We start from the raw sequence: 56,725 nt of genomic DNA on the forward strand, positions 1-56,725 counted from the left end.
GACGGCCCCGCGAAATCTTGATCCCAGACCGGTTCCGGCTTGCCGGCCGACGTCCACACCCGCCGCGCGATCTCGCCGAGACCTTCGTCCGGATGCTGCGCGGCCGTGCGGGCGAACCCGTGCTTCCACAGATCGTCACCGACTTGCGCGGCCCACTGTGTTGCCTGCTCTTGTTCGTAGCGGCGCACCAACGCCCCATCGGCGCGGCGCGGGTCGATCGAGCGCATGCGCTGCCATTCGGCGTACCCGTCCGGATCGAAATCGGCCAGGAACTCATGGGCACGATCCAGCTGCGCGGCGAACGCCAGCCCGGACAGCTGCGCGAAATCCGGGTGCGCCACCCCCTCGCTCTCGCGGGCCCGCCACGCCAACCACAGCTCGGTCATCTGCGAGGCCGGGGCATCGGCGGCCGCATCGCCCCCGTCACTGTCGGTGCCGCTGTCGATCACCAGCGCGGCGAACAACGCCAGATCCCCGGCCTGCGCATTGGCTGCCCACCGGGTTGCTTCGGCCGCCCGCCAGTCCGCCAGCATCGCCGGGGTCAGCTGCTCCGAGCCCGTGAGGCCCTGCGCACGCTCATACACTGCGCGCGCGGCGATCTCGTCGACCCGGTCGAGCTCGGCCAGCACTTGCGCGCGGCGCGCCGGTCCTACCTGTGTCTCGAACCCTTCGAGCATCGCCGGTGCCAGCCGCCCGCGTTCGGCGGCCACGTGCGCGGCCACCTCCGCCGCGCCCGCTGTCGCGCGTGCCCGATCGGTATCGGTCACCCGCAGATCCAGGCCCGGCCGCATCGTCGGCTCCACCCGGCGCGCGAACTGCTTTCCTGCTGCCCGCAATTGCTCCGGATCCAGCCCGAACCCCTTCATATAGGTTTCGATGGATTCGGCGACTTCCTTGGCTTCGGGCAGCTGATCACGCCAGGCCACCGCATCCCGGTAGACGGCCTCGATCGTGTCGGGGGTGACCGAGGCCAGCGCCCGCATGGTCGAGCGCGCCGACCGCAGCCGGTCACCGGCAAGGCGACGTTCGGTGTTCACGCGCTTCTGGATATCTTGCGCGTTCGAGCGGGCACCGGTCAGCTCGCGCCGCAACATCAGCTCGCGACGCCGGTAGATCAGTTCGCCGACCTTGGCCGCGGCCAGCACCGCCGCGCGCAGCGAGGCCGCCAGTTCCTTGCCGGGGTCTTCCAACGGGGGCGTAGTCATCACATCTCCCTGTCTCGAAGGTCGAATCAGTTCTCAGAGCCGCCGGCACCGGCCACCGGTACCGGCTGCGCGGGCGATTTGCGCGCGTACGGGGAATCTGCGGGCAGCGGGGTATGGGGCAGATCCTCGATCTTGTCCGCGCCGTTGTACTCATGGCCTTGGACCGGGTGGCAGAACGTGAACGGGCCCGTGTCGGGGTCCATCAGCTTCGCCATGATCGGGTCGCTGACGCTGTTGAGCCAGGTCGCCATGCCAGGCAGGCCCTCGCGGCGGTAGTGCTCGAACGCCCGCCAATTCGTCTCGAGGCGAAACGTCGCCCCAGGATGCTTCGCCCAGGATGGGCACCACTTGATCGCTGTCGAATACAGGTTGCACGCATACACCGGAAACAACAGCTCGACGCAGAACTCTTCGAGCGAGTCATAAACCAGCGCTTCGGCAGGACCCGCTTTGCCCTGCGCCAGCGCCTGGAATTTTTCGGCGGCGATGCGCCCGGCTATCTGGTCGAGCTGACGGCCGATGCGCCCGCCACCGGCGGTGGTGAGCATCTCCATGAACTTGCGGTCGGCCAAGGTGTTAGCCACATCGCGCAAGCTCGGCGAGAACCGCAGACGCATCAGCTCGGCCAGCTGCTTGCCGACCCGCTTGTCCAACCCCAGATCATCGTCAAATCCGTTGGTACTCATAGCGGCACCACCGCCCACACCACCGGTGCTGCGGCCACCAGCGCCATGCCACCGGCGAGCCAGCCCACGTACCCGTTGCGAGTCCGCGCAGGCAACTTGTGGACTTGGGCACCGAACACGTGGCGGTACAAGACGAAAACGGCCGCTACCGCCAAGACAGCCCCCAGGACCGCGCTGCCGATCAGCATCACGCGGATGATCCACAGCATGTCGCTGATCGGCATGGGCGGAGGGACTGTGGCGGACGGATCCAAACCCACATCGGTGTTCATCGCAACACCTCCGCCGCAGTAGTCATCTCGGCGGCCGCCATCGGCACGGCGTGCACCCTCACATCCGCCAGCGCGGCAATGACTTCCGATACCTTCCGCGCGACGTGCACGGCCTGCTCATCCAGGCTCGTGCGGCGCGCCGGAGCAGAAACGGTGACCATGACCGAGATCCACGACCGATCCGAATCATGCGCAACGCTGACCTGCGTGACGTCGGGCATGCCGCCCAGCAAGGACCCGAACGCGCCCCAGGGACCGCCCACGGGCCATGCCCTGATCCCCACCGTATTGAGACCGAGCTCCGGTCTGTGCATCATCCCGAACCGGGCACCGTCCACCGCAGTGAATTCGTATTTGGCGTTGGCCGCCACGACTCGCGGCAACCGGTAACCTCCGCTGGGGGGATAGTTGATTCGTCCGCCGCGCCGCGCCCGCGCACGGCGCGCAATCATCAACTGCCACATGGTGATTCCTCTCTCTGATATGCGTCGTGCACCAGGCCCGATAGCGTGCGGACCATGTGTCTCCGACTCGGCGAAGCTTCGTAGGGTGCTCATGGCCTTACGCCTTTGCTCTCCACCGAGCCGGACACCACCGCCGGTGCCGCCGCGGGCTGCGCCGCGCGGGCCCGCCACGGCAGCACCCGCACCCACCACCGTGCCCGAGTCTCGAGGGCGGGTTGCTCGGACTTTTCGAACGGGTTCTTGGGCGCGTAGGCCGCCAACGATGCTTCGATCTGCTTGGCGTAGGAGCGGTCCCACCAGGGGACCGGCCGCAGCAGCACCGGTTTGCCGTCCCACAGCATCACCGCCCGCCCGCGTGGCAGCTGCGACAGATGCGCGATCGGGAAAATCTTGTGCTCGCGGGTATCGCGGCTCACCGAGGTGTGCCCGCTCGTCATCGACAGCATGTCCGAGGGGCGTTGGACGTTGGTGGAGGTGGCGATCTCCCAGCGCGACCCGATCAGCTCACTGAGCTTGCCCAACGATGCCTCATCGGCGACACCGCCGCCGTAGTAGCGGATCGAGGCTGCGTCCCAGAGTTGTTGCATGCCTTCGGCGCCGAAGGTGTTCACGCCCTGAGACCAGTTCTGGAGGATGGCCAGCATGAGAATGCCGCGGCCGCCGTAGTGAGAGAATTTCCCGGGCAGATCGGGCCAGCGGATCACGTTGGCCAGCTCATCGAGCGGCACGACCATCGGCACCGGTATCCGGCCCCCGCACTGCTCGCCGTAGCGCTCAGCTGCATCGCAGACCGCCCACACCAACGCCGTCGCCAGCGCACCGGCACTGTCGACGCCCTCTTTCGACAGGATGTAGAGCGTCGACGGCGACACCACGAAGGTCTGCGGATCGAATTCCGGCCGGTTACCGCTCGGGCTCACCCACCGCTGCACAGACGGACGCGAGAGGATGTTCGTCATCTTCTTCGCGGTACCGAACAAGCCGTCCTTCTGGCGCGCGGAATAGCCGATGAACTTCGACAACGCCGTTGCCGCCGAGGTGAATCCGCTCTTTTGCAGATGCTTGAGCGGCTGCGGGGTCGGTTCGGTGATCCACTCGTACACGCGGGTGATCGGCTGTTGGGCCACCGCTGCGGCCAGGAACAGCCGCGCCAGCAGATCGCGGCCTTCCGGGTCGAAGAACGCATCCGGGCGTGCGCCCGGCGGCATCGTCGCGGCCAAGAAGATATCGGCCAGCTTTTCCGAGCGATCCGGCCACATCTCGCGATCGTCCATCGTGATCGCCGAAATCGGATCCCACCAGAATTGCGGCTCACCCGCACCGGTGATGCGCTGCGGATCGAACACGAAAACGCCACCGCCACGCCGCTTCTCGCGCACCCCGCGCGTCGCGTCGACCACGTCACGACGGTTCGAGGTCACCACGCACGCGCCCGGAGCCCCCACGATCGCCGGAATCACCCGCGACGTCGTCTTGCCGCGCCGCGGGCCCCAGATATCGACGGTCAGTGCCTCGCACCCGCTGTAGAGCATGGTGTCAGGCTCGAACTCGGCTTTGACCTGCTCATAGCCAGGTGTGCCGCGCGGAGTCACCAACACCCCCAACGGGTTGCCCGGCCACCGGACACCGCCCAGCCGCGCCGAGGTCGCCAACCCCTCCTCCCGCGACAACAACGCCACGTCCGCAGGCTGAGCGAGCCACTGCGACACGAAATCGAATCGACTCGCGCCGCCCGTCCGCGCGCGTAGACGCCGCCACCAGCGCCGCACCCACCACGCCGCCGCCACAAGCTGCGCGGCAGCGAACACCGACGCCCACACGCTCGCCGCCGTGGTCCACTGCACCCGGCCGAAGGCCCACGCCAACAACACGATCAGCGGATTGACCGTGCGTGCGCCGCCCAGCCACAACGACAGCCACACCGTCACCGTCGCATCCGCCCACGCACCGAGGAGGATCGCGAACGCGTACAGCGTGGTATTGGATTCGCCAACATAGATCGGGCGATCGGTGCTCGAGGGGATTGTAGGTTCCGGAAATAGTTGTCGGTGCCGACCTTCATTTCGTGCGCGAACCATGGTCTTTCCCACCGATTTGTCGCCGGTTTCTTCTCATTGGTTTGTCGCTTTCTTTGAGTCGGGCCGAGCACATGGCTACCTGGTGACCGCCTGGTGCGAAGTAGCAGTAGATGTGGACACAAGCGCGAGAGTTGTTGTGCGGTAGGCATACTTGAGCACACGCGTCGCGTAGTCGGGGAGCTGGTCCGCCCGACCGGATTCCCAGCGAACTGTCGGAATCGACAGAACGTCGACAAATGAATGGGACTACCGACAAGAATCATGGGAACCTACAGGGATCCGCTGATTTCTCATGCTGCTCGCACCCCCGCAAACCGGGTATCGGTGTCGTGCCAGCCTCGCGTCTGCTCTATCTCGGTGAACTCCGTGCGGAAGGGCACACCTGGGGCGCGCTGAGTTCCGATGCGCAGCAAGAACTTTCCGCGCCCGGGGCTCGCGGCTTGTCGTCCGGTCGCCGAGTCGTACATCCCCGGCGTCGACCAGGACGACACCATGTCGCGGTCGTTGGCCGTGAACGGGATGATGGCATCGAGCGCGGCCATCTCATCGCGCGGCAGCGCCCCGACGATGACCGCCCCGGCGCGTTCGATGAAGCCTTTGGCCTTCTTCACATCCGATTCACTGTCAAGGGATTCCAAGTCCTTGACCGTGTGCGTGATCATCATCAGCGCCGTCCCCAGCGTGCGGGTCAAACGGGTGGTCGCATTGATCCGCTCCACCATGCCCGGCCCCGCATTGAGCACCCGCCACAACTCATCAATGACCGTGAGGAACGTTCGTTGCGGGGCCAGGCCGGCATCCGCGAGCGTGTGCGCCGCCTCCACTGCGCCGAAGCCGTCTTCCCAGCACGCGAACATCACTGCGGCCAACAGCTTGTCGTCCGACGCCGACAGGCTCGAGATGTCCACACACACCGCCACCGGCGCGGCCACCGCCAGATCCACGGGATTACTGGTGTGCCCGGCGAACACGCCGCCCAAGTCGCCATCCAGCAGCGCATCCAGCGTGGCCAGCAGCCCGCGCACGGTGTCGCGATAGTCGTCAGCGTCGCGGGCGCGCGCCCGCCGCACCAGCTGATCGTCTGCCGACTCGATCAGCCGGGACAGATCCTCGATCAGCGGCGGATTGTCCGGGCCGAAGGCCGGATCCGCATCCAGCATCCGCAGCGCCTGGCCCAGAATGTTGCGTTCGAGCTGCATTAGCGGTTCGCCGCGCTCGATCTCGCACAAGCCCTGAACCAGCCGGCGCCGCCGCGCCAGCACTTCGGCACGGACTTGCGCCGCCAGATCCGGCCGCCCGGCCGCCAACAGATTTGGCACGATCGACCCGAGCGCGCCCACCGCCAGCGGGTTTAGGTGGCCGTGGCCATGGCCGAGGCGGACCACGACGCCGCCAAGATCTTCGACGAGCTTGGTGTACTCGCCCTTGGTGTCGGCGAAGATGTAGGGGGTGCGCCCGGCCGCGATATCGCCCAGCACGATCTTGCGCGCCAGCGACGACTTGCCGAACGAGGGCAGCCCCAGAACGAACAGCGACGGCGTCACCTGCAACCGACTGGTGTAGGTCGCCGAAGTCGGGTCGTAGCACATCGTGCCGCCGGTAATCATGTTGTCACCCAACGGCGTACCGATCAGCGGATGCGTGTCACCCATGACGAACGGGAACATCCCGCACGCCTGCACAGTCGTCGCCCGAAATCGCGGCGGCGCGTCGATCACGCCCATGGCACCGCCGCCGACACCTTCCAGGCCGCGATGCGACAGCTTGTATGCCCTGCGCCACTTCGGATCTCGCCGCGAAGGGTCGCGCGCGGCCAACTCCGCCCTATACTTGGCGCGCTTGGCCTGCTCACGCTCGCGCGCTTCGGCCCGACGCCGCCGCCGACCCACAGCCAGCGCATCCGGAGACGCCGCGTTCGGCTTCGGGGTGCGCGGCTGCCACGAGCGGCGCACCCGGTCTTCGTAGTAGCGGCGCGGCTTATAGGTCATGCCCATGGCCCTACTCCCCCTTCAGCGTCTTGCTGACCGTGGCGTGATCGGGCAGCAGCACCCCGACCCCCAAAGCCGCCAGGAACGCGGCGGGCTGTTGATTCCAGGCCGGGCGCAGATTGATCTGCGCTGCGGTGCCCATCTCCTTGGCGAGATCGCTGGCCTCTTCGAGCTCACGCAGCGAATCGGCCGTCACCGTGACCATCAACCCGTAGTCGGTCACCCCGGCGCCCATCGCCTGCTCACCGCGGGCCTGATTGGTCGCGGCCACCTTGAGCTCCGCGCCCGCACTGGCCAGCGCCCGCGTCGTCGTCACCTCCGCGCGCGCCGACAGCAGATCGGCGTGCACGCTCTCGGCTGCCTCCGCCGGAGGCAACGGCCGATGAATCAGCGCGATCCGTTTGCGCGGCACATCACTGCGCCCCACAAGCAGCGGTTCAAGGACGCGATCGGTGAAGAACCCCGATGGCGCACCGCTCATCACCCAGGTCCGGGAGAACGCGCCATCGTGGACATAGGTTTGCCGGTCCGGCAGCGCATCCGCATCGAGCGGCCCGGCGTCGACCCAGTCGATGTACTCGCCGTCAGGCGGATTGCCCCGGTAGCGCATCAATTCTTCGACCCCGGTCTCTACCGACACACGAGGGTCATAGCAGCGGCGCACCGTCGCGGCGATTTCGTAATCCGACATCGGTTCGGCCACGACCTGACAGCCGGCCAGCAAGCCGCACAGCTCCGGCAGCCGGTTGGCCAGATCGCCCACCATCACCATCGGATCCTTGCGCTTGGCTTCTGTCCGCGCGTTCCAGGTGATCGCCATCCGCACATGCACCTGATAGCCGCTGCGATCAGCAGCGCGCCCCGCCCCTGCTTGGGACACGAACTGTTTGGCCGCGTCCGGCGCATCGGGGTGGGTGATGCGGGCCATCTCCATCCGCAACCGCGCCCCGGTCTCGGGAATGGTCTCCACCACCGTCACCACCGCGGCCACGTCGCCCGGCTCGCCGACGCGCTTGAGGAAGTTGCCCCAGTGGGCGACCATCATGTTCACCACGTCCTGCTCCATACCCGCGACCCCACGCGGCGAGCACCGCAGAACCGCGGTGTACTGGCCGGTCTCGTGCATGCGGATCATGCCGAAACGCCTGCCGTATTTATCGGTGCCCCACCACATTTCGGTACCGGCCCCGATACCCGGCAGCCGGGTCCGCCCGCCCGGCGCGTGTGAGAGCGGGCCCGCGCGCAGCACGTTGCGGCCCGACTTCTTCTCTCGCTGCCACGCCCATTCCAGCAACGCCAACTCGTAGCCGGTTTTGCCAGCGATCCGCACACTCATCGGAATGCCCGCCAGCACCGACAGCGTCGCCCACACCAGCCCGAGCACCTTGAACCCGAGCATGGTCATCACCAGACCGGCGACCACCGAAATCGCCAGGGTGATAAAGATTTTGCGCGGCAGTCCGAACGCATAGACGCGTCGCACCTCATGACCGGCCCCGTATGTTCGCTGCGCATCCGGGCGCATTTGCTGCTCGACCATCAGCTACTCCTGTCTCTAGTTGCCATCGGACCGGCCACCCGACGGCGCGCCCGCCGGGCCCGCGGGCGGCGGCTCAGCCGAACCGACGCTGTTGCGCGCACCGTCGGCGACCTTCTGCGCTCCCTGGACCACCCCCGCCACCGCGAGCCCGACAGGCCCCCCGGCCGCCGCTGCCGCGCCGCTCGCACCGGCCGCCGCGCCGCCGCTTGCACCAGCGGCCGTACTGCCGCCGGCCGTGGCGCCGGACGCGCCCACCGTCGACGGCGCGCGGCCGCCTCCACTGCCTCCGCCGCTCGGCTGCGCGCCCGACGGTGTCGGCACTGCACCCGAGGGCTTGTCTCCATCCGAGCGGCCACCACTCGACGACGGGCGATCTCCCCCGCCGCCGGATCCGCTGATTGCCTGCCGCGCCAAGGGAATTGCGCCCGTGGCCAGCACCGCACCGCCGAGGGCGGCCGCGCCGCTGCCACCGGCGACCTGCCCGGCCATCGGCACCAGCAGCCGCACCAGAGATGGCAGGGTCAACGCCGACAGCGTCAGCAGGATCATCCCGGCTAGCGCGCCTTGTGCATCGTCGGATCCGAAAGCGAGCGCGAACGCGGTCCCGTACACGATCGCCGTGGCGGGCGGGAACAGGATGAACACCACGACCCAGGCCAGCAGCTTGCGATATGCCTGCCGCCCGGCCTCAGTCCCCGAGGCCGCCGCCGCCAGCGGCAGCACGCCCAACACGAGCTTGCTCACCGCGATCTGCACCAGGATGAACATCATCTGCGAAATCACGCCGATCAGCCCGAGCAGCGCGAACACGAAAAGCAGTCCCGTGCCGAGGAATCCGCCGAGGCTGTTGACCTTCATCAGCCGCTCGACGGCCTCCGAGGGGCTCGTCTGCCCGGCCAGGCCCTCGAGGATCCACGTACTCGCCGAACGCATCGCGCCGTCACCGAGTACCGCGATGCCCGCCAAGCTCGACGACACCAGCACCGATCGCTTGGCGAGGGTGACCGCCTCCACCACCTGCTGATTGCGAGCGCCGCCCTGCGCCCACGCGATGCGCACCAGCGCCAATCCCATGCTCACGATGAAGATCGCGATCTGGAAATACCGCAGATACGAGTGGACCGTGTCGACGAAGCTCGACGTTCCATCGCTACCTATCGACGACGTGATCGGCGTGCGGTACCACCAGCTGAACATCAGGGCGATGCCCTTCTTCCAGCCGTCGGCAAGCTCACCGGCGACTTTGCCCAGGATGCCTTTGGCCGCTTCGTTCGCTGCCCCAGTCGGATCCGTAGCCGCCGTCGTGCCGTCGCACAACCATTCCGCGGCCTTGTCGAGGCCGGGAATGGGGATGTTGTCGCCGAGGTCGCGGCAATCGGAATACAGATCGGTCGGGCTGGTCGTCGTGACGGGGCTCGTCGTCGGCGAGGCCGGCGCCGTGGCCGTCGGGCCTGCCGGTGCGGTGGTGGTCGGCTGTGCCATCGCGCTGAGCGGGGCCAGGCCGATCATCGCCACGACGACCGCAGCGACAACCAGCAGACGTCTCACCATGGCGTCCACCCCACCAACGAGGCGACAGGTGTCTTGACCTGGTTCTCAGTCGGGCCCGGTGCACGCAACTTCCAGCCACCATCAGCCCAGATGGCATCGAATTGCATGCTGAACCAGCCCCCGCCCACCTGGGGCACCGCGTACTGAATGATCGCGTGCGAGCCGTCCCAGCTCGTCATCCGAAACGCCGAGGGCCGCAGGAAGTACGCCGGTTTCTTCGACACGTCCCAGTTGTCCTTGGTCGGCTTCAGCGATTCGAGATCCTGCGCCGTCCCCGTGACCTGCGCCGGGACGACCGCGTCGTAATAGGTGCGCGACATCGCTAGACGCCAAATGATCTGCCAGGCAGCCAATGCCGCGCCCTGCGGCGTACGGGTATAGCCATCGGCAACAGGCCCGTCGATGCGCCCCGGGCCGTCCGAGGTCGAGAACGGCAACGTGAACGGCCCCACCTGCTGCCACATCATCCCCGCGGGAGCGTCGACAACAGGGCAGTTCGGCGCCGATGGGCAACTGTAGTCACCGTGCGGTACCGGGCTCTGGGGAAGTGCCTGCCCTGCAAGGTTGTTCGGTCGGACCACGGGCCGCCCCAACTGGTCGGAGGACGGCGGTGCAAACCCGGTCGGCGTAGCGCTCGAGCTCGTCGCGGGCGCGGTCGACGAATTCGCGCCAGCTCGGTTCCGGTCGGTCGAATCGCCGCCGCCCAGAAGCCGCGACCCCGCCACCCCGGCGGCGGCAACGAGCACCAGGACCACGAATCCGATCGCCAGAATCAGCGTGGTGCGGTTCTGCATCCATCCGCCGCCGGTGGCTTCGGACTGCGAATCCTCTTTGGTGGTGGTGTCTTTCACGGCTGTGCCCCTTCTCGTCTCGATCAGCGGTGGAATTCCGTGTAGCCGTCGAGGTTGGTCAGCGCGACCGGATCGGTGGGCACCCGGCCCTGCTCGTCAGCCTTCTGCCCGGCAGGAAGCTCGAGCTTCCAGTCACCGGAGCGCCACAGCATCCGACTCGGCTGCGCCGACAGCTCGCCCGTCGGCATCCGCGTGGCCAGCCACACCGTCACCGCCTCCGGAGTCCACCCGTCGATCCGAAAACCCTGGAACTGCGCCGTCTGCGCCGGATCGGTCTCGGTGGTGATCGATGCGAACACGCGCGCGGTGGCGAATGCGTCGCGGCCCGGCCCGGCCACGACCAGCGTGTTGGCCACCTTGTTCCAGGCATCATCGGGAGCCAGCGACAGCCGCGCCTGCGCCTGCATCGCCGCCACCACCGCGCCCTGCGGATTCTGCTGATACTTCACCGGCACCGGGCCACCGGTCTCCGCCGGCCCGGCCTGCGTGGTCGGCACGTACACGCCGCGGTACGACTGCCATTTCGCCGTCGCGGGCGCGGCGCTGATGTCGATATGCGCCGTGCCGTTGCGGTCCGCGTCATGGTCGCGCCCGCACCCCGCCGCGGCCGCGCTCAGCAGCAGCCCGGCCAGCAATGCGCCGATCACTCGTCTACGAATGGTCATCAGTTCCTCCGCAAATCACAGGAGCAGAAACCCGCCCCACGCCGAGGCGCTGGCGGCGAGGAGGCTGCACACGCAGACCACCAAGAAGTTGGTGCTGGCGCGGTCGAGGCCCGCGCCGGAGGTGTACAGGCGCGCGAACATCACCCCCGACCACATCGCCGAGGCGATCAGCGCGGCGAACACGAACCACAAGAACATGCCGAGCAGCGAGGTGAGCGGTCCCGTCACCTCCGCAGGCGGCATCTGAATATCCGCGGCCAGCATCGGCATATCCCCTACTGGAAGAAGGTGACGTAGCTGGCTGCGGTGCCGACGATGATCGCGCCCACCCCGCACGCCAGAGGCGCGATCTTCTGCCCCGGCGACGCCGAGCCGTCAGCGAATGCGGACGCGAATTTGACGCCCGACTGCATAGTCAGGGCGATCAGGACCGCGAACGCGATCCAGGACACCACGCCCAACAGCTTCTGAATCTTGTCCGAACCCGGCGGGGTCGTTGTCGTGACCTGAATGACGTTGCCGTTCTGATCCTGTGCCAGGAACTCCAGCGCCAAATGAGCGATCATTTCCGTCTACCTTCCGTGTGAGTGGCGGTTGAATCTGTTGTGTGTCAACGGGATCGAGTCATCCGGCGGCGGCATCGCCGCTGCCGCCGAGTCTCGGCTTCTTGCGCAGCGCCGTCGCCGCCGTGCGCGCGGTGGCGAACATCTGCTCGGCCAAGCCCTGCACCGGCGGCGGCGGGACACGGGTCGCGTCGCGCTCACCGATGCGGACCGCGGCCTGTTCGGGGTTCCACGCCGGGAGCTCGTGCCGTTCGAGGCTGCGCCACGGCTCCACCCAGCCCAGCCGCCACGGCACCGCGCCCAGATCGCGGGCCAGCGACTCGACCGTGTCACGGCGCGTGGCCGCGGTCTTCGACAGCGGCCGGTCGATATCGGCCACCGTCACCACCCCGATCAGATGCACACCCGCAGGAGTCGCCCCCTGCATATGTGCCAGCAGCGCGCGATGCAGCGCGGCCAGCCCGTGCATATGGCTGCGAGCGACCAGCACCACCAGCGGGGAATCCAGACCGCGCCCCAGGCCAGTCATGCCCGGCCAGCGCTGCCCGGCGTCCCCGGCGTAAGAGATGGAGGTGGCCAGATAGCTCACCCCCGCGCCGCCGTGTGCGCCGATCAGCCACACCAGCGGCGGGCGGCCGCTCTGCCCGGGCACGGGCTGGCTCCACATCGGAACCGGCTCCAGCCCAGTCGAATCGGTCATGTTCGCCACCTCCTCACCAGCTCCGGTATTCATCGACCCGCCAGCCGGGCGACGCGTCGATCAGGTCCACGATCACCGTGAAAGGGGCCAGGGCCTCGCTGTGCCCGTCGGGCCAGGTCACCGTTTGGGTCACCCCGACCTTGCGCGAGGCGTGCCCCAGGGCCTCGCCGGGCGGACGCTCGGCGCTGACCAGCGTCTTCGCATCCACGCGCGCGCCGGCGGCCTTCCAGCCCGCCCACTGCGGCGGCGCGCTCTCGTGCGAGGCCACCGGCGCCGCCGGCGGGCCCAGCCGATCCAGCAGAGCCGGGCTCAGCCACAGGCGGATCCGGTTGAGCGCATCGCCCGCCGCTTCACTGGCGGGACGCAGCGTGTACAGCTCCCGCATGGCCGCAGCAGCTACCGCTTCGGGGCTGTCGCCCGCCGCCGGGCCCGCTGCGGTAATCGGTGTGGGCGCGGTCCACGGCGGCGGTGTCGTCGAACTCGCCGTCTGCGAGGCATTTTCGTGCCCGCAGCCACCCACGGCCGCCAGCGCAACCGCCAGCAGTACCAGCGTGATCCGCCCGCCGCGCCGTCGAGGATGCGTGAAAAGCCTCGTCGTAGTGGTCATTTCACATCACCCGCCGTGCCTTCATGTCCGGCTGGATGTCGGCTTCGGTGACGTTCTCCCCGCTCTGGGGTGCGTGGATCATGCGACCACCGCCGATCGCGATACCCACATGCCCAGGCAGCCCGTCGTGCCAGGAACCGAACACCAGATCACCGGCCTGCACCTGGTCCATCGGCACTTCCACGCCCACGCTCCACTGCTGTTCGGACGTGCGTGGCAGTGTCACTGTCCCGTTGGAGGCCGCGTAGATGGCGGCGGTGGTCAAGCCGCTGCAATCGAGTCCGCCGCTGGTCGGGCCGGAGGTGTTGCCGCCGCCCCACACGTACGGCGTGCCCAGCCACTGCCGCGCCGCCGCCACCGTCTGCGAACCCAGTGCAGTTCCCGGTGTCGGGACGAATCGCCCGTTCGAGGTCGCCTCCCGGAATCCCGGTTCGGCCGCGAGGATGCGTTCCACGTAGGGACGGGTCTCGGTGTAGTGGCGCGGGATCTGATTGGGCATGCCGCCCGACTCGAGCACCGCGCCCTCACCGGCGTTGTAGGCGGCCAGACTCAGCGCGACCACGTCGCCGGACACCTTGCCCTCGGACTCCCAGCCTTCGATCTTCGTGGCCAGCGCGCACATCAGTCGGCCTTGGCCCATGATCGCGTCGGCCGGGTCCATCGAGGAGGCGTAGCCTTTGCCGGTCTCATCGCGCACGTACGGCAGCCCGTCGGGGGCAAGGGATTTCGCGGTGCCCGGCATGAACTGGGCCACACCTTCGGCGCCGTCCGGTGACACCGCGTCGGTGCGGAATCCCGACTCCGCTTGGCCCTGGGCCGCCAGCAGTGATGCGCTGATTTCCGGGCACAGGCTTCCCGCTTTGCGGTACCACTGCTCGAGATCCTGGGGCACTGTGCCGGTTTTCAGCTGCCCGCCTGGTGTGCCGAACCCCGAGGGGCAGGACGTCGTTGTCCCGCCGCCCCCGGAGTCCGTCCCTGTGCCGCCGCCGCTCGTGGTCGCAGCTCCGTTCAGCCACGGCATGGGGTCTACCTGCTTCCCGCCGGTCAACCGACCGCCGGGAACAAGCTCGAAATGCAAATGAGGGCCCGAGGATTCGCCATTGCTACCGACAACGGCGATCTGCTGCCCCGCGTGGACCTGGTCGCCGACCTTCACCGGCGTGCCGTCGGCGTAGACCATGCCGTTGTCGTACATGTGCCCGTACACCGTGGAAAACGCCGCGCCGGTCTCGTCGAGGGAGTCGATGACGATCCAGTCACCGAACCCCGACGCCGCTCCGGCCGCGACAACCGTCCCATCGGCGGCGGCATAGATCGGCGTGCCCGCGTTCGCGGCGAAGTCCACGCCCTTGTGGTCCTCGCCGTCGGGCTGCACCCCGAATCCGCGGGAAATCGTGTACGTGCCCTCAGCCACCGGCATCGACCTCGCCCCCGAGCGCGACGGCGCGGCCGCCGCCGTGGTGGGATTCGCGGTGGTGGGATTCGGCGACGAGGACGGCGCTACCGCGGCCGCCAGCGAAGCCCCGCCGCCGGTCGGACACGTGCTCGACTGCTCGTCCTCGGCGTACCAGACCACGATCATGATCGTGGTCAGCAACATCATCAGCACGGCCCCACCGGCGACCGCCGGTGCCGCACTGCCTGAGCTCATCGCGTCCCGTCCTCACCGTCTCCCACCTCCCCGTTCATTGCCCCGGCACAGCCGTGGTCGGCACCGGCGTGCTCGTCAACGGCCGCACCGTCGTAGTCGTCGCCGGGACGGAAGTCGTTGTGGCGGTAGTGGTTGTGGTGCGGGTCGTGGTGCTCGGTTTGGTAGTCGAGGACGCCTTGGCCTTGGCGTCGAGCGCGGTCGCCAGCGCCGCGAACCACGCCACCGTGAACTGCGTCGGGGTCTGCCCATCCACCCCGACCTGCCAGGAGTCATAGGAGGCGTGCTGTGCACCGGACTGCCAATACCGCAGGTCCAGCGCCATTTGCACGAGGCCGACATTGTCCGACAACAGCGAGGTGACCTGGTTGAAGATGTACTGCACGCCGGACAGCACCGTGGCCGGCGGAACCAGCTCGAGAGCCGCCTTACCCAGTGACACACCCAGATCCGCCAGCACCGCAGCCGGATTCGTCAACCCCGTCGTGACAAGGCTGGTGATGGTGGAGCTCGACAGCACCTTTTGACCGAAGGTGACCGCAGCGTTGAAACCCATCACGCCCACTTTGATGATGGAGCGGATGATGTCGGCCGTAGAAGACGCGGAGCTGGTCACCGGGTTGGTATTGGTCGCCAACCGGCCCAGAATGCTCGTGTTGCCGCTATTCACCGAGAACTTGCCGCCAGAGAACGACAAATCGTCCTGCACAGTTTGTACCGCGGTCTTGAGGATCGAGCTCCCCAGCGCGGTCGCGATATCGGAGACCGTGCGCAGCGGATCCTGACCCGAGAAGTGCGTCTGCCCGGCGATATTCGCCACGATCTTGGCCAGCTGCGAATCCGCCGGAGTCGAGCACGCGATATCGCCGGTCGCGCACCACGACGCCACCCGACCCGTCAGCGCCCCGTAGCCGGTCGCCTTGGCCAGCGCCGCCGTGGAAATCCCGCCCCCCGCAGTCGCATTCGCCGCCGACAGCATCAACTCCGACAGCACCGTCTGCGAGACCCCCGGCGCGGTCGCCGGAGACATCCGCTGCCCGGCACCCGGGAACGGGGTCGCCTCATTGGTGCGGATCGGGGAAGAGAACAGGCTCACCGCCGCCACCCGGTTCGCCGGGATCGGCGTGTTGGTTTCGCCCGAGCCGATGATGCGGGCGATCTCATCGGCGATCTGAGCGCCTTGGGAATACCCGATGATCGCGATCGTCGCCTTCGGGCACCGATTGGCATACGCCGAAATCGCCTTGATACCGGCCGCGATGCCGCTGGTCACGCTCTCGGCGTAGGTCTTGGTCTGACCGAAATCCGCCGCGTAGGCCACGAGCTGCCGTGAGACCGCTGAACCGTTGTCGCCGTTGATCTGCCGCAGCAGTGGCCCGGTTACCGACGCGCCCAGGAATCCGGAATCCGCGGTCGGATTGGCGTTGTCGCCGCTGTCGCCCGTCCCCTGGAAACCGACCACATGCAAAGCGGTGCAGGGGATGTCATTGCTCTGATCGGCTGCCGCCGTCGTGGTTGTGGTGGTGGGGTCTGCCACTGTCGGCGACGTGCCGCCCGCGACCGCGACCACCGCAACCGCCGCCGTGGCCAGCACTCCGCGCCCGGTGCGGGCGATCGTCGTTTTCATCATCGCAGTTCTCCCAACAGACGCGCGTACGCGGCTCTGGTCTCGCCCTGGAGTCGATGCCACGCCACCGGCCCGCCTTCGGCGAGATGCAGATCGAACGGAATCTCTGTCACCGCGCGCACCCACTTGCCCAGGTGCTTGCGCACGTGCTCGGTGGCAGCGGCTACCGGCGTCGAATGCTGTTGCGTCACAACCAACACCGCATCCGCCAAGTGGAAATGCCCGTAGTTGTCGTCGAGCCATTTCAGCGCAGCCCGCAACCGGTTGACCGCATCGGCACGGGCCGCGACCGTAATCGCCAGAGCCACCGTCGGATCCGCCAGCAGCGGCGCCAGGCCCTTATTGCTCACCGGTGCGCCGCCGTCGTAGACCGGCAGCCAGCCCGCGCCGAGCAAATCGCGATGCACGCTCACGAACGAATGGCGATTCGGCAGCGGATCCCCGGTGCGCGGCAGCACCGCCGCCCCTGACGACGACCAGCCCGCACACCCCGCCGCCGACGTCCCACGCTCCCGATACACCGACGGGAATTCCAACCAGGCTTGCAGCGAACTCACCGGGGCCGCCACGTCCGCGCCACGCACCGCGACATCTCCCCCGCAGGCGGTCGCGTCCACCACGATCGGCCACACCCGTTCCTCGGCCGCGCCCCGCGTCGCCGACGCCAACCCCAATGCCGTCATCGACGCACCCGACCCGCCGGCGGACCCCAACACCAGCACCGGCGGCGCATCGACCCGCAGCAACCGGCCCTTGCCGCCGTGCAGCGGCGGGAAATCCATCGGCGAACCCGGCGCGGCCGGGTCGTTGAGCGGCGTGAAATTCGGATCGCCGCCCTCGGTCAGGGCCTGGACGTCGATTTGCAGGTCCACCATGGTCAGCCCCCCGCCTTGATGGCGGTGATCACCACACGCCCGTCACGAACAGAGGTGGTGACGGCCTGGTCCCACGGGACTTCCGCGCCATCGGGATGGCGTTCGAGCACGGTCACCGTGAACTGGTTTTCGGCTTGCGCGGTTACCGTCACGCAATGCACCGTTCCACCGGGCAACGCCGCAATCGCGGCGGCGGTTGCCTCCGGCGAAGCCGCCACCGCATCCGGGGTCATATGCGCGCGCACCGCCACCGCATCCCGCAACACGTAGAAGGCGTACTGCTGGGCCACGATCACCCCGATGGCGGTGGATTCATCACCCGGGCCCGACGACACCACCCGCGTCGGAGTGTCGACCTCCTTGCACCACACCGGTTTCGTCGACGTCGTCGCAGCGGCCGCAGTGGCTGGAATCAGTGACGGGCCCGGCGTGGCCGCCGCGCCACTGTCATGACCACCCAGGGCCACCACCACCGCGCCGATTACCGCCGCGACCGCGACCAGCGCGCCCGCCCCAACCCCCAAGCGCGTCAACGCGGTCCGGCGGCGAGCCTGCCCGTCGGCGCGGGCGCGCATCGTGGCCACCATCGGGGCCATCGGATCCGCGGGCAACTCGAAACCCTCATCGCCGTCCGCCGTCTTCTCGTCGCCGCTGGTCGCGGTCGTGTTCCCGGCGGCATCAACCCAGCCCAGCCATTCCGCATCGTCGTCTGCAGCAGCCGCCGATGAAGCAGCCTCCACCGGCGACAGCGCTCCCCAGCGCCAATCCGGACCGTCGGCCGCATCGTCGGGCCCCTGTGTCGAATCACTCACCGAGAACACCCCTTTCCGCGAATTACTGCGCCGGTGCCACGGCCGACTGAACCGCTCCGATCAACTGGTTGATCGGGGTCGCCGCCGCGCCGAAGGCCGCCGGATCCGCCAGCGGCATATCCGTGATCGCCTGCCGCAACGAGGTCACCGCCGCATCCGCCACCGGAGAAGACTGCGCGACCTGATCGGCCACCGACTTCACTTGCGGGGCAAACGCATCGATACTCTGGGTCAGCGTGTTGGCCACCTGTGTCACCTGCTGGCCGACCTCGGCTACCGGAACCGGCGCGGGCGCGGAGATCTCCACCAGCGGCTGCGGCGCGGCGGGCTGGGACAGATTCGTGCCACCGCCGACCGCGGCAGCAATCGCGCCACCGGCCAGACCACCCACGAAGGCACCACCGACGAGCGCGGGCACCGCTGCGACCAGCACACCGGCCGTGAAGCCCACCGCGACACCGGCGGCCACACCCAGCGGAATGCCAACACCGACCGTCGGCACCGCCGCAATGGCACCACCGGCCAGACCACCGATCGCCGCGCCGACCCCACCACCCACCAACGCCGCAGGCACAGAGAGGATCTCAGCGCCGATCGCTCCACCGGTCAGAGCACCGACCACCGTCGACGCCGCGCGCCGGTCGGACTCCTCACGGGAGAAACCCAGCTGGTCGTACCCGGCCGCGATCTGCCACTCAAACATGTCAATGTAGCCCTGCGCCTTGCCGATCAGCTTGGAATCGATGCCCGCGGGCAGGTCGTAGACCTGATCACCGATCTGCACCTTGCCCTGCTCGGCAAGGGTTTTCACCACCGGTCCGGGAGTCGCGGGCGCGTCCGCGCCGGTGCCGTCGCCTCCGCCGGGCGTAGTGGCGGGCGTCTCGACCGTCTGCTTTGGCTGCTGCTGATACTGCGGGCGCGGACGCGACGGGGCCGGAATCACCTGCGAGGCATCGGGCACCCACGACGCCGGGCTCGACGGCTCCGGATTCGTCGCCGCCGGAGGCGTATTCGGGGCGGTCAAACCCGGATTGCTGTTGTTCGGCGCGGCCACGCCAGGCTGACCTGGCGCAGCGTGCGCCACTCCGGCACCGACCGCGAACACCGCCGGAACCACCGACAGCACGGTCAACGTTCGCCTTGTTCGCCTTGCGGACATCTCATTTCCCTTCTCGAAAGAGGGGCCGAGGCCCCGCATAGACACCGTCCCGAAGATGGCTCACCTTCGGAGGGTAGTTTCCGAGAACTTTGCTGACAAGAACTTTTCACTTACAAATCACTAACTTATGATCGGAGTGGAGGCGGCCGCGTGCGGAGCTAGTGCCTTTCCAGGAAAAAATGGCTAAACTCTGGCAACATGGGGCCATCCGGTGCACATCCCGACTTCTTCGCGGCAGTGGTAACTGCACGCCGCAACCAGCGGGGTATGTCCATGGCCGCTGTCCACGCAGCAGGCGGGCCGCACGTGCCGACACAGGTCCGCGCCGAGGGCGGCAAGCTCGGCGAGCGACCCAAGAAGGTCACCTTCGCGCGCTACGACAGCGCGCTGTGCTGGGTCGAAGGCTCCGCCGCCGCTGCCTACTACAACCGCGAACAGCCCGTCATCGCCGACGAACCGCGATCATCGGCCCCGCTGCGACTAACGGGTTCGGGAATAGATGTGTCGTTGGATCGCATCCTGGCGTTGATGGACATTCAGCGCGAACTCAACGCCGCCGCCGATGCCGGCGAGGGCCTGGCGGCCGCGCGCGTGCGTGACCTGGCCGCCCGGCTCGATCATGAGGTCAGCCTCATGGCGGGCAAGTGGGCCACCTATATGCTTGAGCGCAACCGAGGCCAGGGCGGCAGCGCACTGGAAACTGTTCTCTCCGATGTGTTGTCGGCCCCGGTCGGCCCCGACAGCCCCGGCGCCGAAGATCGCATGTATCGGCGCTGGCTACTCGGCGGCCGCGCGGCCGCCGAGGTCGGGCCGCAACAGGAACAGAAGTTCAAGGAACGCTACCGAGCCAGTGAGCAGGGAGGTGAGTCGGATGCAGACTGATGATGACGTGGCCCCGCTGCCACGTTCTGTACGAATCAACCAGCTGTTCACCACCTTTCACACCGCTTCGGAACCCGAACAGTCCGCCACCGCCGTCGCCCAGGCCGTGACCGTCCTCACGCGACGGCCCGTCTCCGCCGAGGAGATCTCCGCCCTGCGCGCCGCCGACCACGACACCACGCCCACCGATGCGGCCCTACTTGCCGCGCTGGCCCACCACTTCCAAGTACCGCCTCTCTATCTCACCGGCACCGACGCCACAGCTACCGGCATGCACAAGGAACTGCGCTTGCTCGCCGCCGCCCGCGACGCCGGAGTACGCCACCTGAACCTGCGCGGCGACGACATCGACATCGACGAATTGACCGACGAGCTGCGCCAACTCGCAAAGTACAACCCAGCATCCCCTGACCAGGCCAATTAGACTGACCCCTGCAAGGGGAAAGATCAACAACGGTCAAGAGGGGAGGGCGCGGTGAACGACGTGGCCGCGCGTTTCATGGAATTCAATCAGCTCGTGCCGATTCCGTATCCGTGGGACACCCGCGAATACGTCGCACGAGTCGCCGAACACCGCGGACGGCCAATCACACTGTGTCCCATCGACCCTGGAGCTCTCTCCGGCTCCGGCTGCGGTACCGGCAGCGGGGCATGGATCGCGCGCGAGAACGACGACGTCATCATGTACGGCGCCGAAACCGATTGGCACGCAGACCACATCATCGCCCACGAGCTCGGGCATATGCTGCTCGGCCACGGCAACGACGGCGGCGGATCCACCCAGGATGCAACCGATCTCCCGCTGGACAAGCTCATGCCCTCGCTGTCGTTGTCTGCCATTCAGAGCGTGCTGCGCCGCCGCGACTACTCCACCGACCGCGAACGCGACGCCGAGACCTTCGCCGACCTCGTCATGGTCGAGGCCACGTTGCCCAAGCGCACACCCAGCCGACTCCGGTCCACCTTCTTCCGAGGACGCCACCGATAGGACTCCGCCGATGACCTCCGTAGTTCCCGGCATCATCGCCTGGCCGGTACTGACCGCCATCACGCTCATCATCGCCGGACGGCTCTGGCTGCTCAACGAAAGCCACGTCGACCGGCTCATCAACAGGGCCATGATCGCTGGATGGACCGGGCTCGTACTGCGCGAAGCCTGGTTCGAACACGGGCTAGACCGCGCACTGCCCTTCGACCACGACGTGACCATTCAGCTCGCCCGGCAGCTGTCCTTCGGCTCCATCGTCATCTCCATCACCTACATCTGGGGCATCGTGGCGATGTGGGGCGGCGACGACCCCAAACACACCTGGTACCGCCAGCGCTACTACACCATGGCCGGCATCGCAGCGACGATCGTCATTCTCGCCGCCGGAACCCCAGCCCGCCGCGCCGATGAACTGATAGACGAATACCTGGGCTGGCCCGCAGTCATCGCATGGATTGCCTTCTACCTGCCCATCGGAGTGGCCGCTGTCGCGCTCGGCCGCGTCGCGGTCAAGGAGCTGCGCCAGGCCGACGCCACCGGCCGGGAACGCGCCCTCTACACCGCGATCATCGTTCTGGCCGTGGCCATCGGCATCGACGCGGTCGCCACACCGATCATGACCGCGCTCCAGGTTATGAGCAACGAGCCCTCCGCCGACCCGGAAATGCACCGCAAGAGCTGGATATTCTTCCTCGCCACTCTCGGATCCGGTGCGGCCGTGGCGATTCCGCTGATCAGCACCCTGCTCACCGTGACCGGTTGGGACCGCACCGGCCGCTATTGCCGCCGCCTGCGGCCGTTGTGGAGCGACCTCACCGCCGCCGTCCCCGAAATCGTGCTCGAACTGCCCCGCGACCGGCACGGCCGCGTCGAGCCCGCCACCCGGCTGCACCGCATGATCGTCGAAATCCGTGACAGCCTGCTGCATCTCAAGCGCTACAACTCCGCCCCGGTGTTCGCTGACCCGGACCCGACCGTGTACGCCCAGCACATCGCGGCCGCCGCCCAGATCAAGACCTCCGGCCTGCCGCCCGTCACCAGCCCCGCGGCCGCCACAACACCGGTGCAACTGGGCACCCGCGACCTCACCGGCGAGCTCGAACAGCTGCTTGCGCTCGCCGAGGTCTGGCCACGGGCCCGTCACGACATCTAGCCCATCAGACCGCCATCCCCGGGCCCGGAATCGCCCAGCCGGACAACCGGATTCAGCGACGGGGTTGGCGCGCGGTGAACAAGGTGACATCGCCGACATCGGTCAGCTCGACATCGGCGAACGCCGCAGTCAGCGCCGCTTCCAACCCTGCGTGATCATCGGCGCCGTTGTTGAACGCCCCAGCGCGGCTGTAGGCCGCTGTCAGTGCCAGCCCGAACAGAGTGGCCGGACGCTGATTGAGAATTGTCGACCCGAACAACACACCGTCATCAGCGAGCACCTGGGCCAGATGCGTGAACGCCACACCCTTCTCTGCGAATGACCCCGGCAGGCAATGGAACACGAAATTGATACCGATCGAGTCGTAGCCGCTGCCCGCCTCCGCCGGGACCGGCTCGAGCACGCTGGCGGTCACGGTCTCGACGCGACCCGCCTTCCCCTGCAACCGCCGCCGCGTGTGCTCCATCGGGGTCGGATTCAAATCCAGCAGCGTCACAGCACAATCCGCGGGCAGCTGCGTGTTGACCAGATACCAGCCCGACCCGGGGCCGACCTCGAGATGCCGGGCACCAACGAGCTTGTCGTACGGCTCGAGCATCCGTTCCGCCGGGCAACGCCACGCGAACCGGTCACTGAGCTTGATGACCCACACGTCGTAAATCGCAAGAAACACCGGCGTATACGGCTCCGCAGCAATCTGAGCTGCGTCTTTCTCGGCTATCAATTCACCCCACCGTTCGAAGCGGCCATCATAGACCTCTCATCCTGCCGCACAACCCCTTCGGAGGTGGGCTGCCAGGGCCCAGGATCTCATACCACCCGGTTCGTCACGTGGTGATCTTGCAGCCGGATTCGTCTCGGTCGAATCCATACTCCCCTAGGGTCTGTGTCGAACTGTGTGATGGGTTGGCGCCGCTGTGCGGTGCCAACGCGTCTGCATGTTCGGTGGTAGCTGTTGTCTGCGTTGGCGTATGTGTGAGGTCCCCGGGTGTTTCGGGTAGCGACCAAGCAAACCTGAATACAGACGGAGACCTCGTTGGCCAGCGTAGCGGTGGCGGGGCGAGCGGACCTGACCGATGCCCAGTGGGCGCGGTTGGAGCCGTTGCTGCTCCGCAACAGGAAGGCGGGCCGCCCGCCGCAGTGGACGAAACGTCAGCTCATTGATGGGATCCGGTGGCGGACCCGGGTCGGGTACCCGTGGCGGGATGTGCCACCGCAGTACGGGTCCTGGTCGGCGGTGGACGGGCTGTTCCGCTGCTGGCGGCGCGGTGGGGCGTGGCTGATGATCGTGAAGTTGTTGCAGGTCTTCGCTGATGCCGGCGGGCGGATCGTGTGGCAGGTGAGCGTGGACTCGACGATCATGCGCGCCCCATCAGCACACTGCAGGTGCCCGACAGGACGGTGATGGGCAGGCCGAATCGCCTGGCGGCTGCGGTGAGGCCGAGCCGGCCGATCACGGTCTGGGGCGGTCGCGGGGCGGTTGGACCACGAGACTGCATCTGGCGTGTGAGCAGGGCTGCCGGGTGTTGGCGATGGGCGATCACGGACGGTCAGTGCGGTGACAGTCCGCAGTTCACGGGGATGTTGGGTGCGATCGGGGTTGGCAAAGTATCGGGCGGTCGGGCTCAGGTTCGGCCGGAGCGGGTGCTGGCCGATAAGGCGTATTCCAGTCGCGCGAACCGGGACTGGCTGCGGCGGAGAGGGATCAGGGCCACGATCGCGGTCCCTGCCGACCAGGCCGCGCATCGCCGCAATCCGTCGATCTCGGCGCCGGGCCTGGCCAGCACCACGGCGGTGATGGCCTCGCTCCAGCGCGCATGCGGGAGACCGACCACCACGACCTCGGCGATATTCGAATCGGCAGCGTAGACGGCCTTCTCCACCTCGATCGACGCCACGTTCTCGCCGCCGGTCTTGATCACATCCTTGTGGCGGTCGGTAAACCACAGGATCCCGTCCGCGTCGATGCGGCCGATGTCTCCCGAGTGGAACCAGCCATGGGCGAAGGCCGCTTCCGTTGCCTCGGTATTGTCGAGGTATTCGGTCATGGTGTGCGGGCCGCGGTAGATGATCTCGCCTTCGGTTCCCGATGGCAGCCGGTTGCCGTCGGAGTCCATGATGGCGACCTGGATATTGACGACCGGAGTGCCGACCGCCCCCGCGTGCGAGAGTTGATGTTCCGGACGGAACATGGTTGCGGTGGGACTCATCTCGGTCTGACCGAACAGCAGATAGAAGTCACAGCCGAATGCCTCCAGACACCGCCGCAGCTGGGCGTCGGGCATGGGCGCCATCGCGTAGCACGCCCCGCGCAGTGTGCTGAGGTCCCGCTGGGCCGACTCCGGGTGTTCGAGCATCGCGCGATACATCATCGGCAGTGCGAAAATCTGGGTGATGCCTTCCCGCTCGATCTGTTCCAGCACTTCACCCGCGTCGAATCCGCGGCGGATGTGGATCGTCGCACCGACCATGACGGCCGTGGTGCAGTGGCAATTGAGCTGGGCGGTGTGGAACATCGGCAGCATGGCGATGAACTGGTCGTCGGCGCGGAATCCGGCTTCCAAGGCCATGCTCATCGATTCCAGGTAGAGCGCGAGGTGATTTCCCTCCACGCCCTTGGGAAACGATGTGGTGCCGCTGGTGTAGAGGTAGGTGAGAGGGGCCCGGTCATCGACGATGCGCTCGGGCTCCGCGGCGCTCCCGCACGCAGTCAAATCGGTGAAGCTCGACCACTCGCGATCCATTGGCTCCACCGGCGTCGCCGTCGACCACCGCGAGCCCGTGTGGCCGCCTATCGGCGGTGCGGGTCAGGCTGTCACTGATATTGACGCGGTGGATCAGATTGGCGTGCAGGTCGGCAGTGGACATCGGCGTCAACTCCAGCGGTAGCCCTAACAGTGCTCACCAATGTTAATCATGATTCACTAACAGGGACAGAGGTGTGGACCCGTCGAATCCAGCACCAGGCCCACCTCGGCAACCTCATCACCGTCAGCCGAAGAAGTCCGCCGATTGAGGCAGGATGCTACTCTCAAGTCACTATCACTCAGGAGGTGGGACCATCAGCGAGCAAGCTGTCCGCGCCATCGGGTCGCCGACTCGCGTCCGCGACCCGGCACGCAAGGATCGGATCCTCACCGCCGCCGCAGACCTGGTCGCCCGCAAGGGATTCCACGCCGTCTCGATGGCCGATATCGGCCGCGCGGCCGGTATCACCGGATCGGGAATCTACCGCCACTTCGACAGCAAGTCCGCCGTGCTGGTCGCCCTGTTCGACCGAGCGATCGACAACCTGCTCAGCGACGAGCACCAGATCGTGGAGTCGGTCATGGATTTGCGACTGGCACTGAATCGGCTGGTCGACGGCCAGGTCGAGTTCGTGGTGGCCGATCGGGAATTGGCGCAGGTCTATCACAACGAGATCAACAATCTGCCCGAGGAGGACAGCCGTCGGCTGCGCCGCAAACAGCGGATGTACCTCGAGGAGTGGGTCCATCTGCTGGACGAATTGCGCGACGATCTCTCGGACGCGGATGCGCGGGCCGTGGTTCATGCCGCGATCAGTGCGATCCAGTCGACGCTGTTCCACAACACCGGACTTCCCGAGGATCGCCTGCGGCAACTTCTCGCCGAGGCGGCGCGAGCGGTACTCGGCGTGTAACCGCTCACCCGACGCCGAGAGACGGTGTTACCGCCCAGCATCCTGCGGCAACGGCGGGCGTGCCCCGTGCGACACCTCGGTGTCGCGGCGGATGAGCCCGTGGACCAGCCAGTCCACGAGATCGCCCCTGACCTCGGCCCGGTTGATCTCGTTGAACAGCTCGTGCCGTGCCCCCGGGTAGACCCGCACCGTCACGTCCTCGACACCGGCCTCCTGCAGCCGCTGCGCGAGAATTTCGACCAGGGCCAGATTCGCGTTCACCGGATCCTGGGATCCGACCGCGATGTAGATCGGCAGGTCGAAGCGAATCCTCCCCACCTGGGCCGGATCGTTCAATCGGCGGGCCGCCTCGAACATCGCTTTGGTCGATTCTCGATCGATTCCGAAGCCGCACAGCGGGTCCGCGAGATAGGCGTCGACGGCGGCATTGTCGCGCGAGAGCCAATCGAAGTCGGTCCGCGCAGGGGCGAAGGAGGCGTTGAACAGCGCCAAATCGAGGTCTTGCTCGAGGTCGAGCGCCGGTTCGAGCAGGTCGAGCGCTCCGGTTCCGGTCAGGACGACCGCATCGATACGTCCACTGTTATCGAGCAGGAACTGCTGGGTCGCGAACGAACCCATGCTGTGCGCGATCAGAACGATTGGAACGCCAGGCGTTTCGGCTCGCACCTGATCTGTCATCACGCCGATATCCGCCACCAGCGCTTGCCAGCCGCCGGGGCCCAACACGCCGCGCGCATCGGGATCCGACGATGCACCGTGCCCGCGGTGGTCGTAGCCGTGAACCACATATCCGAGGCGGGCCAGGGTGGCCGCCAACTCGCCATACCGCAGCGCATGCTCGCCCATGCCGTGTACGAGCACGGCCGCCGCGAGCGGCGGCCCCGTCGGATCCCACCGATACCCGGTCAGATCGATGCCGTCACTGGCGCGGAAAGTGTACTGATGCTGTGTCATTCACGGTCCTATGACTAGATGTATTGCTCGCGCAGCTTGGCCTTCAGCAGCTTGCCGGTGGGCGTGCGCGGCAACTCGGCCACGAAATCGATGCTGCGCGGCACCTTGAAATGCGCGATCCGCTCCCGCACGAACTCGATCAGTTCCGCCTCCAATTCCGGCCCCGGATGTATCTGCGGCGCAGGCTGCACGACGGCCTTCACCTGTTCGCCGAATTCCGGGTCGGGAACACCGATCACGGCGATATCGAAGACTTTGGGGTGCAAGGTGAGAACGTTCTCGATCTCTTGCGGATAGATGTTCACCCCGCCGGAGATGATCATGAACGCCTTGCGGTCGGTGAGAAAGAGATACCCGTCGTCGTCGACCCGCCCGATATCACCACTGGTCGTCCAGTTCGAATGCCGGGGATGCTGCGCGGACTTCGTCTTCTCCGGGTCCTTGTGATAGCTGAACGGCAGGGTCTCGCGTTCGAAGTAGATGGTGCCGATCTCCCCCACCGGGACCTCCTTGCCGGCGTCATCGCAAATATGCAGGATGCCCATCCCCGCCTTGCCCACCGATCCGGGCTTCGCCAGCCACTGCGCGGAATCGATCAGGGTGATGCCCATGCCCTCGGTGCTGGCGTAGTACTCGTGCAGGATCGGCCCCCACCAGTCGATCATCGCCTGTTTGACCTCGATCGGACAGGGCGCGGCGGCGTGAACGGCGACCCGCTGGCTCGACAGATCGAAGCGCCGGCGCACGTTCTCGGGCAGCTTGAGCATGCGCACGAACATGGTCGGCACCCATTGACTGTGCGTGACGTGAAACCGCTCGATGGCGCGCAACGCCGCGGTCGGGTCGAAGCGTGGCATCACGACGACCGTGCCGCCCAGGGCCTGTACCCAGCCGCCGAACCGGAACGGCGCGGCGTGGTAGAGCGGTGCGGGACACAGATAAACGGTCTGCTCGTCGAACCCGTACATCTTTCCGAACACCGCCACATAGGGGTCGCCCGGCTCCCCTAGGCGGCGTTCCGGCAGTGGTTGCTTGATGGCCTTGGGTAAGCCGGTCGTACCGGACGAGTACAGCATGTCGCCGCCCACCCGATCGTCGGGAACCGGGATCGCGTCGGTCGCAGCCAATTCCGTCTCGAGGTCGGAGTGCCCGGGTACCGCGCCGTCGAATGCCAGCCGCCCTTCGACGGCGGGGGTGAGGTCGGCTATCGCGGTCGCGGTCGCCGACTTGTTCACGGATGCGATCAAAACCCTTGCACCACAATCGTTCACAATGTAGGCGACCTCGGACGGACTGAGGTTGTGGTTGATCGCGGTGATGTACAGGCCGCTCCGTTGCGCCGCCCAGTACGCCTCGTAGTACCGCGGCCCGTTCTCGGCGAGGAGGGCGAAATTGTCGCCCCGGCGCAGCCCGCGCTCGTACAGCAGCCGGGCCAGCCTGGCCGAGCGTTCCTCCAGATCGGCGAAGGTCAGCGTTTCGCCGGTGTCGGACATGATCACCGCGGGCCGATCGGGTGTTCGCTCGGCGTACACGCCCGGATACATGGGACCTCCTGATGCGCCTCCGGCGTGTGCCGCATCACCACACCGTGGGTAGAGCGTGCCTCAGATCACATCTGGAGTCAATGCTGACTGTAGGTCGGTCCCGGGTCGATCATCACCCCGCCCCGGTTCAGTCGGCCAGCAGGATGCGTGCCATGCCACACCACTGCGCGAGATGGGGATCACGCTCGGGGTTGCGCGGATCGAATCCGTAGGCCAGCGCTACACCGCGCATGCTGGACAGCAGGATGTCGGTCACCTGCCAGTAGCGTGGTCGCGCCGCCCACACCGGCCCGAACATGACCGCGACGGTTTCGTAAATCGCCCGCTGCAGTTGATGTTCGGCGGGACGCAGCGCATCCCGCAGCGCGTCGTTGTGCCGCGCGGCGACCCACAACTCGATCGACGCCCAGAAGAATGGCTGGTGGAAGTTGCTCCACATCTGGCCGACCGCTTCGTCTATTCGCGCCGGGTCATCGGCGGCCGCGGTGATCATGGCCCCAACCCCCTCGCGCAGCTCTGCCACCCGAGTGGAGGCCAGGTGCTGCACCGCGCCGACGAGCAGTTCGTCGCGAGAGGGAAAGTGGTGCAGCAGCCGGCCGCGGGAAATGCCCGCCAGCTCCTGTATCCGGAGCGTGGACGCTCCTGCGTAACCCTGCTCGATGAGGCATTGCACGGCCGCGTCCAGGATCTGCTGCCGACTGGCCCGACTACGCTTCTCCTGCAGTTCGAGATAACCCTCGGCGCCCGTGGCTGTCATGCGCAGATCCTACGACCTTCAGGATGTACAGTCAGAACTGACTGCAGTATTTCGAGTGAGGAAGAGGGCGCATGCTGGTCGACGGAAACATCGGCGGCTCGATCGATGGGACGGGCGGCGGCGATCTGAAGGTCATCGACGATCAGGTGGATTTCGCCGACCGCATCGGTTACGACGGCGTCTGGTCGACGGAGGTCGCACGCGACCCGTTCCTGCCGCTGCTCGCCGCCGCACAGCGCTCACCCCGCCTGCAGGTCGGCACCGCCGTCGCGGTGGCCTTCGCTCGCAATCCGATGACCCTGGCCACGGTGGCGAATGATCTGCACGCCTTCAGTTCCGGTCGCTTCATCCTCGGACTAGGCTCGCAGATCGAGGCCCACATCGTGCGCCGGTTCAGCATGCCGTGGTCGGCCCCGGCCGCTCGCATGCGCGAGTTCATCGCGGCGCTGCGCGCGATCTGGAGCAGCTGGCAGTTCGACGAGCGCCTGGATTTCCGTGGCGACTTCTACCAGCACACATTGATGACGCCGATGTTCCGGCCCGAGCCCAATCCTTGGGGCAGCCCGCCGATCCTGCTCGCCGCGGTCGGGCCGAAGATGACGCAGGTCGCCGCCGAAACCGCGGACGGCCTAGTGCTGCACGGTTTCACGACCGAACGCTATCTGCGGGAAGCGACCCTTCCGATCGTCGAATCGGGACTGGCCGGCTCGGGCCGCTCCCGCCGGGAGTTCACCCTCAGTTATCCGGGACTACTCGCCACCGGTGCGACCGAGGAGTCGTTGCGGGAAGCGGTCGCCGCGGTCAAGTCGCAATTGGCGTTCTACGGGGCGACTCCCGCCTACCGGGCCGTGCTGGAGCTCCACGGCTGGGGCGAGCTGCACACCGAACTCCACCGCCTGTCCAAAGCGGGCGACTGGTCCGCGATGACGGGCCTGATCGACGACACCATCCTGAATGCCTTCGCGGTCGTGGGCGAGCCCGCGACCATCGGGCCCGAACTCGAGCGCCGATTCGGAGATATCGTCGACCGCTTCACCCTGTACACGCCCTACCCACTGGACGAGTCGGTGCGGCGCACCATCATCGATGATCTGCACGCACCGGCTCCGGCTCCGCCGGAGTCGGACTGACCGGGCCCGAGGCCAAGGGCAGCATCGCCGCGGCGGCCCGAATCAGCGAGGCCGCGGCGAGAATGCTGAGCACCGAGGCGACCGCCACCACCGACGAGGAGGGGTGATCCAGGTGCAGTGCGATGATCGTCGGCGCGCCGGCACCGAAATTCGCCATGAAAAACGTGCACGGGAAGAGCACGAACAGACCGAGCAGGTGCCAGGGCCGCGTCGCGTACTTGCGCAACAGCGCCGCCGCCACCGCGAAACAGATCACCTGCGCCGCCTCCAGCACCCCGATGACGAGGGGGTACTTGAGTATCCGGAAGACGTGCGGACCCCAGTATTCGTAGGTGCCACCGTTGATCCCGACCATCTCGAACGCCGCGGACATCAAGAGCTCGAGACCCGCGAAGGCGTACAGACCGCGGTCGGTGAGTGTGCCCCGGTGAATCGCCCGTGCGATGAAGATCGCCGCACTCGCGTAGAGGACGGCATATCCGCTGTGGGTCCAGATCGGCTGTGGCACACCGAAGGCCGTGAAATGCGTGAACATTCCGTGGGTGGAGTAGAAATACAGGACCAGCCCGGCGTCGTAGAGCGGCTCGGCGAAGGCCGCGACCATCGCAGCCAGGACCATCAGCACATAGAACGGCGTCCGCTCCCGTAATCCCATCGCGACGGCGACCCCGATCAGCACGAGGGTCAGACCCCAACTGCCATAGGTCAGCACGGCTTGCATCGTGAGATTCAGCGGGTGGTCCATCGGTTGCATCGGCATCGGATTCTCCTCACGAACACATCGAAAGTGCTCGGCCATAGGGATGTTCGCGCCTCGGTCCCGATCGCGGGACCGGCGCGCACTCGAACCTATGCCGCAGGTCACAGCGCCGCGATATCCCTCGGGGGGAGACCGATCCCCCGGGAGGGGCATTCGCTGCCGCATCGCACGGGCGACCAGCAGTCAGCATTGACTGCCACCCTGCCGTTGCGCTAGCTTCGGCTCACCACTGCATCCGCGTGGACCCCTATCAACTGCCCGGAGCACGCGATTCGTCGTTCCCGCCGGGCCACCACCGCAGCCGGCACATCTCCACGGATCCGGCCACAGGCTGCGACAAGGAGAACCCGATGCCGAATCAGGCAATCGTGTACGAGGCGATTCGCACCCCGCGAGGCAAGGGAAAGAACGGTGCGCTGCACAGCGTCAAACCGATCGATCTGGTCACGGGACTGATCGGCGAATTGCGAGTGCGCTTCCCCGATCTCGACCCCGCGGCCATCGACGATGTCGTGCTCGGCGTCGTGACCCCGGTCGGCGACCAGGGCGGCAATATCGCCAAGGCTGCCGCCCTCGCCGCCGGACTGCCGAATACCGTTGCGGGCGTACAGATCAACCGGTATTGCGCCTCGGGCTTGGAGGCCACCAACCTGGCCGCGCAGAAAGTCCGGTCGGGCTTCGAATCGCTGGTGATCGCCGGCGGCGTGGAATCGATGTCGCGCGCCCCGATCGGCTCCGACGGCGGTCCGCTGTTCAACGACCCGGCCACCGGCTACGACCTGCATTTCGTTCCGCAGGGCATCGGCGCGGATCTGATCGCGACCATCGAGGGTTTCACCCGCGAGGACGTCGACGCCTACGCCGTGCGATCCCAGCAGCGTGCCGAATCCGCCTGGACCGGCGGATATTTCTCGAAGTCGGTGGTTCCGGTCAAGGACTTCAACGGCATCACCGTGCTCGATCACGATGAGCACCGCCGCCCCGGCACCACCGTGGACTCGCTTGCCGGGTTGAAGCCGTCGTTCGCCGGACTGGGCGCGGCCGGATTCGATGCTGTCGCCATGCAGAAGTATCCGTCCATCGAGCGGATCGACCACGTGCACCACGGCGGCAACAGTTCCGGCATCGTCGACGGCGCGGCACTCGTCCTGGTCGGAAGCGAGGAGGCGGGCAAGCGATTCGGCCTCACCCCGCGCGCCCGCATCGTGGCGACGGCAGTGTCGGGCGCCGACCCGACCATCATGCTGACCGGGCCGCGCCCGGCCACCGAGAAGGTACTCGCGCTGGCCGGGCTGACCCTCGACGACATCGACCTGTTCGAACTCAACGAGGCATTCGCGTCGGTGGTGCTGAAGTTCCAGAAGGACCTGCACATCCCCGACGAGAAATTGAACGTCAATGGCGGCGCTATCGCGATGGGCCACCCGCTGGGGGCCACCGGCGCCATGCTCGTCGGCACGGTCATCGACGAACTCGAACGCCGCGGCGACCGGCGGGCGCTGGTGACCTTGTGCGTCGGCGGCGGCATCGGCATCGCAACCATCATCGAACGACTCTGAGCGCGAACGGAATTCGGCAATGACGCAGACAACAACCATTCGCTGGCAGCAGGAGGACGACGGCATCGTCGTGCTCACCCTCGACGATCCCTCGGCATCGGCCAACACGATGAACAGCGAGTTCCTCGCGTCGCTCACCGCGACGGTGGATCGCCTGTCGAGCGAGCTCGAGACGATCCGGGGCGTCGTCATCACCTCCGCGAAGAAGACGTTCTTCGCCGGTGGCAACCTCGATGACCTGATCGCCACCACACCCGACGACGCCCAGCACTGGACCGACTATTGCAACGGGCTCAAGCGGCAGCTGCGGCGGCTCGAAACGCTGGGGCGGCCGGTCGCCGCTGCGATCAACGGCGCGGCGCTCGGCGGCGGGCTGGAACTGGCGCTGGCCACGCATCACCGCATCGCGTGCGCGCGGGGCGTGGTCGTCGGGCTCCCCGAGGTGGGTCTGGGTCTGCTGCCCGCCGTCGGCGGCGTCACCCGCACCGTGCGTCTACTCGGAGTGCAGCGTGCGCTGGACAAGGTCCTGCTGAGCGGCAGCCGATTCAAGCCGCAGCAGGCTCTCGAACTCGGCCTTGTTCATCAGATCGTCCCCAGCACGGCCGATCTCGTACCGGCCGCCAAGGAGTGGATCGAAGCCAACCCGGACGCCGTGCAGCCGTGGGATGTCAAGGGCTACATCATTCCCGGCGGCACGCCCTCCGATCCCGAACTGGCGCAACGGCTTCCATTGCTCACCGCTGCGCTGCACAGCCGGTCGAAGGGCGCTCCCCTGCCCGCGCCGCGGGCGATCCTCGCGGCGGCGGTCGAGGGCGCGCAGGTGGACTTCGACTCCGCCGCGCTGATCGAGACGCGATACTTCATTCCGCTGGTCACCGGGCAGATCGCGAAGAACATGATCCAGTCGTCGTTCTTCGACCTGCAGACGGTGCAGGGTGGCGCCAGCCGGCCCGACGGGGTGCCCAAATACGCGGCGAAGAAGGTCGGCATCCTCGGGGCCGGAATGATGGGTGCCGCGCTCGCCTATGTCTGCGCGCGGGCCGGGCTGGAGGTGGTGCTGAAGGACCTCACCCTGGCCACCGCGGGACGCGGCAAGGGATATGCCGAAGCGCTGGAGGCGAAAGCGCTCGCGCGCGAGGCGACGACAGAGGCCGAGTCCGCGCGGCTGCTGGCCCGTATCACCCCCACGGCGTCGCGCGACGATCTGGCGGGCGTGGACTTCGTCGTCGAGGCGGTATTCGAGGACGTCGCGATCAAACAGCAGGTGTTCCAGGAGATTCAGGACATCGTCGAACCGGACGCCGTCCTGGGTTCCAACACCTCGACGCTGCCGATCAGCACGCTCGCCGAGGGCGTGCACCGGCAGCAGGACTTCATCGGCATCCACTTCTTCTCACCCGTCGACAAGATGCCGCTGGTCGAAATCATCACCGGGAAGAACACCTCCCGCGAGACCCTGGCGAAGGTCTTCGACTTCACCCAGCAGATCGGCAAGGTACCGATCGTCGTCGGCGACAGCCGCGGCTTCTTCACCAGCCGGGTGATCATGACTTTCCTCGACGAGGCCGTCGCCGCCGTCGGTGAGGGCATCGATCCGGCGGTGATCGAACAGGCTGGTGCCCAGGCCGGCTATCCCGCCCCGCCGCTGCAGCTGATGGACGAGCTGACCCTGACCCTCCCCCGCAAGATCCGCGAGGAGAAGAAAGCCGCGATCGAGGCGGCGGGCGGCAGCTGGCGCCCGCACCGGTCCGAAGCCGTGATCGACGCCATGATCGAAGAATTCGGCCGTAGGGGCCGATCGACGGCCGCCGGCTTCTACGACTACGACGAATCCGGCAAGCGGGTGGGTCTGTGGACCGGATTGCGCGATGCGTTCGGATCCGGCACCCGTGAGATCCCGTTCGAGGATCTGCGCGAGCGCATGCTCTTCGCCGAGGCGCTGGAGACCGTTCGGTGCTTCGACGAAGGCGTCCTGACCTCCGTCGCCGACGCGAATATCGGTTCGCTGTACGGCATCGGCTTCCCCTCCTGGACCGGCGGTGTCATTCAGTACATCAACGGCTACGAGGGCGGACTGCGAGGCTTCGTGGCGCGGGCACGTGAATTGGCGGAGCGGTACGGCTCCCGCTTCACTCCCCCGGATTCCCTGGTGGCCAAAGCCACCCAGGGCGAGCGGTACTGTTAAGCCAGTACCGCGGCGAGGAATGCCTCCGGCAGCGTCGACCCGTTGCCGGAGGCGTCCTCGTGTTCGAGGCCACGCAGGACCGCGAGGACGGCCGGCCCGCTGAACCGCAGCAACCCGACCAACGACAGGTCGGCGCACTGCCGCGCTACGGGCAGCAGGATGCGCGTGGCCTCGGCCGTCTCACCGGCTTCGGCGAGACAGGTCACCAGGAGCAGGCTGGCCTGCAGCAACGCCCGGGGGCGGTGCTGCCCGGCGATTCGGTCCCGCCTTGCCCGGGCTTTCGAGCACGCCTCGGTGGTCGCCGCCGCCGATCGCCGGGCGAGCAGCTCCCGAATGGCCGAGTCCTCCACCAGCTCCGCCGTGACCATGGCGATGCCTCCATCACCGATTTCACCGTCTACGCCATCCGTCGCGACGGCTGGCGAGGGAACGTTCGAATCCCCTTCTGCCGCAGCGGTAATGCCGAACCGGAGGCCTTCGTTGTTGAGGCGGGCGGCCAAACGGGGCAGATCCAAAGCGGTTGCGAGGCGCCGGCCGTCGCGCAAGCGTTGCCGAGCCATGTCGAAGTCCCCGCGCAGCGCCTTGACGCGGGCGCCCGTACCGTAGGTGGCCAGCATGAAATCGACGATTCCGCCCTCACCACCGAGTTCGTAGCTCTCGTCGAGCAGTCGCTCCGCAGCGGCCATGTCCCCCAGATCGAACAGTAGATCACCCAGTAACGCGCTCGCGATCCGCGCGGCATGAGACCGGCCGCCACCGCTACCCGCGGCGACCTCGAGGGCAGCGCGGAAGGCCGCTTCGGCCCCGGCGATGTCGAGTTCCTCGCTGGCGGCGATGCCGTCGAAGCAGTGCCCGTACATGACGCTGAACGGCCCTCGCATCCGCCGGTGGTAGTCTGCCGCCCACTGCTGCCAGCGGTGTGCCGCCGCGAAGTCGAACCGATAGATCGCGACGAACGTCGCCATATCCGCGGCGGTGGTGACCACCCACGGATGCAGCTCCTGTGGCCGAGCCAGGGCTCTCGACAGCAGTTCCTCGACACCGTCGAGGCGGTCGGCCGACACCCGCACCGCCGCATCCACCACGGCGGCCTCGATCTCGATCGCCGCGGTCCGGTCGACGTCGTCACGCTCGAGCAGCGCACGCACCTGTTGCAGCGCCGCGCCCGCGGCGGTGCGACGCTGCAACAGGAGATTCGCCCACACCGTGTCGAGCTGCAATGGCAGGCTCGAATTCACCGCAGCTGCCGGAAGTTTCGCGATCAAGGCGAGCAAGGTCGACATCTGCGACTGCTCGAGTAGTTGGGCACCGTCGGCTTCCACCAGCTCAACGGCCCGGGCCTGGTCGTCCCCCGCGAGCGCATGGTCCACCGCCGGACTCAGCAGGTGGTGGTCGGCGAACCACCGCGAGGCACGGCGGTGCAGCTCGGGAATCCAGTCCGGATGGTCGCGTTCGAGCCGCCGCCGCAGGAAATCGGCGAAGAGCTGGTGGTAGCGGAACCACTCTCCTTCGGCGTCGGCCCGGCTCAGGAACAGGTCGCGCGCCTCGACCTCTTCCAATAGCGCTGTGCCGTCGGGCATTCCGGACAGTTCCGACGCCAGCCCGGGGCTCAGGCGCTCGGTGATCGACGTGCGCAAGACGAATTCGAGCGTCCGCGGATCAAGTCCGTCCAGCACGTTCTCGGCGAGAAACTCGGCGATGGCGTGGTGGCGGCCGCTCAGATGCCCGATCAACTCGCTCGGATCGTCTCCGCCCCGGAGCGACAAGGAGGCAAGCTGAAGTGCCGCCACCCAGCCGTCCGTCGAGGCCGTCAGGCTGGCGATATCGCTGTCCGTCAGCGCCGGGCCGCCCACACCCGTGAAATACGATCGGGCCTCGGAAACTGTGAAGCGCAAGTCCTTTGGGTCGATCTCGACCACTTCGTCGTGGACGCGCATGGTGCTGAGCGGCAGGCCCGTGCGGCTGCGGCTGGTGACGATCACCTGCAGGTGGTGGCAGCCATGCTCGAGCAGGCGACCCAGGGCTGCGATGCCGGCGGCGTCGGTGACCCGGTGCCAGTCGTCGATGATCAGCGCGACATGCTCGCCGCCGGAGTGGATTTCGTCGACGAGTGTACTGCAGATATACGGTTCGGCGGCCTCGCCGTGCACTTCGAGCAACTCCCGCAGCCGCTCCGCCAGTGCGGGCAGCGCGGGGCGCAGAGCCTCGATCAGGTGCGCGAGGAACCACACCAGATTGTTATCGTCGCGATCGATGCCCAGCCAGGCGACATGCGCCCCGCGGTCGGCCAGGATGTCGCGCCATTGGGCCGCGACCGTGCTCTTCCCGAATCCGGCCGGGCCGTGGATGAGCACCAGACGCCGGCGTTGCCCATGGTCGCGCAGCAGCTCGAGCAGTCGCTCTCGCACAACCAGCGGATGCGCCGGGATGGGCGGGCGGAATCGCGTCGCGGCGGTCGGCGGTGGCATCGGAGTCGGCGTCCGGCCCCGTACCACCGAGCGCGGAGCCGTCGAGGGCAGCCCCTGCGTGGTGACCGGTGATTTCCGTTCCGAGTCCAAGGTTTCCGCGCCGATCGGCAGCACCATCCGATCAACCGGCAACCCATGGCCGCTCTGAATCTCGGCCAGCTCATCGCCGAAGGCGGCAGCCGACGCATACCGATCGGCCGGATCGCCCGCCATCGCGCGCTCGATCGCGTGGCACAGGTCGTCGGGTAACTCGTATGTGTGCAGATCCGGAATCGGTTCGGAGGTGATTCTCAGAAACTGGGAGACAACCCGCTCGCCCTCGCGGCGCTCGAACGCGGCATGGCCGGTGACCAGCGCGAACAGTGTGGCCCCGAGCCCGTAGACATCAGAGGCGCGCGAGGGTTCGCCGCCGGTGAGTACCTCGGGCGCGGTGAAGGCGGGCGATCCGGTGACCAGTCCCGATGTAGTCACGAACCCACCGGCGACATGTGCGATACCGAAGTCGGTGAGCTCGGGTTCGCCGTAGTCGCTCATCAGGATATTCCCCGGTTTCACATCCCGATGCAGCACGCCACACCGGTGGGCGGCCTCCAGCGCGCCGGCCACCTTCACCCCTACTCGCACGGCGTCCTGCCAGGGCAGCGGGCCATCACGTTCGATGATGTCCTGTAACGACTTTCGCGGGTGGTAGGGCATCACCAGGTAGGGGTGCCGCGCCGCCAGCTCACCGCTGAAGAGGATGGCGACGATGTTCGGATGCCCGGACAGTTTGCCCATGGCGCGCTGTTCCCGCAGGAAACGTGCGAGGTTTTCCCGGTCGACGTCTGTGGTCAGCACCTTGACGGCTACGGTGCGATCCAGCTCGGGCTGCTCGCACCGGTACACCACCCCGAAACCGCCGCGACCGATCACGGCCACATTCTCGAACCCGGCCGACTTCAATTCCGACGCAATGCTTTCCGTCGGAGCGCCTGGCTGCGACGGGCCTCGACCCTCCATCGACGAACTCATCTCCGGACACCCATCCACGCCGCGCAGGTCCGCAACGGCCCGAGCGCCCGACCCACGCATGCCGTTCGGTCGCCAGCGTACGGTCAGCATACCGCGCTCCCCGATACCGGATCGGTCGTTCGTGACGACTCCCGAAGCCTGGCCCGGTATGGCCATGACACGGTCCGAACGGCTACTCGGCCAGCGGGATCGCCGCGGCGTAGGCGCCTTCGTGATACAGCAGCGGCGCGCGGGCCGGCTCGGCGCCCTTCTCGCTGTACACGCGCACCACCCGGCACAGCACCAGGACCGAGTCGCCGGCGGGAATCAGCTGCTCGACCCGGGTGTGGATCCAGGTCGGCGTGCCGTGCAACACCGGCTCTCCGGTCTCGAGCGCCGTCCACAGGGATCGGTCGGCGAAACGCTGATCGGCAGTGCGCGAGAACCGCTGCGCGAGCGCCAGCTGGTGCGTGCCGAGCAGATGGACGACCAACGACTCAGCGGCCTCCAGCGCACCGATGCTCGACGACGTGCAGGTGATGTTGAACGACACCAGCGGCGGGTCGAGCGACAACGAGGCGAACGAGGTCGCGGTGAAACCCACGGGCCCGGAAGCCGATTCGAGGGTGACGATCGTGACTCCGGCCGCGTGCCGGCGCATCGCGGCGCGATACTCGGCCGGGCCGACATCACCGAAGGCGTCGGACCGAGCCGACAGGTCGGCGGACTTCTCGAGCGAGCTCGACATCGTTTTCTCCTGAAGATCGAATTTCGTCGTGAACATGCCCAGGTCAGGCGATTCCGCTGCGGGTCATACCTGCTCGGACATCAGCACGTGTGGGTCTGCGCTGGATCGGCTTGCCAATTCATGAAGCATCGCGATTCGCTCCTGTGACAAGCGCACGCCGCTCGACTCCAAACAGGGCAGGGTCCCGGAGGCGATGTACCCGAGCACATCCGAATTGATCAACGGCAGTAGTACGACACCGTCGGCGATCTTGGCGGCGTATATGTCGGAGATCAGCCCGGCGAGGCCGGTGGGTGTTCCGATGTACCGCAACGATTTCGGGCGCGGAGGCGTGTCGACGAGCTCGTCGAGACGATCCATCGCCCGATGCGCATCCTGGACGTTGGAGGCGATCATCACCTCGAGATCGACGAGCACGACCGCGTCGGCCGGATCGAGTCCGTCCTGCTCCGCACACTCTTTCTTGCGGGCGGTGCGCCGTTTGGTCGCGAGCAGATCCATGGTCTGCACGCGCTCCACCGTCGCGGGATCGACCGGGCAGGCTGTCTCGGTCACATCGATCCAGAGTCCGAGGCCGTCGCCGCGTCCCTCCGGTGCGGCGGCGGGGTGGTGCCCCGCGCCGACCAGGTCGATCGTGACGTGCAACGGGAGTCGTTCCCCCAGCAGCCACCGGGACATGATGTTTCCTTTCCTGCCTGGCGATCCCGCGACGGGTGCGGGCGCTACCCGGCCACCGGATCGATGACGATCGCGAAGGCCTTTTTCTCGATTCCGCCCGATCGATCGAGCGAGATGAACTTCTGCTCGGTGTACTCGTCGAGCGCGTCCGGGCCACCCTCGCGCCCCAGGCCGCTCTCCTTGTAGCCACCGAACGGATACGCGGGGTGAATGACGTGCCAGTCATTGACCCACACCATGCCCGCGTCCAACTGCCGGGCGACCTCCAGCGCGCGCTCCTCGCCACCCCAAACCCCCGCCGAGAGGCCGTAATTGGTGTCGTTGGCGATCTTGATCGCCTCGTCCACCGAGTCGTAGGTGAGGACGGTCAGGACCGGTCCGAAGACCTCCTCGCGCGCGATCCGCATGTCGTTGGTGACACCGGTGAAGATCGTGGGCTCCACCCAGTAGCCCTTGTCGAACTCCTCGCCCGACGGTGCGCGGCCACCCAGGACTGCCGTGGCGCCCTCCTCGGCGGCGATCCGGAAGTAGTCGAGGATGCGGTCGCGCTGCACCTTCGACGCGATCGGCCCGATGTGGGTCGTGGGATCGAGCGGGTCGCCGAGCTTCAGGGTCGAGGCCCGCTCGACCAGTCGCCGCACGACCTCGTCGTAGGTGCTCGCCGGAACCAGCAGCCGGGTACCCGCCTCGCAGGCCTGGCCGTTGTTGGCCATGCAGGCGAACAGCGCGCCATCGATGGCGATATCGAGGTCGGCGTCGTCTAGCAGGACGTTGGCGCCCTTGCCGCCGAGCTCGAGTGTCACTCGCCGGATCGTCTGGGCCGACTGCCGCAGGATGCTCTTGCCGACCGCGGTCGACCCGGTGAAGGCGACCTTGCGGACATCGGGATGACCGGCGAGGTAGGCGCCGACCGGATCACCGTCTCCGGTGACGACATTGAGCACACCGGCCGGAAGACCAGCGGCCTCGAACTCCTTGGCCAGCTCCAGCGCGAGCAGCGGCGCGTGCTCATCGGGCTTGAGCACCACGGTGTTTCCGGCCACCAGGGCCGGCGCGATCTTCCACACCGTGGTCAGCATCGGGATGTTCCACGGCACGATGGCCGCGACCACTCCGATCGGCTCGCGGCGCACGATGCCGAGCGCGGGGATCGGGCCGATCTCGGGCCCCTTGCTCTCCCACTCGTAGTTCTCCGCGAGCGAGGCCAGGTACTGCATCTGCGCCACCGAGAGCCCGACATGCAGGGCCCCGGTGATCCGGATGGTGGCGCCGTTCTCCCGGGTCTGCAGCACCGCGAGCTCGTCGATCCGACCGGCGAGCCGGGCCGCGACCTCATTGAGCAGCGCAGCCCGCTCGGCCGGCGCAGTGCGCCGCCAGGCCCCGTTCTCGTGCGCGGCCTTGGCGGCGGCCACGGCCTGGTCGACCTCGGCGATGCCGCCCTTGGCGACCGTCGCCACCAGTTCTTCGGTTGCGGGACTGCGGATTTCGTATCGATCGTCGGTGTCGGACCATTTGCCGTCGATGAACAGCGAGTAGTGGGGTGTACTCATCGGTTGCTCCTTGTGCTGTGAACCATGCTCGAGGCGGGACGCCGCCTCATCCGATCTGCCGTTCTCGCCCTTGCCAATACGGCGCGCGAATCGCCTTCTTGTCGACCTTGCCCGCCGGATTCACCGGTACGCGGTCCACGAATTCGATCGTCTTGGGGGCGGGAACGCTGCCGAGCGCGGCCTTCACGTAGTCGATCAGTTCTGGCTCGCTGACCTGCGTGCCCGGTTTCGCGACCACGACCGCGTGGACGGCTTCGCCCCACTTCTTGTGCGGCACACCGATCACCACCGCCTGCGCGACCGCGGGATGGGTCGCGAGCACGTCCTCCACCTGGCGCGGGAAGACATTGAAGCCGCCGCTGACGACCATGTCCTTCTTGCGATCGAGAATGTAGAGGAAACCGTCGGAGTCCAGCCGGCCGATGTCGCCGGTGTGCACCCAGCCCTCACGAAGCGCCTCATGGTTGCGAGAGGGATCGAGGTAGCTCAGCATCTGGCCGAGCTGGCGCGAGCAGATCTCGCCGACCTCGCCGACCGGCAGCGGCCGGTCTTCGTCGTCCTGGATGCTGACACGCACGGGGAACATCGGGCGTCCTGCCGAGGCCAGGCGATTGATCCACTCCGCCGAATCGACGCGATGCTCGTTCTTGCGCAGGCATGAGATGTAGCCCTGCTCGGTTCCGGCGTAGGTCTGGATGAAGATCGGGCCGAATACGTCCAGCGCCTCCCGCAGCCGTTCCGGCGCGATCGGCGACCCGGCGTAGATCATGGTTCCCAGCGACGACAGGTCGTGCTCGTCGCGTTCCGGATGGTCCAGCAGCAGGTAGATGATCGTCGGCACGACCGCGGTGGCGGTCACCCCGTAACGCTCGATGCTGGTGAGCAGGCCGTCGACGTCCAGTCCGGGCAGCATGACGTTGGTGCCGCCGCGGACGAAGGTCGGCATCACGAAGATCTGCGAGAAGTGCGTCAGCGGCGCGCCGTGTGCGAACACCTCGCCGAAGCGGATGTCGCCGATCTCCAGCCCGGCCGAAATGCTGTATTGCGCCCAGGTGTAGTGGGAGTTGACCACGCCCTTGGGCTCGCCGGTGCTGCCCGAGGTGAACAGTGCGTACGCCTCGTCGTCCTCGAACAGGCCGACCTCGGGGCGGGTGTCCGGCTGGGTATCGAAGGCCTCCGAGTAGCTCTGGGCCGCATTCTGATTCGCCTCCGCGTCGCCCCCGAGCCGGATCAGGTTCTGCAGCTTCGGCAACCGATCCCGGATCGCGGCGATCTGGTCGTCGAACTGTGCATGGTAGATCAGTGTGGTGGCGTCGGTCTGCGCCAGGTTCGACCGGAACCCGTCGGCCGCGGACCGGGTGGGCAGCTGAACGAGGACGCCGCCGGCCGCCCAGATCCCGTGCTGAGTCGGGATGAACTCCAGGCAGTTCGGCAACAGCAGCCCGACCCGTTCGCCTTTCTGCAGGCCCATTCCGACCAGGCCGTTGGCCACGCGGTTACGCCACGCTTGCAGCTCCCGGTACGTGATCGACCGCTCGCCGTCGATGATCGCCACCGAGGAGGAGTAATAGGTGCACGCCCTGTCCAGGACGTCCGGCAACGTACCCCACATCGTCAGGAACCGGCCAGGGTCGACGGGTCGAAGCCTTCGACCCAGTACTCGGGGGTAATGATCGGCAGCCCGAGCTCCTGCAATACCGGGGTGTCGTTCCAGTAGGTGGTCTCACGCGCGATCTTGCCGTCAGCGTCGAGCTGGTGCCAGGTGATGCCCTGGGTGGTCAGCGTCTTGCCGGCCGTCGGGACGCCACGATAGGTGTCGAGTCCCTCGCCGGTCCACTGCCATCGGATCACCACGGCCGGGTTGCCGGCGGTGCCGGCCAGGCCGAAGCATTCGAAGACATCGAAGCGGTGGATGCCGACGCCGTTGCCCCGGTCGCCGTTCGCGAACGGCGCCAGCCGGGGAGCCAGCTCGGCCTTGGTGATGGCGGTGGACAGCACGTGGTCGCGGTCGGCGTGGTCGTCGTACACCAGATCGTCGGCGTACAGCTCCACAGCCGCGTCGGTGTCGGTGGTCAGCGCCTTGGTCCAGCGCTGGGCGTGCTCGTCGTGTGTGCTCATGATTTTGTATTCCCTTCGGACAGTGCGCGTTTCAGGCGTTGGTAACCGACTTGGCGACCGAGTGCGGCGCGATCGGCAGGCCGAGCTCGGCGACCGCGGTGGCCACGTCCCAGAGACTGGCCTCCTTCACGATCAGGCCCTCGTCGTTGTAGACGTGGAAGGTGATGCCGCGGGAACCGGGCACCTTGCCGTTCGCGGGCACGCCCACGAAGGCCGTCGCCGTCGGCGCTTCCCAGGTCCACCGGTAGATGGCCGCTTTCTCGTCACCCACGACCTCGTCGATGCGGAAATTGTTGATGCCGATGCCGTTTTCGGTGTCTTTGTTCGCGTACGGCGCGAAGACGCGCAGCAGCTCGTCCTTGTCGGTGATCTTCTGACCGAGAATCGGGTCCTCGAAAACGAAGTCGTCGGCGTAGAGCGCGACAACGGCCTCGGGGCTCTCACGGAAGGCTTTCAGCCACTTGACCGCAAAAGTATGACTCATGGAAGTTCGCTTTCCTCGGTTCGTCAGGAACGCATTCAAGGTATGGCGGTGTGACGTAGGTAATCGACTTCCTCTCGGAGGAAAACCACTGCTCTAAGGGGGGATGCCGGGGGTAGGCGGGTGGGCGGGGAACACGTCACTACCAGGCCTCCTCCGTTCGGCCGCAGCAGCTCGTCGCCGCGGGGTCCGCCCGCACGCCGACGACGCTTTTCTCCCCCTTCGTTGGGCTCAAATCCCTCTTCCGAGAGGTGTGGCCGCACCGCGCCCGTTGCCAGACTGGGCTGCACACGCACCGGAAGGCAAAGGGTCTATCCATGAGCACATTCAAGAGCGCCGACGAGGTCTACACCTATATCGGCGGAATTTTCGAAGCCGCCACCAGGGAGCCGGCGTTCATCGAAGCGACCGCCGGCACCGGTTTGGTGATCAAACTGATCCAGACCGATCCCGACGCCGTCATGGTGATCGACTTCCCCGGACAGAAAGTCACTACCGGCGACGCCGCCCGAGATATGAATTCCACCGTGCAGCTGCGCATGTCGTCGGACAACAGCAACCGTTTCTGGCAGGGCAAGCTCAACTTCACGCTGGCCATGGCACAGCGGAAGGTGAAGCTCGAAGGCAAGCGCTCGGTGGCCCTGAAGCTGCTGCCGCTCACGGCCGGGCTGTTCGACGTCTACAAGACGCTGCTGGTAGGCAGCGGCCGCGAGGATCTGCTGATCCGCTAGAAATCCCCTCCACCCCAATACATTTCCCAAGGCATTAGGAGCACACATGCTGAACGCTGACATGACCGACGAAGAATTCCAGCCGTATTTCGAGAAGGCCCAGAAGGTCTCGGAGTTCTTCCGGGAGATCGGCCCGAAGTACGACCAGGAGAACACCTTCGCCTACCCGTCGATCCAGGTGTTCAAGGAATCCGGCCTCGGCGCGCTCCCCGTGCCGAAGGAATTCGGTGGCGCCGGCGGCGGCCTGCTGCACGCCTCGAAGGTGATCAGCGAACTGTCCAAGGGCGATTCGGCCATCACGCTGGCCTACAACATGCACTACATCATGGTCGGCATCGCCGGAAACCTGATGAGCGAGGAGCAGAACAAGTACTGGCTGGGGCGGGTTGCCCAGGGCGACCTCATGTTCGGTCCCTTCTCCGAGCAGCGCGCCGGATTCAGCGGCCTGGCCGATATGAAGGCGGTTCCGCAGCCCGAGGGCGGCTGGCGGCTCTACGGCAAGAAGGTCTGGGGCACGCTGTGCGAGGCCGCTGACATCGTGACCACCAACGCGACCATCACCGACGCCGACGGCAACCTGCCCGAGGACTTCCAGGAACGGGTCAACGCCGAGAGCTTCTTCATCGGCGAGTTCAAGCTCGACGAGAACGGTCAGGGTGACGGCGTCCGGATCGAAAAGACCTGGGACGCGCTGGGAATGCACGCCACCGGGACCCAGACCATCCATTTCGAGGGCTACTACGTCCCCGCCGACGGATTCATCTGCGAGTGGCGGACCGGCGCCTTCGGCGTGCTCGAATGGGCCTCGCTGATGTTCGCCAGCATCTACCTCGGCATGCAGTACCGCGTGCTGGAGGAGTCGCGGGCCGTGCTGTCGAAGAAGACCCTCGGCGCCACCTTCGGCGCGATCGTGGCCGCCGAGACCAAGGTCTCCGGAGTCGGCCACATCATCGACGGCATCGGCGACATGGCCTCGCGCGTCGAGCTCAGCCGCCGGGTGCTGTACCGCACCTGCCAGGAGGTCATGGACGGCCTCGACGACGAGTGGCCGCTCGAGCTGCGTTTCCCCTACATCGGGCTGGCCAAGACGTTCATCGCCGAAAACGTCATGCACATGACCAAGAACGCGATGAACATGGTCGGCGGCTCGTCCTTCAAGAAGGGCGCGATCTTCGAGCGCCTCTACCGCGACTCCGCGGCCTCGATGTTCCAGCCCCTCAACGCCGATCAGTCCCGCACCTACATCGGCGAGTACCTGCTGCAGCCGGAGGAACTCGCCGACTGACCCGGTCGAACGAGAACAAACCCCCGGCCTACCGGCCGGGGGTTTCCTCGTTGTGCAACCGGCTACGCCGGGGGCAGATGGCCACGGATGAGCAGCCAGGCGATGGCGCTGACGAGGTGCTGGATGGGGTCGACCAGATCGATGGTCATCGAATCTCCTTGCAGGGCTGGGGTATCAGGCGCGCAGTTCGGCGGCCACCGCGGGATCGAGGACGTCTTCGATGGCGATCTGGGCTTGGAGCGGGAGCGTGTGCAGGATGCTCCGGACCCGGTCCTGGCGGCGGGCGGCGGCCTGCCGGAACGGCATGCCGGGGGTCAGCCGCATCTGCGCGACGATGCCCTCGATGTCCTCGACGCCGCCGACATGGTGACCGGCGTCGACCAGGGCCTGCTCGTGGGCGATCTGCGCCTCGTCCTTTTCCTCGCTCATCCCGATCGGGCCGATCATGCGACCGTTGAGAAACTGCTTCACCACGGGTTCGTCGCTGGTGAGCAGGACCTCCCGCGGTCCGAACATCACCAGCTCGCGGCGGAACAGCATCCCGATATTGTCGGGGACGGTACGGGCCAGGTTGATGTTGTGGGTGACGATCAGGAAGGTCGCGTCGATCTGAGCGTTGATGTCGAGGAACAGCTGGCTGATATAGGTGGTGCGGACCGGGTCCAGCCCGGAGTCCGGCTCGTCGACCAGAATGATCTGCGGATCCAGCACCAGCGCGCGGGCCAGGCCGGCGCGCTTGCGCATACCCCCGGAGATCTCGCCCGGCAGTTTGCCCTCCGCGCCGAGCAGGCCGGTCAGCTCCAGCTTCTCCAGGACGATCTTCCTGATCTCGGTCTCGCTCTTCTTCGTATGCTCACGAAGCGGGAAGGCCACATTGTCGAACAGGGTCATCGAGCCGAACAGCGCGCCGTCCTGGAACAGCACGCCGAACAACTTGCGGATTTCGTAGAGTTCCTTCTCCGTGCAGTCCAGGATGTTCGTCCCGTCCACGACGATGGAACCGTATTCGGGCCGCAGCAGCCCGATCAGCGACTTCAGGAATACCGACTTGCCGGTGCCGGAAGGCCCCAGCAGCACGCTGACTTCGCCGGCCGGCAGGGTCAGCGACACATCCCGCCAAATCGTCTGGGAACCGAACGATTTCGTCAGACCCTCAACTTCGACTTCGACACCACTCACGTGAATCCTCCTTCTACGGCGCTGTCCCGACGGTCAGAACAGCGGTTCGAATCGATTGATCAGCCACCGGCCGTCCACCTTCGCCAGGCCCACCCGTAGCGCGTTCTGCGATTGCGATGGTGCGGGATTACCTGCGACGGTGGTGATCTGGTCGATGTAGACGAGGACTGTCGCCCGGTCCCGCGCGACCGATTCGACAGCCGCCCCGGTCGGCGTGGCCTGCATGGTCACCCGTTTGTCCTTCGCGGTCGGGCCGACGACGGTGTCCGCGAGCTTCCCGTAGGTGTCGAGAAAGTCGCCGGTCAGGCGTGCCTTGGCCGCATTGAGATCCTGGTCGACGGTCTCCGGCTTGTACGAGAGAATCGCGACAGCGCCGTCAGAAGCTGTATGGGCGACGGTGTCGCGTGCGGCGGCGAGATCGCGGTCTGCGGGGCGCTGCACGAAAAGCTGCAGCGAAACGGTCACCGCGAGACCCAGAATCACTGCCGTGGCGGCGATTTCACGGACGTGACGCAGGCCAGCGCGGGCGTACCGGAAAATTGTCTGTGTACCAATCATTGGACGAACGCCACCTTCGAAAGCTTGAGTTTCCCGCCGATTTCGCTGACGTCGACGCGCAGCTGGTACTGCTTCGGCTCGGTCTTCACCTGCACACCGGCGGGTGCGGTGTCGGCGGACCCCGGATTGGACTGCGGCACCGGGACCGACGTCTCCGAGGTTGCGACTACGAGTACGGTGACAGAGCCGTCGTCATTGCGGTGCTCGATGCCGGCGGCGATGCCGCGGCCGGTGGTGGTCCCGCCCGAGGCCTGCATCGTGTCGATGACCGAGCGCTTGCGGGCGTCGAACTCGTCGTGCCACTGCCCCGTCGCGCTCGCCAGCACCCGGTTCACGTATCCGTTCGCGTCCGCGGAATTGGTCGAAATCAGCTGGGCCACCGCATCCGTCGAGAACTGCAGCAGCTCTCGATCGTGTGCGGCGGCGCGGTCGGCCCGATGGTGCTCGACCAGGGACCATGCCCCGACAGCCGAACCGGCGGCGAAGATCACCGCGAGAACAGCGACGCAGAGTCGAAATACCTTGGTACTCACAGCGGCTCCATCCGGTCGATCAGCCATTGACCGTGCGGTTTCACAACGCGCACACGGACGCTGCTGACCAGGTAGGTCGGATCGGGCTTCGTCGCGTTGGTGGTGATTCCGCGCAGGAAGACCAGCGCCACCGCGGTGTCCGGGGCCGCGGAGACCAGCGAGGCGCCGCTGACCTCCCAGCGGGCGTCGATATGCGACTGATGCGCCTGCGGGATGATGGTGTCGGCGGTCAGCTTCGAATACGAATCCAGGAATTCACCGGTGAGGTGGGTCTTGGACTGTGCGACATCGGCGTCCACGGTGTCGGCCTTGTAGGTCAGTACACCCGCGGTCAGCTTGCCCGCCTGCTCGGCGACACCGGCACGGACTTCAGCCGTCCGGTGGTCGTCTGCCACATAGCGCCAGTGCCCGAGCGCCGCGCCGGCCATCGCCGAAACAGCCACGAGCGCAAGCACACCGAGGGTCAGACGACGGTAGCGAGGAGGGCGTGCCGCGTCCGCGAAAGTGCCGATCCGGCCGATCACCCGCGCGATCACGGCACGACCTCGACCTTCGACAGTTTGTAGCCGCCCCCGGTGTGGACCACGTCGATCCGCAACCGCCAGGTCCGCGGGTCGCCCTTGGCCCCGGCCGCGTTCGTCACCTTGGAGACCGCGGTGACCAGCACCGTCGTGCTGCCATCGGGATTGTGCCGCTCGATACCCGCGCCGAGGATCTCCCCGACGGAATCGGTCTTGGAGTCGTTGATGGCGCCGACGAATTTGTCCTTGGTGCCCTGGAATTCGGTCAGCCACTGGCCCGTCGCATCCTTGACGATCCGGTCCGCGCTGCCGGCGGGATCCTTCACACTCGGCGAAATGAGATTGACCGCTTCCTGCCGGACCGCACCGAGCAGCGCGAGATCATTCTCGCCCGCCCGGTCACTGTCGCGGTGCGCCTGCGCCAGTAGCAGCGCCGCCGTCGACATCCCCGCGATCGCGAGCACGGCCAGCGCCACCGCGATCGAACGCCGACTCGGACGGCCGAGCGATCGCGGCGCCCAACGCCGCGTCCGTTCGTCACCGTGCGCATCGGTATCTTCTGCGCCACTGTCGTTTTCAGAGTCGGCGGCCGAACCTCCCGCGGCCTCGGCGGGATCCAACTCGGCCGCTTCCCTGCCGATATCCTCGTCGGTCAGGACGCTTTCGGCGTCCGGATGCACGGCGGCTTCGCGTGTCATCAGTTGCCTCCTGTCAGCATGGACTGCAGAGTCTGTGTGCCGGTACGGAATTCGTATCCGGCGCGAGCTGGTTGCGACTCGTCCGCCGGCGGCTGCGGCGCGGGCTGGGCATCCGGGTTGTCCGCGGCCGGAGCGGGATTGTCGTGCCAGCCGTTGTCGCCCTGAGGGACGTAGGGCCGGTTGCTCTTGCAGTCCTCGACGGTCGGCGCGCGTTTTCCCGGGTTGTCCATGCACGGCAGGTTGCGGGCACCGCGGACCGCGTTGGCCGCGTCCTGCGGAATCGCACAGTAGAGCGGCGCGGCGGTGCGGACCGGGGCGTCGGTGGCCGAACCGTCCCGGCGGTCGGAGCCGGGCAGGAATCCGGTCGTGCACGGAGGCGGCGCGTTCAGGTTCAGTTTGAAGTCGAGGAACGCGCGGTTGGTGCCGCCCGAGTTCGGAACGTTGATGGTTTTCAGGGCACTGATGCTCGCGGGCAGCAGGACCAGCAGCTGTTCGATCGACGGGTTGTAGGTGACCGCGACCTGACCGAGACTCGAGAGGTTGGCCACCAGCAACGGCGCGGTCAGGTGCAGTTGCTCGAACAATTGGCTCGCCTGTCGCGCCGCGCCCGGCCCGGTCCGGAAGACGTCGCGGATCTGCTCGTCGCTCGCCTGCGCCTGCCGCACCGAATTCGCCAGGTGCTGCGCCCATTCCCGGATGGCCGCGCTGCTGACCTGCTGAGAGTCGAGGAAGGGCGCCGAGTCCTGGATGAGCGTGGTCAGCGAGTCCGAGTCCGTGTGCGCCTGGTCGAGCACCCGGTCGGCTCCGTTCAGCAAGCGCTGCAGGGCATCTCCGCTGCCACCGAACCCGCGCTGGGTTTCGTCGATCAGTGTGGTCAGCCGGTCCTGCGGGATGGAGGTGAGACTGGTGTTCAGGGTGTCGATCAGTGGGGCGATGTCCTGCGGCACCGTGGTGCGCTGCACCGGGACCACATCACCGTCCTTCAGGAACGGCCCGTTCTCGGAGGTCGGCACGAAATCCAGGTACTGCTCGCCGATGGCGGAGCGGCTGTGCACATTCGCCGTGGCGGACAATGGAATTCGCACCGAGCTGTCCATATCGAGGGTGGCCACGGCGCCGTCCTCGGTGGGAGCCACCGTGGTGACGATGCCGATGGTCTTGCCGCGGTAGGTGACGTTGGCGCTGGAGTAGAGGCCGCCGCTGGTGGTCAGCTGCACCGATATCCGGTAGCGGCCGACGCCCGCCAGATCCGGCAGCCGCATGTAGACCACGCCCATGACCGCCAGCGCGACCACCGTCACGACGGCGAAGATGATCAGCTGGATCCGGACGAATCGCGAAAGAATCATTTCCCACCTCGAATGACGACGGAATCGAGTCCTGCGGTCAGCGGGTTCTTCGTCGAGAGTGCGGGCACCCGGTCGACGGTGCGGCCCAGGGCCGTTTCGGCGTTCTCCAGCACACCCTCGAGCGGTGTGCCCTGCAGCAGCCCGCGCCCCAGCCGTCCCAGCGTGAGATCGACCGTGCCGCTGAGGTTTCCAGCGTCGCCGCGGAAGAACTTGGGGATATTGGCCAGCGGCCACGGATAGGTCGGCAACAGGCCCAACGCCCGGGTGAGATCGGGTCCCGCATTGGCGAGTTCGCGCATGACGGGCTCGATGTCGCGCAGGTTCTGCTGCACGTCCTGGCTGCTGGCGGTGACGACGCGGTTCGCCGAATCGGCGAACCCGCCGAGAGCCGTCACGGTGTCGGTCAGTTGCTGGTGCTGCTCGGCCAGCACCGTCAGCGCGGGCGGGATGCGGTCGAGCGCCGTTGCCAGCACATCGTTCTGCTGCCCGACCGTGGCGGCCAGGCGGTCGAGTCCCGTGGCGGCGGTGATGATGTCGTCGCTCTGGGCATTGAGGTCCGCGCTGAAGACATTGGTCTGCGTCAGCAGGTCGCGGACTTCGGTTTCGTGCCCGGACAGTCCCGCGTTCACCTGGCTGCTGATCTCCTCGATGCGGCCCAGGCCGCCGCCGTTGAGCACCGTCGAGAGCGAGGCCAGGGTCTGCTCGGTGGTCGGGTAGGTGCTGGCGTGCTCGAGCGGAATAACGCTGCCGTTCTTCAGCTCTCCGGTCGGTGGCTCGGTCAGCGGCGCCGCCAGTTCGATGTGCAGCGATCCCAGCAGGCTGGTCTGGCCGATCTTGGCAGTGGCATTCGCCGGCAGGTGCACGTCGCCGTTCAGCGACACCGTGACCAGCGCGTGCCAGCCCTCGAGCTGCACGTCGGCGACATTGCCGACCGTCACGTCGTTCACGCGGACACGTGAATTTCGTTGAATGGACATCACATTCGGCATCTCGATCTTGACCGAGTACGAGCCGGGACCACCGCCCGCGGTGCCGGGCAGCGGCAGCGAGTTCGGTCCCTGCCAGTCGCAGCCCGACAGGGCCAGGGCCAGACCGCAGGTCATCGTCACCGCCGCCATGTGCTTCGTGCCGCGCATCAGCGCCCACCTCCTGAGTTCGCCGGGTCGGGAATGCCCAGCAGCCCTGGCAGACCACGCGCCGCGTCCACCGGCTGGGTGGCCTGCGGAGCCGGCGCGATGCCCCGCAGCCACTGCTCGCTGTAGTCGATCTGTTCCGGCCGCACCGACAGACCCGACACTGCGTTGACGCCGATGGGCGGGTAGTTCATCTGCAGCAGTTTCAGCACCGGAGCCAGTTGCGAGACGCACAGTTTCGCGGCCTCCTCGGCACCCAGCTGACCGGCCGATTGGATGGCGCCGCAGATGAATTGCACCGGATTGTCGAACTGCGTCACCGCCAGCGCACCGGTGAACGAGCCCTGGGCCGGGTTGTAGATGTTGTAGAAGTTCTGGATGGCGGTCGGTGCCACGTGCAGCAACTGCTCGATGTCGGGTCGAATATCGTTGAGCGCCTTGGCGACCGCCGCCAGGTCGGATACCGATTTGGTCGCGCCGCCCTGATTGTCCTTGACGAACTTTTCGAGCCGGCTCGACATCGCGTCGACCCCTTGCAGGGCTTGGGTGAGTTCCCCGTCCGTGCCGTCGAGCGCACCGGAGACGGAGGCGATGTTCTGGTTCAAACGGACGATCTCGCCGTCGCTGGCCGAGAGCGCGGTCATGAATGCCTGCAGATTCCGCACCGTGGCGAACAGGTCGTCACGGCCGTCGGACAGCGTCGACATCGCGTTGGACAGCTTGGTGAGGGTGTCGTGGATCTGATCGCCCTTGCCGCTCAGGGCGTTCGCCGCCGAGTTCACGAAATCTCCCAGCGCCCCGGCCTTGTTGTCCGGGGTCGGGTTGATCGACTCGGCCATCGACTGCAACTGCTTGCGCAGGTCATCCCATTCGACCGGGACCGCGGTGCGTTCGAGCGGAATCTCGGCATTGTCGGCCAGTTCTGGCCCGCCGGTATAGGCCGGGGTGAGCTGGATGGCACGCGCTGAGATCAGGCTCTGCGACAGGATCACGGCCTTCGCTCCCGCAGGCAGCCGATAGTGGGACTCGTAGTGGAACGCGACCCGCATCCGGTCACCGCGGGGATCGATGGCGTCGATCGCGCCGACGTCGACGCCCAGGATCTTCACCCGGTCTCCGACGAACAGGCCGTTGGTGTTCTCGACGTAGGCGACCGCGGATTTCGTGGTGACGCGCTGGTAGAAATGCCAGCCCACGCCCCCCGCCACGATCGCGACGACGATACCGACGATGGCGATGCGGCCGCGGATGGCCCTGAATGTTGTTGGTATGGCTCGGAACACGTCATCCTCCCAATCCAGGAAGCGGGGGCAGGCCGGGCAGTGATGGCAATCCGGGCAGTACCGGCGCCGCCGACGATTCGGGTGCGGGCGTCGCGGGTGCGGCCGCCTGCCCGCGCAGTGCGCCGGGGTCGAGTCCGGCGTCCTTGAAGGCCGCGTCGATGAACGGCTGCAGGTACTGTCCCGGCAGCAGATTCATGACGTACGCCTTGAAGAACGGGCCGGAGGCGACCGACTCGCCGAGCGAGGTGATGTACTGGCTGGCCGGCAGAATGGCCTTCGCGAGATCGTCCTTGCGCTGGTTCAGCAAGTCGGTGACGCTGTTGAGCTGCTGCAGCACCGGCCGCAGCTGTTGCTGGTTGTCGTCGATGAGCCCGGCGATATTCGAGGTCACCGAGGCCAGATTGTTCAACAGGGTCGAGATGGCCGCACGGCGTTGATTCAAGGCCGTGAACAGCGTGTTGCTGTCCAGCAGCAGCTTGTTGATCTGGTCGCTGCGCCCGCCGAGCACCTTGGTCAGGGACTCGGCATTGTGGAACAGGTCCTGCACCATCTTGTCCCGTGAGGCCACCGAATCCGACAGGCGCCCAACACCGTTCAATGCGGCGCCGAGATTCGGCGCGGTCTGGTCCAGAGTCCGGCCGAGTGTGCCCAGCGCGTCGGTCACCTTCCCCAGGTCGAGGTCGCTGACCGTGGTCGACAGGTCACCGAGGGCGTCGGTCAGCAAATACGGCGTTCTGGTGTGGTCCAAGGCGATCGGCTGTGAGGGTGACAGCTTCTTGTCGCCACGGGAGCTGACGTCGAGGAATTTGCGGCCCAGCACGGTCAGGGTCCTGATCGAAACCTCGGTGTCCGCGCCCAATGCCGGGCCGTCGACACCGAATTTCACCAGAACCTTGTCGCCTTCCAGATCTATGTTCTCAACCTTGCCGACCTGAACGCCGGAGAGGAAAACCTTGTCGCCCACCGTGATTCCGCCGGTGTCACCGAAATAGGCGGAATAGGTGGTGGTCGACCCGAACCAGGAGGCGATGGTGTCGAACCCGACCGCGATCACGACCAGCACGACGACGATCAGGATGCCGATCAGTCCGGTGCGGGCGGCGGTGTGGGTGGTCTTCTTGTTGCTCTTCTGCTGGCTGCTCATCAGGGTGTGCACCTTCCTGCCCGCTGCCCGATGATGGGGATGAAGACCGGATTTCCGTCGGGACCGTTCACCTTGAGCTGCACATCGCACAGGTAGAAGGTGAAGAAGTCGCCGTAGAGGCCCAGTCGGGAGAGCCGGTTGTAGGCATCGGGCAGGCTGCCCAGCGCCCAGTCGACATAGTCCTTGTCGCTGTTGATCACTCCGGCGAGCCGGCCCGCCTCGGTGATGTCGGACTGGATAGTGGGCCGGGAGTTGGTGAGCAGATCGGCCACCGACCGCGAGGCGTCGTTCACGTGCACCAGCGCGTCGCCGATCGGATCCGACTGTGCGGCGAGGCCGTTGATCAACTGCTGCAGTTTGTCGATGCCGTCGTCGAATTGCTGGTTGCGTTGATCGACGGTGCCCAGCACTGTGTTCAGGTTGCGGATGACCGAGCCGATCAGCTGATCACGGTCGGCGAGCGTCGAAGTCAACTGCCCGGCCTGGCGCAGCAGATCGGAGATGGTGCCGCCCTGGCCCTGCAAAACCGCGACCAGCGAGCTCGACAGGCGGTTGACCTGATCGGGTTGCAGCGCTTTGAACAGCGGACGGAATCCGTTGATCAAGGCGTCCAGATCGAGGGCGGGTACCGTGCGGACCACCGGAATGGTAGTCTGCGCGGGCTGTGGAACGGTGGAACCCGGGGCGTCCAGCAACTCCAGATAGTGTGCGCCCACCAGGTTCTCGTAGCGGACCGCCAATTTGGTCGATTCGGTGAGCGGCGTATCGCGGGTGAGGGCGAACTCGACCACCGCGTTGCCCTTGTCGTTCAGCCGCACCGATTTCACCTTGCCGACCTCGACACCGGCGACCCGAACGAACTCCGCGGCCTTCAATCCCGAGGCGTCGGCGAACTCGGCGCGGTAAACCCGCTCCGATCCGAATCGCGCCTGGGAGAAGACGATGATCACCGCGGTGGTGAAGGCGAGCATGATCACCGCGAATACCGCTAGTTTGACAATGGTTCCGGATATCTTCATCGGCCCGCCGGCCCTCCCAGGATGTGTCCGAACAGGTAGTCCACGAAGTACGGCGAGGCCAGCCGCGGAGCGGTGGCGTCAACGATGTTCGCGCCCGTGTCGGTGACCAGCACCGGTGACGGGTACATGCTGCGCGTGATCGTCGGATAGCACCCGGGCGCCCCGCCAGGACCGCCCGAGGCCGCCACCTTGGGCAGGTTCTCCGGGTATCGATACGGATCGGCACCGCCGAGTAGACCGATATCGAGGTCGAGGGAGTATCCGGTGTTGCCACCGAATGAATGCGACAGAACGTCATTCGTATCGACGGTCTGGTGCAGCAGGCAGGTGAGCTCCGGGCTGTATTTCGCCAGCAGCCCGGCGGTGGGCACGAGCAGCCGCATCGAATCCACGAGGCCGCGCTCGAGGTCGTCGGTCAGTCCGGCGCCCGTCTTGCCGAAGGTGACCGCGGCCTGCAGCATCGACACCAGTTCGGTCTGCTGCGCGACAACCGAATCCGCGGTCGTCGACGCATAGCCGAGCATATCCAGCAGCCGCGGCGCCGCATCGGCGTAGATATTGGTGACAGTCGCGGCGTCATGCAGGTCCTGTTGCAGCTGAGGCATCACCGGATGCAATTGCGCCAGTGTGGAATCCGTTTTCACCAGAGTCTCGCCCAGTTGCTCGCCCCGGCCGCGCAGACCATCCGCGACCGCGGACAGCGCCGCATTGAGCTTCGCCGGATCCACATGCCGCATCACCGATTCGAGGTTCTGGAAGACGGTGTTCACCTCTGTGGTGACGTTCGCCGACCGCACCTGCGCGCCGGGCCGCAGCCGACCCTGGTCGGCATCCGACGATGCCTGCAGCGCAACGTATTTCGATCCAAACGCCGTGGTCGCCTTGATCTCCGCGCGGGTGTCCGCCGACAGCAGCGCGAACCGCCCGGCATCGATATCGAGGTTCAGCCGGGCCCGCCCGTCGCCTTGGGCGACATCGCGCACATGCCCGATCACGACACCGTTCAGCTTGACCTTGGCACCCGGCTCCATCACCAGGCCGGCGCGATCGGCGACCACCGTAATCGGCACGGTGCGTTTCAGATCGCCGTGAAAAGACAACGCGCAGAACAAGACTGCCGCCACGACACCCGCGGTCAGCGCCAGCCCGGCGCGCACCAGCGGCGGCTTGTGATAATGGTTCTCGCCACCCTCACTCATGATTCCCCTATCCCGCCAGATCGAATTTGCCCGAAATGCCGTAGATGGCCAGCGAGGCGAAAAGCACCACCATCACCACCACCGCCAGTGAGGTGCGCACAGCACGGCCAACGGCTTCGCCGACACCGGCCGGCCCGCCCGCGGCGTTGTAGCCGTAATAGCAGTGGATCAGCATCACGACATTTGCCATCAGCAG

55 protein-coding genes (2 of these 55 running past the window's edge) are annotated in these 56,725 nt (G+C 66.8%); 11 read left to right on the forward strand and 44 right to left on the reverse strand.

Features of this window, described 5'->3' with window-relative positions:
• The 19 genes from ABZV44_RS28220 to ABZV44_RS28310 form a co-directional block, all read right to left on the reverse strand.
• Nucleotides 1-1,205 carry the 5' portion of a hypothetical protein gene (locus ABZV44_RS28220; RefSeq protein WP_354842430.1) on the reverse strand. 1,174 nt of this gene lie to the left of the window's left edge, so only the first 1,205 of its 2,379 coding nucleotides appear in the window; it begins with the start codon at nucleotides 1,203-1,205; the stop codon falls past the left edge of the window.
• 26 nt (nucleotides 1,206-1,231) lie between these two features.
• Nucleotides 1,232-1,891, reverse strand: a complete 660-nt coding sequence (locus tag ABZV44_RS28225; protein ID WP_354842433.1) for a DUF4913 domain-containing protein — start codon at nucleotides 1,889-1,891, stop codon at nucleotides 1,232-1,234.
• The gene (locus tag ABZV44_RS28230; RefSeq protein ID WP_354842436.1) at nucleotides 1,888-2,163 is read right to left on the reverse strand and encodes a hypothetical protein; all 276 of its coding nucleotides are present in this window, start codon (nucleotides 2,161-2,163) and stop codon (nucleotides 1,888-1,890) included. Before ABZV44_RS28230 ends, ABZV44_RS28225 begins: the two co-directional genes overlap by 4 nt.
• Complete coding sequence (locus ABZV44_RS28235; RefSeq protein ID WP_354842438.1) at nucleotides 2,160-2,627, reverse strand: hypothetical protein; 468 nt, start codon at nucleotides 2,625-2,627, stop codon at nucleotides 2,160-2,162. The genes ABZV44_RS28230 and ABZV44_RS28235 overlap by 4 nt, the downstream gene beginning before the upstream one ends.
• Nucleotides 2,628-2,716: 89 nt before the next feature.
• Nucleotides 2,717-4,555, reverse strand: a complete 1,839-nt coding sequence (locus tag ABZV44_RS28240) for a TraM recognition domain-containing protein (RefSeq protein WP_354842441.1) — start codon at nucleotides 4,553-4,555, stop codon at nucleotides 2,717-2,719.
• Between the two features lie 440 nt (nucleotides 4,556-4,995).
• Nucleotides 4,996-6,699 (reverse strand): hypothetical protein, encoded by a 1,704-nt coding sequence (locus ABZV44_RS28245; protein ID WP_354842444.1) that lies wholly within the window; start codon nucleotides 6,697-6,699, stop codon nucleotides 4,996-4,998.
• 4 nt (nucleotides 6,700-6,703) lie between these two features.
• On the reverse strand, nucleotides 6,704-8,233 hold the full coding sequence (locus ABZV44_RS28250; RefSeq protein ID WP_354842446.1) for an SCO6880 family protein: 1,530 nt from the start codon (nucleotides 8,231-8,233) through the stop codon (nucleotides 6,704-6,706).
• A 15-nt stretch (nucleotides 8,234-8,248) separates the two neighbouring features.
• A complete protein-coding gene (locus tag ABZV44_RS28255; RefSeq protein WP_354842448.1) occupies nucleotides 8,249-9,793 on the reverse strand; it encodes a hypothetical protein in 1,545 nt (514 codons plus the stop codon).
• Nucleotides 9,778-10,635, reverse strand: a complete 858-nt coding sequence (locus ABZV44_RS28260; RefSeq protein WP_354842450.1) for a hypothetical protein — start codon at nucleotides 10,633-10,635, stop codon at nucleotides 9,778-9,780. The genes ABZV44_RS28255 and ABZV44_RS28260 overlap by 16 nt, the downstream gene beginning before the upstream one ends.
• A 23-nt stretch (nucleotides 10,636-10,658) precedes the next feature.
• Nucleotides 10,659-11,300: a hypothetical protein gene (locus ABZV44_RS28265; RefSeq protein WP_354842452.1), complete on the reverse strand. Its 642-nt coding sequence runs from the start codon at nucleotides 11,298-11,300 to the stop codon at nucleotides 10,659-10,661.
• 15 nt (nucleotides 11,301-11,315) lie between these two features.
• Nucleotides 11,316-11,570, reverse strand: a complete 255-nt coding sequence (locus ABZV44_RS28270) for a hypothetical protein (RefSeq protein ID WP_354842454.1) — start codon at nucleotides 11,568-11,570, stop codon at nucleotides 11,316-11,318.
• A 5-nt stretch (nucleotides 11,571-11,575) separates the two neighbouring features.
• Nucleotides 11,576-11,866, reverse strand: coding sequence for a hypothetical protein (locus ABZV44_RS28275; protein ID WP_354842457.1), 291 nt, complete (start codon nucleotides 11,864-11,866; stop codon nucleotides 11,576-11,578).
• 58 nt (nucleotides 11,867-11,924) lie between these two features.
• Nucleotides 11,925-12,563, reverse strand: a complete 639-nt coding sequence (locus ABZV44_RS28280; protein ID WP_354842460.1) for a hypothetical protein — start codon at nucleotides 12,561-12,563, stop codon at nucleotides 11,925-11,927.
• Between the two features lie 13 nt (nucleotides 12,564-12,576).
• Nucleotides 12,577-13,170 (reverse strand): hypothetical protein, encoded by a 594-nt coding sequence (locus ABZV44_RS28285; protein WP_354842463.1) that lies wholly within the window; start codon nucleotides 13,168-13,170, stop codon nucleotides 12,577-12,579.
• 1 nt (nucleotide 13,171) lies between these two features.
• Complete coding sequence (locus ABZV44_RS28290) at nucleotides 13,172-14,821, reverse strand: peptidoglycan DD-metalloendopeptidase family protein (RefSeq protein ID WP_354842465.1); 1,650 nt, start codon at nucleotides 14,819-14,821, stop codon at nucleotides 13,172-13,174.
• Between the two features lie 34 nt (nucleotides 14,822-14,855).
• A complete protein-coding gene (locus ABZV44_RS28295) occupies nucleotides 14,856-16,448 on the reverse strand; it encodes a cutinase family protein (protein WP_354842468.1) in 1,593 nt (530 codons plus the stop codon).
• Nucleotides 16,445-17,320 (reverse strand): hypothetical protein, encoded by an 876-nt coding sequence (locus tag ABZV44_RS28300; protein WP_354842471.1) that lies wholly within the window; start codon nucleotides 17,318-17,320, stop codon nucleotides 16,445-16,447. The genes ABZV44_RS28295 and ABZV44_RS28300 overlap by 4 nt, the downstream gene beginning before the upstream one ends.
• A 2-nt stretch (nucleotides 17,321-17,322) precedes the next feature.
• Entirely contained in the window at nucleotides 17,323-18,132 is an 810-nt protein-coding gene (locus ABZV44_RS28305; RefSeq protein ID WP_354842474.1) for a hypothetical protein, read from the reverse strand.
• Between the two features lie 22 nt (nucleotides 18,133-18,154).
• The gene (locus ABZV44_RS28310) at nucleotides 18,155-19,291 is read right to left on the reverse strand and encodes a hypothetical protein (RefSeq protein WP_354842476.1); all 1,137 of its coding nucleotides are present in this window, start codon (nucleotides 19,289-19,291) and stop codon (nucleotides 18,155-18,157) included.
• Nucleotides 19,292-19,564: 273 nt separating this feature from the next.
• Here ABZV44_RS28310 and ABZV44_RS28315 point away from each other — a divergent pair, with 273 nt between their 5' ends.
• Genes ABZV44_RS28315 through ABZV44_RS28330 form a run of 4 tightly spaced genes read left to right on the forward strand, consistent with a single transcriptional unit; the run spans nucleotide 19,565 to nucleotide 22,314 of the window.
• Nucleotides 19,565-20,173, forward strand: coding sequence for a hypothetical protein (locus tag ABZV44_RS28315; RefSeq protein WP_354842479.1), 609 nt, complete (start codon nucleotides 19,565-19,567; stop codon nucleotides 20,171-20,173).
• Nucleotides 20,163-20,597: a hypothetical protein gene (locus ABZV44_RS28320; protein ID WP_354842482.1), complete on the forward strand. Its 435-nt coding sequence runs from the start codon at nucleotides 20,163-20,165 to the stop codon at nucleotides 20,595-20,597. Before ABZV44_RS28315 ends, ABZV44_RS28320 begins: the two co-directional genes overlap by 11 nt.
• Nucleotides 20,598-20,648: 51 nt before the next feature.
• On the forward strand, nucleotides 20,649-21,161 hold the full coding sequence (locus ABZV44_RS28325) for a hypothetical protein (RefSeq protein WP_354842485.1): 513 nt from the start codon (nucleotides 20,649-20,651) through the stop codon (nucleotides 21,159-21,161).
• Nucleotides 21,162-21,171: 10 nt separating this feature from the next.
• Nucleotides 21,172-22,314: an MAB_1171c family putative transporter gene (locus tag ABZV44_RS28330; RefSeq protein WP_354842488.1), complete on the forward strand. Its 1,143-nt coding sequence runs from the start codon at nucleotides 21,172-21,174 to the stop codon at nucleotides 22,312-22,314.
• A gap of 52 nt (nucleotides 22,315-22,366) precedes the next feature.
• Here ABZV44_RS28330 and ABZV44_RS28335 read toward each other — a convergent pair whose 3' ends face one another.
• Entirely contained in the window at nucleotides 22,367-23,038 is a 672-nt protein-coding gene (locus ABZV44_RS28335) for a class I SAM-dependent methyltransferase (RefSeq protein WP_354842490.1), read from the reverse strand.
• A gap of 312 nt (nucleotides 23,039-23,350) precedes the next feature.
• Here ABZV44_RS28335 and ABZV44_RS28340 point away from each other — a divergent pair, with 312 nt between their 5' ends.
• Nucleotides 23,351-23,719, forward strand: coding sequence for a transposase (locus ABZV44_RS28340; RefSeq protein WP_354842493.1), 369 nt, complete (start codon nucleotides 23,351-23,353; stop codon nucleotides 23,717-23,719).
• A 220-nt stretch (nucleotides 23,720-23,939) separates the two neighbouring features.
• Here ABZV44_RS28340 and ABZV44_RS28345 read toward each other — a convergent pair whose 3' ends face one another.
• Nucleotides 23,940-25,058, reverse strand: coding sequence for an AMP-binding protein (locus ABZV44_RS28345; protein ID WP_354842496.1), 1,119 nt, complete (start codon nucleotides 25,056-25,058; stop codon nucleotides 23,940-23,942).
• 278 nt (nucleotides 25,059-25,336) lie between these two features.
• Between ABZV44_RS28345 and ABZV44_RS28350 the strand changes: the two genes are divergently transcribed.
• On the forward strand, nucleotides 25,337-25,975 hold the full coding sequence (locus ABZV44_RS28350) for a TetR/AcrR family transcriptional regulator (RefSeq protein WP_354842499.1): 639 nt from the start codon (nucleotides 25,337-25,339) through the stop codon (nucleotides 25,973-25,975).
• A 27-nt stretch (nucleotides 25,976-26,002) separates the two neighbouring features.
• Here the strand turns inward: ABZV44_RS28350 and ABZV44_RS28355 are convergent, their stop codons facing one another.
• The 3 genes from ABZV44_RS28355 to ABZV44_RS28365 form a co-directional block, all read right to left on the reverse strand.
• Nucleotides 26,003-26,929 (reverse strand): alpha/beta hydrolase, encoded by a 927-nt coding sequence (locus ABZV44_RS28355; protein ID WP_354842502.1) that lies wholly within the window; start codon nucleotides 26,927-26,929, stop codon nucleotides 26,003-26,005.
• Nucleotides 26,930-26,943: 14 nt separating this feature from the next.
• The gene (locus ABZV44_RS28360; RefSeq protein ID WP_354842504.1) at nucleotides 26,944-28,473 is read right to left on the reverse strand and encodes an acyl-CoA synthetase; all 1,530 of its coding nucleotides are present in this window, start codon (nucleotides 28,471-28,473) and stop codon (nucleotides 26,944-26,946) included.
• A 127-nt stretch (nucleotides 28,474-28,600) separates the two neighbouring features.
• Nucleotides 28,601-29,230, reverse strand: coding sequence for a TetR/AcrR family transcriptional regulator (locus tag ABZV44_RS28365; RefSeq protein WP_354842507.1), 630 nt, complete (start codon nucleotides 29,228-29,230; stop codon nucleotides 28,601-28,603).
• Nucleotides 29,231-29,301: 71 nt separating this feature from the next.
• On the opposite strand from ABZV44_RS28365, the gene ABZV44_RS28370 reads away from it, so the two are divergent.
• Nucleotides 29,302-30,360, forward strand: coding sequence for an LLM class F420-dependent oxidoreductase (locus tag ABZV44_RS28370; RefSeq protein ID WP_354842510.1), 1,059 nt, complete (start codon nucleotides 29,302-29,304; stop codon nucleotides 30,358-30,360).
• On the opposite strand, the gene ABZV44_RS28375 is transcribed toward ABZV44_RS28370, so the two are convergent.
• Nucleotides 30,311-31,120: a hypothetical protein gene (locus ABZV44_RS28375; protein WP_354842512.1), complete on the reverse strand. Its 810-nt coding sequence runs from the start codon at nucleotides 31,118-31,120 to the stop codon at nucleotides 30,311-30,313. The genes ABZV44_RS28370 and ABZV44_RS28375 overlap by 50 nt on opposite strands.
• A gap of 350 nt (nucleotides 31,121-31,470) precedes the next feature.
• Between ABZV44_RS28375 and ABZV44_RS28380 the strand changes: the two genes are divergently transcribed.
• Together ABZV44_RS28380 and ABZV44_RS28385 are read left to right on the forward strand one after the other, a co-directional pair.
• On the forward strand, nucleotides 31,471-32,679 hold the full coding sequence (locus tag ABZV44_RS28380) for an acetyl-CoA C-acetyltransferase (protein WP_354842514.1): 1,209 nt from the start codon (nucleotides 31,471-31,473) through the stop codon (nucleotides 32,677-32,679).
• Nucleotides 32,680-32,698: 19 nt separating this feature from the next.
• Entirely contained in the window at nucleotides 32,699-34,864 is a 2,166-nt protein-coding gene (locus tag ABZV44_RS28385; RefSeq protein ID WP_354842517.1) for a 3-hydroxyacyl-CoA dehydrogenase NAD-binding domain-containing protein, read from the forward strand.
• Here the strand turns inward: ABZV44_RS28385 and ABZV44_RS28390 are convergent.
• From ABZV44_RS28390 to ABZV44_RS28420, 7 genes are all read right to left on the reverse strand, one after another.
• Nucleotides 34,861-38,244: a protein kinase gene (locus ABZV44_RS28390; protein ID WP_354842520.1), complete on the reverse strand. Its 3,384-nt coding sequence runs from the start codon at nucleotides 38,242-38,244 to the stop codon at nucleotides 34,861-34,863. The genes ABZV44_RS28385 and ABZV44_RS28390 overlap by 4 nt on opposite strands.
• 271 nt (nucleotides 38,245-38,515) lie before the next feature.
• The gene (locus ABZV44_RS28395; RefSeq protein WP_354842522.1) at nucleotides 38,516-39,070 is read right to left on the reverse strand and encodes a flavin reductase family protein; all 555 of its coding nucleotides are present in this window, start codon (nucleotides 39,068-39,070) and stop codon (nucleotides 38,516-38,518) included.
• 63 nt (nucleotides 39,071-39,133) lie between these two features.
• Entirely contained in the window at nucleotides 39,134-39,748 is a 615-nt protein-coding gene (locus ABZV44_RS28400; protein WP_354842525.1) for a hypothetical protein, read from the reverse strand.
• Nucleotides 39,749-39,792: 44 nt separating this feature from the next.
• On the reverse strand, nucleotides 39,793-41,298 hold the full coding sequence (locus tag ABZV44_RS28405; protein ID WP_354842528.1) for an aldehyde dehydrogenase family protein: 1,506 nt from the start codon (nucleotides 41,296-41,298) through the stop codon (nucleotides 39,793-39,795).
• A gap of 46 nt (nucleotides 41,299-41,344) precedes the next feature.
• On the reverse strand, nucleotides 41,345-42,910 hold the full coding sequence (locus tag ABZV44_RS28410) for a long-chain fatty acid--CoA ligase (protein ID WP_354842530.1): 1,566 nt from the start codon (nucleotides 42,908-42,910) through the stop codon (nucleotides 41,345-41,347).
• A 2-nt stretch (nucleotides 42,911-42,912) separates the two neighbouring features.
• A complete protein-coding gene (locus tag ABZV44_RS28415; protein ID WP_354842533.1) occupies nucleotides 42,913-43,416 on the reverse strand; it encodes a ketosteroid isomerase-related protein in 504 nt (167 codons plus the stop codon).
• 31 nt (nucleotides 43,417-43,447) lie between these two features.
• On the reverse strand, nucleotides 43,448-43,900 hold the full coding sequence (locus tag ABZV44_RS28420) for a ketosteroid isomerase-related protein (protein ID WP_354842536.1): 453 nt from the start codon (nucleotides 43,898-43,900) through the stop codon (nucleotides 43,448-43,450).
• Nucleotides 43,901-44,214: 314 nt separating this feature from the next.
• Between ABZV44_RS28420 and ABZV44_RS28425 the strand changes: the two genes are divergently transcribed.
• Both ABZV44_RS28425 and ABZV44_RS28430 read left to right on the forward strand, forming a co-directional pair.
• Nucleotides 44,215-44,628 carry an SCP2 sterol-binding domain-containing protein gene (locus ABZV44_RS28425; protein WP_354842539.1) on the forward strand — a complete coding sequence of 138 codons (414 nt, stop codon included), beginning with the start codon at nucleotides 44,215-44,217 and terminating at the stop codon, nucleotides 44,626-44,628.
• 46 nt (nucleotides 44,629-44,674) lie between these two features.
• Nucleotides 44,675-45,913, forward strand: coding sequence for an acyl-CoA dehydrogenase family protein (locus tag ABZV44_RS28430; protein ID WP_354842542.1), 1,239 nt, complete (start codon nucleotides 44,675-44,677; stop codon nucleotides 45,911-45,913).
• Between the two features lie 174 nt (nucleotides 45,914-46,087).
• On the opposite strand, the gene ABZV44_RS28435 is transcribed toward ABZV44_RS28430, so the two are convergent.
• The 12 genes in view from ABZV44_RS28435 to ABZV44_RS28490 are tightly spaced (at most 33 nt apart) and all read right to left on the reverse strand, a layout consistent with a single transcriptional unit that may run on beyond the window.
• The gene (locus ABZV44_RS28435) at nucleotides 46,088-47,092 is read right to left on the reverse strand and encodes an ABC transporter ATP-binding protein (RefSeq protein ID WP_354842545.1); all 1,005 of its coding nucleotides are present in this window, start codon (nucleotides 47,090-47,092) and stop codon (nucleotides 46,088-46,090) included.
• A gap of 33 nt (nucleotides 47,093-47,125) precedes the next feature.
• Nucleotides 47,126-47,650 carry a hypothetical protein gene (locus ABZV44_RS28440; protein ID WP_354842548.1) on the reverse strand — a complete coding sequence of 175 codons (525 nt, stop codon included), beginning with the start codon at nucleotides 47,648-47,650 and terminating at the stop codon, nucleotides 47,126-47,128.
• The gene (locus tag ABZV44_RS28445) at nucleotides 47,647-48,183 is read right to left on the reverse strand and encodes a hypothetical protein (RefSeq protein WP_354842551.1); all 537 of its coding nucleotides are present in this window, start codon (nucleotides 48,181-48,183) and stop codon (nucleotides 47,647-47,649) included. The genes ABZV44_RS28440 and ABZV44_RS28445 overlap by 4 nt, the downstream gene beginning before the upstream one ends.
• A complete protein-coding gene (locus tag ABZV44_RS28450; protein ID WP_354842554.1) occupies nucleotides 48,180-48,719 on the reverse strand; it encodes a hypothetical protein in 540 nt (179 codons plus the stop codon). Before ABZV44_RS28450 ends, ABZV44_RS28445 begins: the two co-directional genes overlap by 4 nt.
• Complete coding sequence (locus tag ABZV44_RS28455) at nucleotides 48,716-49,402, reverse strand: hypothetical protein (RefSeq protein WP_354842556.1); 687 nt, start codon at nucleotides 49,400-49,402, stop codon at nucleotides 48,716-48,718. The genes ABZV44_RS28450 and ABZV44_RS28455 overlap by 4 nt, the downstream gene beginning before the upstream one ends.
• Complete coding sequence (locus tag ABZV44_RS28460; RefSeq protein WP_354842559.1) at nucleotides 49,402-50,751, reverse strand: MlaD family protein; 1,350 nt, start codon at nucleotides 50,749-50,751, stop codon at nucleotides 49,402-49,404. The genes ABZV44_RS28455 and ABZV44_RS28460 overlap by 1 nt, the downstream gene beginning before the upstream one ends.
• Entirely contained in the window at nucleotides 50,748-51,887 is a 1,140-nt protein-coding gene (locus ABZV44_RS28465; RefSeq protein ID WP_354842562.1) for an MCE family protein, read from the reverse strand. Before ABZV44_RS28465 ends, ABZV44_RS28460 begins: the two co-directional genes overlap by 4 nt.
• Nucleotides 51,887-53,167, reverse strand: a complete 1,281-nt coding sequence (locus ABZV44_RS28470) for an MCE family protein (protein ID WP_354842565.1) — start codon at nucleotides 53,165-53,167, stop codon at nucleotides 51,887-51,889. Before ABZV44_RS28470 ends, ABZV44_RS28465 begins: the two co-directional genes overlap by 1 nt.
• Nucleotide 53,168: 1 nt before the next feature.
• Nucleotides 53,169-54,311 carry an MCE family protein gene (locus ABZV44_RS28475; protein ID WP_354842568.1) on the reverse strand — a complete coding sequence of 381 codons (1,143 nt, stop codon included), beginning with the start codon at nucleotides 54,309-54,311 and terminating at the stop codon, nucleotides 53,169-53,171.
• A complete protein-coding gene (locus ABZV44_RS28480; RefSeq protein WP_354842571.1) occupies nucleotides 54,311-55,330 on the reverse strand; it encodes an MCE family protein in 1,020 nt (339 codons plus the stop codon). Before ABZV44_RS28480 ends, ABZV44_RS28475 begins: the two co-directional genes overlap by 1 nt.
• On the reverse strand, nucleotides 55,327-56,529 hold the full coding sequence (locus tag ABZV44_RS28485; RefSeq protein ID WP_354842573.1) for an MCE family protein: 1,203 nt from the start codon (nucleotides 56,527-56,529) through the stop codon (nucleotides 55,327-55,329). The genes ABZV44_RS28480 and ABZV44_RS28485 overlap by 4 nt, the downstream gene beginning before the upstream one ends.
• Before the next feature lie 7 nt (nucleotides 56,530-56,536).
• Nucleotides 56,537-56,725 carry the 3' portion of an ABC transporter permease gene (locus tag ABZV44_RS28490; protein WP_354842576.1) on the reverse strand. Its footprint extends 639 nt past the window's final position, so only the last 189 of its 828 coding nucleotides appear in the window; its start codon lies beyond the right edge, outside the window; the stop codon is at nucleotides 56,537-56,539.

It is taken from the genome of Nocardia sp. NPDC004860, assembly GCF_040609015.1.
GTDB lineage: Bacteria > Actinomycetota > Actinomycetes > Mycobacteriales > Mycobacteriaceae > Nocardia.

Bases quoted from the DNA above. Each gene is read 5' to 3' on its own strand.
- ABZV44_RS28415 (WP_354842533.1), bottom strand. From the start codon at position 43,416: ATGAGCACACACGACGAGCACGCCCAGCGCTGGACCAAGGCGCTGACC.
- ABZV44_RS28370 (WP_354842510.1), top strand. From the start codon at position 29,302: ATGCTGGTCGACGGAAACATCGGCGGCTCGATCGATGGGACGGGCGGC.
- ABZV44_RS28425 (WP_354842539.1), top strand. From the start codon at position 44,215: ATGAGCACATTCAAGAGCGCCGACGAGGTCTACACCTATATCGGCGGA.
- ABZV44_RS28430 (WP_354842542.1), top strand. From the start codon at position 44,675: ATGCTGAACGCTGACATGACCGACGAAGAATTCCAGCCGTATTTCGAG.
- ABZV44_RS28265 (WP_354842452.1), bottom strand. From the start codon at position 11,300: ATGACCATTCGTAGACGAGTGATCGGCGCATTGCTGGCCGGGCTGCTG.
- ABZV44_RS28300 (WP_354842471.1), bottom strand. From the start codon at position 17,320: ATGGTGGACCTGCAAATCGACGTCCAGGCCCTGACCGAGGGCGGCGAT.
- ABZV44_RS28355 (WP_354842502.1), bottom strand. From the start codon at position 26,929: ATGACACAGCATCAGTACACTTTCCGCGCCAGTGACGGCATCGATCTG.
- ABZV44_RS28480 (WP_354842571.1), bottom strand. From the start codon at position 55,330: ATGAAGATATCCGGAACCATTGTCAAACTAGCGGTATTCGCGGTGATC.
- ABZV44_RS28270 (WP_354842454.1), bottom strand. From the start codon at position 11,570: ATGCCGATGCTGGCCGCGGATATTCAGATGCCGCCTGCGGAGGTGACG.
- ABZV44_RS28320 (WP_354842482.1), top strand. From the start codon at position 20,163: ATGCAGACTGATGATGACGTGGCCCCGCTGCCACGTTCTGTACGAATC.
- ABZV44_RS28285 (WP_354842463.1), bottom strand. From the start codon at position 13,170: ATGACCACTACGACGAGGCTTTTCACGCATCCTCGACGGCGCGGCGGG.
- ABZV44_RS28350 (WP_354842499.1), top strand. From the start codon at position 25,337: ATGCTACTCTCAAGTCACTATCACTCAGGAGGTGGGACCATCAGCGAG.
- ABZV44_RS28455 (WP_354842556.1), bottom strand. From the start codon at position 49,402: ATGACACGCGAAGCCGCCGTGCATCCGGACGCCGAAAGCGTCCTGACC.
- ABZV44_RS28395 (WP_354842522.1), bottom strand. From the start codon at position 39,070: ATGTCGAGCTCGCTCGAGAAGTCCGCCGACCTGTCGGCTCGGTCCGAC.
- ABZV44_RS28420 (WP_354842536.1), bottom strand. From the start codon at position 43,900: ATGAGTCATACTTTTGCGGTCAAGTGGCTGAAAGCCTTCCGTGAGAGC.
- ABZV44_RS28380 (WP_354842514.1), top strand. From the start codon at position 31,471: ATGCCGAATCAGGCAATCGTGTACGAGGCGATTCGCACCCCGCGAGGC.
- ABZV44_RS28375 (WP_354842512.1), bottom strand. From the start codon at position 31,120: ATGCCGATGCAACCGATGGACCACCCGCTGAATCTCACGATGCAAGCC.
- ABZV44_RS28460 (WP_354842559.1), bottom strand. From the start codon at position 50,751: ATGATTCTTTCGCGATTCGTCCGGATCCAGCTGATCATCTTCGCCGTC.
- ABZV44_RS28245 (WP_354842444.1), bottom strand. From the start codon at position 6,699: ATGGGCATGACCTATAAGCCGCGCCGCTACTACGAAGACCGGGTGCGC.
- ABZV44_RS28475 (WP_354842568.1), bottom strand. From the start codon at position 54,311: ATGAGCAGCCAGCAGAAGAGCAACAAGAAGACCACCCACACCGCCGCC.
- ABZV44_RS28410 (WP_354842530.1), bottom strand. From the start codon at position 42,910: ATGTGGGGTACGTTGCCGGACGTCCTGGACAGGGCGTGCACCTATTAC.
- ABZV44_RS28330 (WP_354842488.1), top strand. From the start codon at position 21,172: ATGACCTCCGTAGTTCCCGGCATCATCGCCTGGCCGGTACTGACCGCC.
- ABZV44_RS28275 (WP_354842457.1), bottom strand. From the start codon at position 11,866: ATGATCGCTCATTTGGCGCTGGAGTTCCTGGCACAGGATCAGAACGGC.
- ABZV44_RS28315 (WP_354842479.1), top strand. From the start codon at position 19,565: ATGGCCGCTGTCCACGCAGCAGGCGGGCCGCACGTGCCGACACAGGTC.
- ABZV44_RS28295 (WP_354842468.1), bottom strand. From the start codon at position 16,448: ATGATGAAAACGACGATCGCCCGCACCGGGCGCGGAGTGCTGGCCACG.
- ABZV44_RS28465 (WP_354842562.1), bottom strand. From the start codon at position 51,887: ATGCGCGGCACGAAGCACATGGCGGCGGTGACGATGACCTGCGGTCTG.
- ABZV44_RS28440 (WP_354842548.1), bottom strand. From the start codon at position 47,650: ATGATTGGTACACAGACAATTTTCCGGTACGCCCGCGCTGGCCTGCGT.
- ABZV44_RS28485 (WP_354842573.1), bottom strand. From the start codon at position 56,529: ATGAGTGAGGGTGGCGAGAACCATTATCACAAGCCGCCGCTGGTGCGC.
- ABZV44_RS28290 (WP_354842465.1), bottom strand. From the start codon at position 14,821: ATGAGCTCAGGCAGTGCGGCACCGGCGGTCGCCGGTGGGGCCGTGCTG.
- ABZV44_RS28235 (WP_354842438.1), bottom strand. From the start codon at position 2,627: ATGTGGCAGTTGATGATTGCGCGCCGTGCGCGGGCGCGGCGCGGCGGA.
- ABZV44_RS28280 (WP_354842460.1), bottom strand. From the start codon at position 12,563: ATGACCGATTCGACTGGGCTGGAGCCGGTTCCGATGTGGAGCCAGCCC.
- ABZV44_RS28365 (WP_354842507.1), bottom strand. From the start codon at position 29,230: ATGACAGCCACGGGCGCCGAGGGTTATCTCGAACTGCAGGAGAAGCGT.
- ABZV44_RS28230 (WP_354842436.1), bottom strand. From the start codon at position 2,163: ATGAACACCGATGTGGGTTTGGATCCGTCCGCCACAGTCCCTCCGCCC.
- ABZV44_RS28345 (WP_354842496.1), bottom strand. From the start codon at position 25,058: ATGGATCGCGAGTGGTCGAGCTTCACCGATTTGACTGCGTGCGGGAGC.
- ABZV44_RS28310 (WP_354842476.1), bottom strand. From the start codon at position 19,291: ATGTCCGCAAGGCGAACAAGGCGAACGTTGACCGTGCTGTCGGTGGTT.
- ABZV44_RS28225 (WP_354842433.1), bottom strand. From the start codon at position 1,891: ATGAGTACCAACGGATTTGACGATGATCTGGGGTTGGACAAGCGGGTC.
- ABZV44_RS28385 (WP_354842517.1), top strand. From the start codon at position 32,699: ATGACGCAGACAACAACCATTCGCTGGCAGCAGGAGGACGACGGCATC.
- ABZV44_RS28405 (WP_354842528.1), bottom strand. From the start codon at position 41,298: ATGAGTACACCCCACTACTCGCTGTTCATCGACGGCAAATGGTCCGAC.
- ABZV44_RS28250 (WP_354842446.1), bottom strand. From the start codon at position 8,233: ATGGTCGAGCAGCAAATGCGCCCGGATGCGCAGCGAACATACGGGGCC.
- ABZV44_RS28360 (WP_354842504.1), bottom strand. From the start codon at position 28,473: ATGTATCCGGGCGTGTACGCCGAGCGAACACCCGATCGGCCCGCGGTG.
- ABZV44_RS28400 (WP_354842525.1), bottom strand. From the start codon at position 39,748: ATGTCCCGGTGGCTGCTGGGGGAACGACTCCCGTTGCACGTCACGATC.